The sequence below is a fragment of the Clostridium sp. CM036 genome (assembly GCF_055081135.1).
Genome location: NZ_CM143652.1, coordinates 2,422,203 through 2,479,873, shown reverse-complemented (window position 1 = coordinate 2,479,873; position 57,671 = coordinate 2,422,203). Strand labels below are relative to the sequence as shown.

Below are 57,671 nucleotides of genomic sequence, written 5' to 3'. Positions count from 1 at the left end.
AGTATAAAGGGATCTGTTAAATTATATACAGCTTTTAGGAAATTCCTACAGTGGACCTTTTCTAAAGGAACATATTTTTTATCTGCAGCTAAAGGAGTTACAAAAATCTTACTTTCGTCTACTGGGAAAAATTTTAAAATATCGCGTTTAGAGAATTCGGATACAGTTATTATCCCATCAGAGCCTCCTATAATCATTGGCATCTCTTTTAAAAATTTCAGCAAATAGCCTCGGCCTACTGTTTCGGGCATAACATATGGAATTAAATCATGTATCGTGACTACTTTCTTGCAAGTTATTTCCTGAGAAAAACCTATACCATTTTGGGGCATATGATATATGTCTATGTTTTCTTTTGAAATGTTTTCTGGAAAATAGTAATCTTCAAAAAATCTTTGATGCTTTTTAGAGGTCATTACTATTTTGCAGTTTTCTTTTTTTATAATTTCATAATTGTTGCCTGACCAAAAAACATGGTAATTATTTACATTATCTATGTTAATTAAATTTTTAAACACATTTTCGGTATAAGTTCCTATACCTGTTCCACTATAGAAATTGATGCCTCTAGCATCAATTGCAATCTTCATAGGTTTCACTCCTTAAAATTATTATAAAAACCCTATATTTATAATTATAAATTTCATTTGAAAGACAATATATATTAATATATTGTTTTTACTTAAAAAGTGTGCTAATTATAAAAATATAATTAAGCACAAATTATTGAGAAAGTTCATATACTGCAATAGAACAATATTGCGGAGGCATGCATTTGGAAATCCAGGAAGTAAAGGAGACGGTACAAGATAATTATTCTCTTTGTATTAATGATATAGTGAAAATAAAAAATGTTTACAGGATAGAAACTGAGAATGACATGTATTGTTTGAAAATCATTAATTATGACTTTAAGCATTTTTTATTTATTATTGGTGCAATAAAACATCTGCAGGGCAATGGTTTTGAAAATATACCGGAAATTATTGAGACTATCGATAACAAGGAGTATATAGCCATTGAGAATAAATACGCTTATTTAACACCTTGGCTAAAAGCAAGGGAATGTAATTATGATAATCCAGTGGAAATAAAATTATGTACTTTAAAGCTTGCAGAGCTCCATAAAAAAAGTTTGAATTTTAAAGTTACGCCGGACATGTCGCCCAGAATAGGATGGCTTAAATGGATAGAAACTTTTAAAACTAGAGAAAGAGAAATATTGGATTTTAAAAGAAGAATAGGTGAAAAAGAATGCATTACGGAATTCGATAGCGATTATTTAAGAATAATGGGGGAAGAGCTCGCACGGAGTAATAGATCAATAGAAAATTTATGCAAAAGTGAATATGTAAGTAAGATGAAAGGAGAAATTAAACATAGGGGATTCTGCCATCACGATTATGCTCATCATAATGTATTATTAGATAAAAGTGGTGGCGTGAATGTTATTGATTTTGATTATTGTATTCTAGACACTCATTTACATGATTTAAGTAGCCTTCTAATACGAAGAATGAAGAATGGCAAATGGAGTCCTGAAAATGCGCTTTTTATAATGGAAGCGTATGATGATGCATTTTCGATATATAAAAGTGATATAGAAGTAATGGCAGCATTTATGGAATTTCCTCAGGAATATTGGCAAATAGGAATTCAATATTATTGGGAAAAAAAGGATTGGGGAGAGGAGTTTTTCTTAAGGAAACTTGAAAAAATGCGTGAGGATAGAGTGGATAAGCAAATTTTTATTGAGAAATTCATAAAAATAAAATATGGGAGGTAGTATTGTGGGGAAAAATAAAAAGGATGGGTGCATTGATGAGCTTGAAATTGATGTAATTGATCCGCAGGAATCCACTGTAGAGGAATATGACATAAGGCTCGAGAATATGGAAGAGGAAGTTAAAAAACTGAAAAAAATAAGAAAAAGGAAAAAGAAAATTAGTGAGCTTGAATTGCAGCAAAGAGAGATATTAAAGAAAATGGACAAAAATTATAAAAAGACCAGATAGTACTTGGCTATTATATATCAATTGACTAATAGATTTAAATTGAGGTGGTGCGAGTGGCGATAAGCATCTATAATGAATTTTCAGATTATATGATGTTTAAAGGTATTAAAAATGTAGGTGAAATTGAATCTAAGAACATAGACGTAACTGAAGAAGCAATAATAGAACAATTTCGTGCTATTTATGCTTTGCATGAAAAATCTCTTGGATTTAATGGGTACCTAAGGAATAAGTTAAATAACAATACAGGGAAAATCATAGAGGATTATAAAATTTCTATTAAAAAGTTGGCCGGAGACATAAATAATATTATAAAATATGAACCGAAAAATTCATTTGAACAATTAATTGTTAAATATGGAAAGGAAGTTATAGATAGAGGGCAGCGGTGTATAAGAGAAGTATACCAATCAGATTATTTAGGGATTATAACAAGAAGCATGAGGCGTTGCGAAATATGCTTAGGAAATACAGATTTTAAAAATATTAGAAAAAATAATTTTATTGAAGTGGTTAGTTTTAAAGACTGTAGTTACAATATGGTGGAAATGGATTGTTTCCTTTTGCTTAGTAAGTTAAAAAGAAAAGGAGTGAAACTTGATTTTCATAATCTTACTCAAGAGTTCTGCTACATTGAAGGGCTAGACACAAGAAGTTCAAAATTTTTAATAGCTTTAATTTCTTACCCTCATGAATTCATGAGATGTTGTAATAAGCATCGGGCAGGTAAAAAGAATTGGAATGAAGAAAGGTTTTCTGAGAAACTTATAAAGGCTTTGATTCAAGATGGGGATTCATTAATTTAAGTTATTAATGCAATGATAAAAGAGGTGAGAACATGTTAGATGTTAGATTTAAAGATAAGGCTTATTTAAGTAAATATGATTTAGATGTAGATTTATTTAGCGAGTTCGATCTAGTAGTTGATGATGTTATTCCGGTAAGAAAAGTATTCATACTTAATACGGATAAAGGTGATAAGGTTTTAAAAAAAGTAAACTATAGCATTTCCCAACTTGAATTCATTAATTATGCGATTGAGTATATTAGAAATAATAATTTTAATAGGATCATTGAATTCGAAAAGACAAAATCCAAACTCATATATGTCCCTTGGAAAAATGATATATATTGTATTATGAATTTAGTAGAAGGGAGAGAGTGCGAGTATAGTAACCCAGTGGATGTAATGCTCGCGTCTAGGGCAATAGCTGAGCTTCATAAGGCATCGGAAGGGCTTGTATATGAAGGTCCATTTGAAAGGTTACTCGCAAAAAATGAGCAACGGTACTTATGTGGTAGAATAATACAAAATTTTAAAAAAAAATTAAATGATCTTATGTTCTTTAAAAGCATAGCAACTCGAAATGAAAATAAAAATGAATTTGATTATATATTTCTAGAACATGAGGAATATTATGAGAAAAATATAATGCAAAGCATAGATATTCTAAGCGAATCAGATTATTACAATTTATGCAAGGAAAAAGAGAAAATTGTATTTTGCCATCATGATTTAGCTCACCATAATATATTGATTAATAGGGAAGATGTATATTTCTTAGATTTTGATTATGCAGTTATAGACTTAAAGGTGCATGATATTTGTAACTTTACAAATAAAGCCATCAAAAATTCTGCTTATGATATAGAAAAGGCCAATGGTATTTTAAGCGAATATATTAAAGTATTACCATTAGATAATCGGGAATTAAAGGTATTGTATGGCATGCTTAGCTTTCCAGAGGACTTTTACAGTATAGCTAGAGATTATTATACAAGGAAAAAACAGTGGAGTGAAGAGGTGTTTTTAAGCAGATTAAAGAAGAAAGTGGAAGGCAGAGAAGACAGAGAAGGGTTTTTAGAGGCCTTTAAGAATCATTATAATTGTTAGTTTAAAAGCCCTACATAGTTGTAATTACACTATGTGGGGCTTTTGTTTTGATAATTTGATAATAAGGACATTTATTTAGGTGTCCCTAATATATTTTGATAAGCACTTAGAGTAGTTGCAGCTGTATGTTCCCAAGTTAGGGTGGAGGCTCTTTTTAATCCTCTAGTTATTAGGGATTGTCTTAGGTCATTATCAAGGAGCACATTATACATTTTTTCACTTAAGGAATTAATATCATATGGATTTACAAGTAAAGTTGAGTCCTTAACTATTTCGGGGATAGAGGTGGCGTTAGAGGCGATTACAGGAACGCCACAAGCCATTGCTTCAATTGGAGGTAATCCAAAACCTTCATAAAATGAAGGGTATACAAACAGCTCACAAGCGTTATACATGAAGGGAATATAGGTCATGGATATAAAACCTGGGAAAATTACTTTATCATCAATGTGTAAATCTTGTGCTCTTTTTATATATATATCATATGATTTACCTTTGCTACCTGCAATGACTAATTTAATATCTTTTTTTAATTTTGGTAAAAGCAGACTAAATGAATTTAGTAATCCGAGAATATTTTTTCTGGGACTAAATCCTCCAATATAAAGAATATAGTCTCCTGTAATAGAGTAATTTTTTTCGATTATAGATTTACTAAGAGCTTTGTCATAAGGTTTATAAATATCTTCACTAGCTAAATAAGTGACATATATTTTTTCTCTTGGGTAGTTAAAAGCTTTAATAATATCTTCCTTTGAATATTCAGACACAGTAATTATTCCATCACATAAGGGAATGATATTGGGCAATTTTTCATTGAAAATTTTTAAATATTGCTCACCAACTGTATCTGGCATTTTATACGGAATAACATCATGTAGCGTAATAACGAAGGGACAGGTTTTCTTTGACGGCAGCCCAATGCCGTTTTGGGGAACGTGATATATGTCCAAAGATTTATCTATTAATTTGTTAGGAATATTCACCTCGTTCCAAAAGTTATTTTGACTATCTTGCTTAATGCTTTCTATATGAAAATTTTCTTTAAAGGGTATGGCAAGCTTACAGTCGTCTGGCACAAAAAGCGAATAATCATTAAAATTGTCTATTTTGTTTAAAGAATTAATTAGCTGGTAAGAATAAGTTCCTATACCAGTTCCTCTATACCATTTTGCAGCTCTAGCATCAATTCCAATTTTCATTTTAAGACTCCTTAAATACTGATTTAATAGATGGATATATTTTATTATATTAAGCGAAAGCATAAATGTTGTTAAAACATACAATAATTTATTCTAAAATGAAATATTAGTAATATAAATTATAGGGGGGGTGAGTAACATGATGAGGGAATTTGAAATTGAAAGACAATATGGTATTAAGATAGAAAGTATACGTCCCAATAAGGGAGTGTATTTTTTAAAGACGGATGACGGAGCTAAGTGTCTAAAGAAAATCAGTTACGGGACACAAAAACTTTTGTTTGTATATGGAGCCAAAGAGCATCTTGCAAAAAATGGATTTGACAAGGTTGATAGATATTTTTTAAATACTGAAGGAAATCCTTATGCATTAGTTAATGAAGATATTTATACACTATCAACCTGGATAGATGGTCGCGAATGTGATTTTCACAATGAGGAGGATTTAGTTGAGGCCGCAAAAGAATTAGCTTATATGCATATTGCATCCAAAGGATATGATCCACCAGAAAATAGTAAGTTAAAAACGGATCTTGGAAGATGGCCACATCTGATGGAAAAACGAATAAAGTCCTTTGATAAAATGCAAGGTATGATTAGAAAAAAGAAGAATTTTAAAACAGATTTTGATATGAATTATATCAGGAGTGTTGATGATCAAAAAGAATTAGCCAAAAGAGCTATGGCAATACTCGATGACTCTAGGTACTTCGACATATGTAGGCAAACAGAAGAAGAAAAAGGATTTTGCCACCATGATTATACTTATCATAATATTATTATTGATAAAAATAATGATGTTAATATAATTGATTTTGATTACTGCAAAAGAGAAGTAAAAGCATACGATTTATCTAATTTTTTGATCAAGATGCTTAAAAAGCAGGATTGGGACATAAAATATGCTGAAATAGTATTAGAGGCGTATAGCAGTGTAAATCCTCTGTTAGAAGAAGAGTACAGACTCATATATGCATTTTTAGTATTTCCACAACGATATTGGAGGCTTTGTAATAGGTACTATTATAATGAAGTTACCTGGATTCAAAATACTTTTAACAAGAAGATGGAGGAGTTAATTTCTGAAAAAGAAAAGTATATGGCATTTATTGAAGAATATAAAAAAGTCTTCAATCAGAGGTAGAATAAACCATGGTATTTATTAAAGTTATGTAAATATAATGTTTACATAACTTTTTTTGATTTCACCTATTCACTATATTTTCATAATATATATTATGGGTTTAAATATGGAGGTGGTATTGTGAAAATAGGCGACATCGTAGTAAGAAAATCTTATGGCGGAGACATTACATTTAAAATAATAGATATTGTGCCAGGAGATAATGATGAGGTGTATTTACTTAAGGGAATAAATTTAAGAATAGAAGCTGACTCTTTAAGTGAGGATTTAGAATTAGTAGAAGAAGATGCCATTTATGAAATTGATAAGGTTTTTAATAAAAAGGTAAATGCATCTATTAAAAGAGTATTAATGAATAGAATTAAAGGGAGCAGGGGAGACAGAGGATCGGCTATAGATTTCAAAGGGAAAATTAAAGATTTGCAGTTAAAACAAGAAAAATACAAAGAGTACAAAAATAAAGATATGGTTTTTGGAAGACCCGGAAAAATACTGCACGTTGATGGTGATGCAGAATATTTAGAAGTGTGCTTAAAAACTTATAAGCAGTTATCATTAAATGCTGTAGGGATGATAATATCAGAAAAAAATCAACCAAATGAAATAGTGAATTTAGTAAAAGAAGTTAAGCCGGATATAGTAGTAATAACAGGACATGATGGTATGGTAAAAGGAATAAATGATTATATGAATTTAAATAACTACAGAAATTCAAAGTACTTTGTAGAGGCGGTTATGGCTCTTAGATCTTATAATAGCAATTATGATGATTTAGTAATATTTGCAGGGGCATGTCAATCCTGTTATGAGGCAATTTTAGATGCTGGTGCTAATTTTGCTAGCTCTCCAAATCGCGTCTTAATCCATTGTTTAGACCCCGTGTTAGTTTCTGAGAAGATTGCTTATACAAATATAGAAAATGTTGTAGCTATAGAAGATGTTATACAGAACACTATAACAGGATTAGATGGAATAGGTGGATTACAAACTAGAGGAAAGTATAGAGAGGGGTTTCCTAAGTCTAAGTATATATAGGTGCGTAGGTTATCTTTAAAAAATTTACTAGAATGCTGGTTATTTTATTTTGAGTAGTTAAACAAACTATCATAGATTGTATTAAAAATGGTATGTAAGTATACTACATTAGTGATTTATAAGGTAAATGCTCATAAAATAGATAATAATTAATTATGCGACGAATAATCGATGAAAATGAATTTTGTTAACATAAAATCAACATTGACAAAATTGTTAAAGTAGTGATAAAATATAAAGCTTACTTGACAAAGAGGAATATATGATATATAATGTAAAGTGTGGAAAGAGGGTGTTTGCTTTGGAAAAAATAAATGTACTGACTTCAATAAAAGATGAAATTGAAAGTCATGTTGGCGAAAGAGTAACATTAAAAGCTAATGGTGGAAGAAGAAAGATTCTTGTGGATAATGGAGTTATTGAAAAGACTTATCCAAATATTTTTGTTATTAGATTAGAAAAAGACACCCACAGGACAGTGACGTATAGTTATTCAGATGTTTTGACAAAAACAGTTCAAATAGTTTTTGCAGGATAAAACGATACTGTATCATAGTATCGTTTTTTATATTTATAAATAGAGAATAGGCATATGAAAACAAATAACAAATAACAAATAACAAGTAAAATATACTAGCTTGTTATTTGTTTTCATGTGACTGATATAAGATTAACAGAGCATATATTAAAGGGAATGCATTGGGTTATTAATAACTGTGTATTCCCTTTATTATATGGTTTTTTATTATGTTTAAAATGTATTACCGATTTTGAGCATTAATAGTAATATATACTTTTTTCTTTCTTATTAGAGAATTATGTTGAATTTTGCAATACGAATAAAAGTATTAAATATCATATTTAAGTGTCTATTTCTATATATATTAATAGTAGGTATTTTAGGAGGGTAACAACCTATAAGTGGTACCCCAATAGAAATACGAGGAGGCATAATGTGGAAATAAATTTGAAAAGAGAAAACATAGAGTATGAACAATTGTTAGGAGAAAATACTGTTGATACAGTAGTGAAAGAAGAATATGTAATACCGGATACTCATCCTGATGTTAAGGAAATTCTTATGTTAGATGTTAAAGCCTTAATAAATTCTAAAGAAATAATTCAAGATAAGGTATATTTAGAAGGCGAAATTCAATATAATGTACTTTATATTACAAAAGGTCAAGAACGTACTGATGTGGAGAACGTTGTATATAGTTCAAAGTTCTCAAATACAATAGATATAATGGGCGCGATGCCTGAAATGCTTTGTGATGCTGAATGTTTTGTAGAACATATGGAGTGTAGAATAGTTAATGAGAGGAAAATATGTCTAGAGGGTATTTTAAAATCAAAATCTGAGGTATATAAAAATTTCAATTTCCAAATAGTTAAGGATATTGAAGCAGTTAAGGATATTCAATATTTAAAAAATCCTACGAGTATAGATAAAGTCATAAGGAATTTTAATGGTGAGCTTATTGGAAAGGCTAATATAAAAGTTCCAATGGAAAATCCAGAAATTGCTAAAGTTATAAAATGTGATGTTAATATTCATAAGAAAGAAGTGAAATTGTACGAAGGAAAAATTCAAATAAATGCTTATGCAGTTATTAATATGATATATAAGGGCAAAGATAGCAGGGAATTAATTTATATTGGGCATGAGGTTATGCTAAATAAAGAGTTAGATTTTCAAGATGTGAATCCTTACATGGATCAGTATACAGACTTTAAGGTAGATGCTATGGAATATGATATTAAGGAAGATGATTTGGGAGAAAAAAGAATTATTGATGTAGAGTTTTTGATAAAAACTAATACGAGAGGCATGCACAAAGAGGAAGTGGATATGATTGAGGATGTATATTCACCGACTACAAAGCTTGAGATGGATAAAAAGGATTATGGACTTAATGTAATGCAAGGACAATTATTAACGGAGACCTTAGTTAAAGGAGATATAGAACTAGATAGCAGCAAGGGTAAGCCTAGCAAGGTCATTATGTGTAATGCCACCGTTTGTGTAACAGATAAAAAGGTGATTGAGGATAAGGTTATAATTGATGGCATAATGAATGTAACTATATTATATAGAAGTGATGATGAAGAAAAATATCTTTCCGCTGTGACTGATGAGATCCCTTTCAGCTGTGGGGCGGATATATTAGGTGCTAAGATAAATATGAGCAGCATGTGTAAAGTTTCACTCGAAAATATAAATGTAGATATTGAGGCAGCGAATATGGCTGTTAGAGCTGTGGTTAAAGTATATGTAAGAGTAAATTATATGGTACAGAAAAAATTTTTAGTTGATGTTTATCCAATAGAAGGGGAGGCGCCTAAGAAAAAGGCTAGTGTTACTATTTATGTAGTTCAATCATCAGACACCTTGTGGAAAATAGCTAAAAAATATAATACAACAATGCAAGAAATTGCAAGAGTGAATCAAATAGAAGACCCTAATATTATAAAAGTTTCACAAAAACTTATAATACCAGGTAGAATAATCATATAAAAAATAATATGGCTGACTGAAAATTGATTGTATAAATTAGTTTTCAAGTAGCCCTAACCCCTATGTGGTATAAATAACACATAGGGGTTTTATTATGTTTGGCATAGCATTTTTTAAATTATAGGTAGCAATATTAAATTTGTTGTAATATACTGATTTTATTAACAATGTTTCACAAGAAATGATTCATCTTATATAAACCTTGGAATCCCTTAAGGGGGGGCTGAACAATTATTAATTGAATTGCTTTTGTGAATTATCAATAAAGAGTTGGAGGAAAATCATGTTAGTAAAAGCTTATGGAAAAATAAACATATCTTTAGATATAGTAGGTAAAAGAGAAGATGGATATCATTTACTGAAAATGGTTATGCAAAATGTAGATCTATATGATTCTATGTCCTTTCAAAAATGTAACAAAGGTATTAATATAAGCTGCAATAAGCCGTACATACCTACAGATGATAAGAATTTAGTATATAAGGCTGCAAAACTTTTTATGGACACCTATGATATTAGCGAAGGTATAAATATATATCTTAAGAAAAATATTCCTGTAGCAGCAGGTATGGCAGGTGGGAGTGCGGATGCAGCAGCTGTTTTTAAAACATTGAATCAAGTATTCAAAATAGATGTAGATGACAATGAACTTATGAAGTTAGGTGTCCAAATAGGTGCAGATGTCCCTTATTGTATAACAGGGGGGACTGCCTTGTGTGAAGGTATAGGAGAAATTATTACCCCGCTCGCGCCTTTTAAAAATTATATTTTAGTATTGGTTAAGCCAAATTTTGGAGTATCTACTAGGGAGGTTTTTAAAAACTTAGATATTAGTAAAATTTTTAAGCATCCAGATACAAATGCATTAATAAAAGCTATGGAACAAGAAAAATTAGCAGATGTATGCAGTAGTATGAAAAATTTACTTGAAAATGTTACACTAAGAAAATATCCAGTTCTCAAAAGAATAAAAGAAGATATGGTTAAAATGGGTGCAATGGGTTCAATGATGAGCGGAAGCGGACCGACGATATTTGCTTTTTTTGATGACATGTTAAAAGCCCAGAGATGCTATGATAAATTTAAAATTCAATATAAAGAAGTATATATAACAAGAACGATATAAATATAATTTTATAGTGAAATATAAGAACGTGTAAAAACCCTTTGTGGTTTTTGCGCGTTTTTATATTTATATAAGTGAATATTTTCTACCAGTGTCGTAAAAGCTAGTTAAAACAAAGTAGGGTAAGTTGCTTAATCATAAAGTTTATATTGTTTTGATAATTATACTAAAATAGGGAGTAAAGGTATGAGAGTTTTAGAGTTGTTTGATATCTATTTTCTTACAATGATGGTAGTTCAAGGCGCCGTTGTACTTGCTGTGGATGTGAGAAACTTTAAGAAATCTGGAATGGGAATTATTAGTAAAAAAGCGCGTGTCTTAGGATGGCTTGCAATTATTACAGCTATCGTTCTATTTACACTGAGGTGGATATTTTAACGACATTTCAGAAGGAAAGTTTCCCGCTTCTATAAATGGGAGTTATATGTCCTAGTAAATAGAAAACTTCAGTAGAGGTATAAATCTCCTGCTGAAGTCGTTAATGCATTTTCTACGAATATGTTGCAGCGACCCAGGAGATGAGTTAAGGCTATAGTCGATCAATACATATAAGGAAGTGAAGGATATGAAAGAGAGCATTAATGATAAAATTGAACTTGATGCAGGAAAAAATATAGAGTACTTAAAAGAACTTTTACAAGATAATTCAGATGTTATTTTTAGAATTTTTAATGTGGGAGAGTGGAAAGCCGCATTAGTTTACATTGATGGGATGGCAAATAACCAGCTACTCAATCATTATGTATTAGAGCCATTAATGTTATGGTCAAAGGGGATAGAGAATGTAGAGGAAATAAAAGACACTGTACTTGCAGTGACTGATATGCGGGAAGTGAAAAAATTAAGTGAAGGAGTTAATGCTGCCCTTTCTGGGGACACATTAATGTTTATAGATGAACTAAATTGCGCATATGTTATTGCTACCCGAGATTGGCCTGCTAGAGGGGTAGGTGATCCATCTGGTGAAACGGTAATTAGAGGAGCGAGAGAAGGATTTACAGAAACTATAAGATTCAATACGGCATTAATTAGAAGGCGAATTAGAGATACAAAGCTAAGAATTAAACCTAAAGCTATAGGAACTAGATCGAAAACCGATGTGGCTATTATGTATATTGACGATATAGTAAATAAAGAAGTACTTCAAGAACTTGAGGATAGAATAGAAAGAATAAACATCGATGCAGTTTTTGATAGTGCTTACATCGAGCAGCTAATAGAGGATAATAAATATTCTCCATTTCCTCAAATACAAAGTACAGAGAGACCAGACGTAGTAGCAGCAGCTTTATATGAAGGTAGAGTAGCATTGGTTGTAGATAATTCTCCTTTTGCAATTGTTGTTCCAGCTACATTACCTAATTTATTTCAATCCCCAGATGATTATTATCAAAGGTGGATGCATAGTTCTATGGTTAGAGTTATTAGAATGCTTTCTATATTTATTTCTCTTACTGCACCAGCACTTTATGTAGCAATTACCTCTTTTCATACAGCTATAATACCTACTAAATTAGCTTATGCTATAGCAGCTTCTAGGGAAGGAGTGCCATTTCCTGCATTTGTAGAGGCTATAATTATGGAATTATTCTTAGCGCTTCTTATGGAAGCTGTGGTTAGATTACCGAGGCCCATTGGAGCTACTATTGGAATAGTAGGAGGACTTGTTATAGGTCAATCTGCAGTGAGTGCGGGAATAGTTAGTCCAATTATGACAATTATTGTGGCAATTACAGCTATTACTACATTTGTAACTCCTAATTATGAAGTTACTACAGCTTTTAGACTTGTCAGGTTTCTGCTTATTATTGCGGCGGCAATTGTAGGATTTTATGGAATAATGATTGGGCTCATTATACTTCTAATTCACCTAGTTAGGATGAAAAGTTTTGGAATACCTTATTTAGCGCCAGCGGTGGATATTAACATTAAGGATTTAAAAGACATGTATATTAGAGCGCCAATATCTTCTCTAAAAGAGAGGCCTAAATATATGAAAACGGGAGATAAGATAAGACAAAAATAATTTGTACATCTTTTATGTGGAGGCTAAAGGGATATTATGAGAGATAAAAAGATAATTGGAGACTTTGGGTTGTTTACTACTGTAGTGGTAGCTATAGTAGGCGTAGGGATATTTTCCAGCCCAAGAGAAGTCATAGATAAAGTAGGTAGTGACGCGTGGATAGTTACTTTAGCCGGCGGAATAGTTGTTTTTTTATTACTGTATCTTATGTACATGGTTATGGATAAAAACGATTTTGAAGAACTTACAAATATATTGCAGAATAATTTTGGAAAGCTTCTTGGAGGCATATTTGGGATTACATTTGCAATTTATAGTATATTTATTGCTTCTCTTGGAATGAGGGAGTTTGCTGAAGTAATTAAATTGCATTTATTAAGGCGAACTCCTACAGAATTTATTTTGATGATTACTATTTTAACAGGAACTTACTTAGTTAGAGGTGAAATATGTGATTTAGTTAAGTTTAATGAAATTGTATTTTGGATTATGTTTATTCCCGCTTTTACAGTTTTCATACTTATCGCAATAAATGCAGATTTTACAAATTTATTACCAGTACTTAATAATAAGCCGTCCGATTACTTTAGGGCTTCTAGGTATATTTTATTCTGTTTTGGTGGGATTGAAATAGCCTACCTTATTCTCCCTTATGTTAAGAATAAGAGCAATTCACCCCGTGTGTTAAAAAAGAGTATTATGTTTGTAACAATCTTTTATCTAATTGTAATGATACTTGTTTTAGCGGTGTTCTCTAAATCGCAGAGTAGAATTTTATTATGGCCAACTATTTCCATGATAAGATCATTATATATACCAGGTTCATTTATAGAACGGTGGGAAGGAATAGTAATGGCGTTCTGGATATTTTTTTATTTCGCCACCTTTGTTAATGCTTATTTCTTTTCGGGGGAGATTGTAAAAAATGTATTTAAATTGAAAGATATTAAACTATCTTCACTTTTAATTATGCCTATTATTTATGTCGTAGCACTATATCCACAAAATATAGCAGAACTTTATGCTTTGCAATTTAAAACGACACCAGTTATATTAACGGCGATATTTCTTTTTCTACTCTTGCCGATACTCATCTTATTGGTAGGTAAATGTAAAAGTAAGGGTAAAGGGGGGCGGAAAAGTGCGGATGAAATTTAAGAAGGTTTTACCGGTTATCTTAAGCTGTATGTTGCTTAGCGGATGCTGGGATAAAGTAGAAATAGATAGGCTTAATTTCATATCTACTATAGCTGTTGACGCAGGGGAAGATATTGATAAAGAAAAGGAATTAAAAAGTATTAATCCGGAAGAACCATTTGCTGAGGCGAAGATTAAAAAAATTGATGTAACTTATGGATTTCCAGACATGAGTGTGATAGGGGGGGATAAAGGTGGGAGTCCACAGGAAAAATACATTAATACGCAGGCATCCTCTATGGAGGATGCTGCGTCAGAAGCCATAGCTAAAAGTAGTAGAGAGATATATATGGGGCATGCTAAGTTACTTATATTAAGCGATGATGTATTAAAATATAAAGATACTGTCAAAGAGATTGTGGATTATATGCAACGAAATCCTAGCATAAATAGAATGCTTCAGGTAGTTGTTTCGGAAGGCATAGCTGAAGACTATATAAAATTTAAACCTATGACAGAAAATAGCACCCAATATTATATTTCTGGACTTATGGATAACAGCAAGAGAAATTCTAGAATTATGAGCATAAATTTAAATGAATTTCTTATTCTTTTAAGCGAAAATGGAAGTGCGTTACTACCTAGAATAACTTTAGATAAGGGGAAAAAAGAATTGATTTTAACTGGTGCTGCTATAATTAAAGATTATGAATTAAAAGGATATTTTACGCCAATCGAGCTGATGGATATCCAATTGTTAAGTGGGAAGTTTAAAGCTGGTAAAAAAGTTATATACATGGAAGGACACCCTGTTGATTATATAATAGACGGATATGAAAGGAAAATGAAAGTTACGCAGGAAGGAGGTAAGTTAGCTATTGATATAGATATAAGCCTTGAGGGTCAGCTGGGTGGCTATTATGTAGGTAAAAGAATACTTGAAAAAGGTGAGTTGCAAAGACTGCAAAATACTTTTAATAAGTCAATTAGTGAAGAATGTGAAAAAAACATGGGAATTGCTATAAAAAAATTTGAGATAGATCCATTTGGAACCCGTGAAAATATTGAAAAATTTAACCCTTCGTTATGGAACAAAATAGAAAAGGATTGGGATGGGAAATATAAAAATGCAACAGTAAATGTGACTGTTAATACTAAAATTCGAAGAATCGGAGCAGTTCAATGAATAAAATTGCATAATATGTTAATACTTTTAATGTGAATCATTATATCCGGGGGGGATAAACATGAAAAAATTTATATTAACAAGCATTACCATAATTATTTTAATTTCCATAGCTTTAAATACAAATAATATGAGTGGAAAAGTAAACCAAAGTGATGTTGCTGGTAAACTTATAAGGTTTCATGTAATAGCTAATAGTGATGACAAAACAGATCAAAAGTTAAAATTAAAAGTAAGAGATTCTGTTTTAAAATATATATCACCAAAACTTAAGGATTGCAAGAGCATAGAAGAATCAAGAAAGATTATAAAGAATGAAAATAAAAACATTAAAAAAATTGCGGAAACGGTTATAAAGAAAAATGGGTTTAAATATTCCGTAGCATCGACACTTTCAGAGGAAAACTTTCCAGTTAAAACCTACGGAAATATAACTTTGCCTCAAGGTAAATATGAGGCTTACAGAATTATTATTGGAACTGGCACAGGCCAAAACTGGTGGTGTGTTATGTTTCCACCATTATGTTTTGTAGATATTACTAAAGGAAATGTATCATATGAAAAAACGGAAAAAGAAATGAAAACAGTATTGTCGGATGATGAGTATAATTTGGTAGATAATACTGTAAATAATAAAAAAATAGTTGTTAAATTTAAAATTGGCGAGATTTTTAACAAATTATTTAGTTGAAAAAATATCTAGAAGACTACTAGGAGGATAATAATTATTATCCCCTTATGAAGAATACCGGGAGGGAAACATATGAAAATGCTAAAGAAAAGAATTTTGTATACAAGTGTTGTAACTATAATTGTTGTATTTTCAACTACTTTTGCTATACTAATGTTTTTGGAAAGATTAGATTATAGAAATTATCTTCAAGGTCAATATAGTAAAAATATGTATGAACTTGTTAGTTCTGTACAAAATATAAGGGTAAACCTAGGCAAATCTGCTATTGTGGGGTCTAGAGAACAGAGCATAGTAGTCTTTGAAGAAATATTTAGACATTCAGCCACCGCAAATGATAAATTACATTCGTTGCCACTCGAACAATCAGTTATTTCGGATACTAGTGAATTTTTAACTCAAGTAGGAGATTTCTGCTACACTTTAGGCAAAGCATCATCAGAAGGAAAGGAACTTAATGATAAGGAATATGAATTAATTGACAAATTAGAGATGCAATCGTATACGCTCCAGGAACAATTAAATGGAGTGCTTTCTGAAATAAATGAAGGTAAAGTCAAATGGGGAGAGATTAGGAAAAAAAGTAGTGGAGTATTTGCAAAAGAGGGTAAGAGCCTTGTGACTGAAAAATTCACGGGTATACAAAAACAAATAGTTCAGTATCCAGCATTAATTTATGATGGGCCTTTCTCAGATAATGTATTAGAAATAAAGCCTAAAATAATGTCCCAAAAGGAAGTAAGCGAAAAAGAAGCAATCAAGATAATAAAAAATATATTTGGAGAAGATAAAATTGAAAGCATTGAAAGTAACCCACAAGAAGGGAAGACTAAAATACCTGCTTACAACTTTCATGTAGCATTTAAAGGTAGAGGTAAAGGTGATGGTAAAGCAGTAATAGAAGTAAGTAAAAATGGAGGTAGAATAGTATATTTATTAGATAATAGGGCTATAGGAAAACCAACTTTGAATGCTGATAAGGCAATACAAAGTGGAAGTAAGTTTATTAGTAAAATAGGATATAAAAATATGGAGTCTACATACGTGCTGAATTATGATAATACAGTAGTGGTAAGTTATGTGTATAAACAAGGAGAAGTGGCGATTTATCCAGATCAAGTAAAGCTTAAGATTGCGCTAGACGATGGTAGTATTATAGGAATTGAATCTGAAAAATTTCTAATTTCTCATGTTGAAAAAAGGAAGAACGTTAAACCAAAAGTAACAGCAGCAAAAGCGCAAGAAAAGGTTGGTAAAAGGCTGAAAATAAATAAAATTAGTTTGGCTGTCATACCAACCGAGACTAATAAAGAAGTATTGTGCTATGAGTTTTTAGGGTTATATAAGGAGAAAAATTTTATAGTGTACATTAATGCTGATACTGGTTATGAAGAAAGAATAATGGAAATAATAGACACGCCTAATGGCAAGTTAACTATTTAGTATAATAAAAGGTTAAGAGGACGAAAATATTACATGTAGTAGTCAATTAAAGAGAGGATATATGTGCGATTTATGCACGTATATCCTCTCTTTAATTGAGTTGTTTTAACGACGTTTCAGACGGGAAGTATCCCACTTCTATAAGTGGAGTATAAATCTCCTTCTGAAGTCGTCAATTCATCTTCTTCGAAGCTATGCAGCGACCCAGGAGATGATTTAATTTGCCATTATAATTTCGAGTGGTGTTATTAGAGAAAGTGAGTTTTGAAAATTAAAATACAAAGGAATAGATAAAAATGATATAATATGATACAATACTAAAAAAATTTAGTATTATATACTAAAAAACTAGTATGTAATACTAAATTTATTTGGAAAATGGTTACTATGGTTATAAGGAGTGAGCGTTAATGAAAAAGAAGATAGCAGTGTTATTTGGTGGTCAGTCCACAGAACATGAGGTTTCGAGAATGTCAGCAACATCAGTATTGAAAAATATTGATCAAACAAAATATGATATATACCCTATAGGAATAACTAAGGATGGGCTATGGTTTGAATATACTGGTAAATTAGATAACATAGAGAATGGTGAATGGGAAAAGGACGAATATTATAAGAGGCCAGAGGGACAAAAAATTATATTTAATAAAGAAGTGGATGTAGTATTCCCAGTATTGCATGGTTCATTTGGAGAAGATGGAACTATTCAAGGTATGTGCAAATTATCCAATATTCCTTGCGTGGGTCCCGGAGTAATGTCCTCTGCTATTTGCATGGATAAAGTATATACAAAATACTTATTAGAAAAATTCAATGTAAAGCAAGCTGATTATGTGGTAATAAATTCGAGCGAACATGCAAAAGACAAAGAAATATTAATAGAAAAGATAGAAAAAAAATTGGGCTATCCAGTATTTATTAAACCGTCTAATGGAGGGTCCTCTGTAGGTATAACAAAAGCACACAACAAATATGAATTAATGCTTGGAGTAGAAGAAGCTCTAAAATATGATAGAAAAATTTTAGTTGAACAGGCCATTAATGCAAGGGAAATTGAGGTTGCTGTAATAGGGAATGATTATCCTGAGGCGGCTATTCCGGGAGAAGTAATCCCCGCAAAAGAATTTTATGATTATGAAGCTAAATATAAAAACGAGGAATCTAAACTTTTAATACCTGCAGCGCTCTGTGAAGCTAAGCTACAGACCATTAAAGATGAAGCTATAAAAATTTATAAAATACTAGATTGTGCTGGAATGGCAAGAGTGGATTTCCTAGTGGATAAAGAAACAGAAGATGTTTATTTAAATGAAGTTAATACTATACCGGGTTTTACTCAAATAAGTATGTACCCTAAAATGTGGCAAGCTACAGGGAAAACTTATGTGAAGCTTATTGATGAACTTATTGAATTGGCTATCAATAGGAACAATAAATAGTAGTTTTAACGACATTTCAGCTCCGCAGGAGATGGTTTAATAGGAATTATTAAAATACAGTAAAGAGAGGTATTGCTTATGACAACAGCTTTGGCTATGATTTCTGGAGGCCTTGATAGTATATTAGCAGCAAAACTTGTAAAAGATCAGGGAATAGAAGTCATTGGGATATGCTTTAAATCACACTTTTTCAATGAGGAAAATGCATTGAAAATCGTTAAACAAATAGATATACCATTAGAAGTTATAGACTTTTCAAATGAACATTTTGAAATGGTAAGAAATCCAAAACATGGATATGGGAAGAATGTGAATCCTTGTATCGATTGCCATGCTATGATGATGAGATATAGTGGAGAGCTATTAGAGAGATTTCATGCGGATTTTATTATAACAGGAGAAGTGTTAAATCAAAGACCTATGTCGCAAAATAGATCAGCTTTAGATATAGTGAAAAATGAATCGGGTATAGGAGATAAAATCTTAAGACCATTATGCGCTAAGAATCTTAATCCAACTCAAATGGAGATTGAAGGGTTAATAGATAGAAATGCTCTTTTGGATATAAAAGGGAGAAGCAGAAAGACTCAAATGGAACTAGCACAAATGTGGGGTATTCTAGAGTATCCATCACCTGCTGGTGGATGTAAACTTACGGAGCCTAACTATTCTATAAGACTTAAGGACCTCTTCGAGTATAAAGAAGATATATCAAAAAAAGATCTAGAATTATTAAAAATAGGAAGACATTTTAAGGTATCTAAGGATGCTAGGATTATATCTACAAGAACTCAGGAAGAGGGGGAATTATTAAAACAACTTTTAACGCAGGAAGATTTAGTATTCTTATCTGCGGATTATAATGGGTCTACTGTTGCTATAATTGGCAAAGAGACAAATGAAGATATTGAATTTGCAGCTAAAATTGCGGGGAGATATTGTAAGGGTAAGGATGAAAAAAATATATCTATTAGTTATGGCAGTTATGATCAGCCTTTAAATAAATTTATAGATATAACGCCTGCAACTGATGAAGAAATAAACAACTACATTTTAAAATAGCGAGGGGTAAGGGTATGAAGAAAAACGCAATAATTTCAGTTGTTAGCAAACAAGCTGACAATGAAGATGATGGTGAAGCAATTGAGGTGGTGACACCGGGTAAATTTTATAAAGAAGATGATTGCTATTATGCAGTATATGAAGAGACCGAGATTTCAGGAATGAAGGGAACTACTACTACTTTAAAAATTGATGAAGAAAAGTTTACACTTATAAGAACAGGAACTACTAATACTGAAATGAAATTTAAGAAGTATGTAAGGGACTTAACTTTATACAATACGCCCCATGGAGCATTAGATCTTACTGTGGATACTAAGGAGTTAAAGATGAATGTGGACGATAACGGCGGAGATGTATTTATAGATTATGATATGATAATAGGGAATCAACAAGTTTTAAGTACGACTTTGCAAATTAACATTAAAGCACAATAAAAATAAAGGCTATGTTCTAATTTTAGAACATAGCCTTTATTAACATGATACACTTTTTTTTTAACAACAAGTTAAAGTTATGTGTATAGTTTTTGTGTATAAGTGTCAATAATTTAAGTGACAACATAATATATAGAAAATCTAGGAGTGATTTAATGTTAAAAAATATTAATTATGAGAAGATAATAGAAGCTATTTGTTACGTTAAAGGCATAAAAAGTCATGAATCATTAAAAATATTAAAAGACAGAGAGTGTAAGTATATTTTATTCTTATTATTAAAAAAGTATAAATGTGGAGATGAAGAAAGCGCTTATAAGAATTTTCTGATTTCAAACAAAAGAGCTGCTAATTATGGGTTAAAAAAAGCAGAGGAACGATTTTTCATTAATAAAGAATTTAGAGAGAGGTATTTCGAAATAGAAAACATATTAGATAGAGACAACTAGAAATGTAAATATTTGAGATTTTACATAACAAAACTCAAAAAAAAAGAAAAACAAAAAAACACTGGTGAATGACAAAAAAATATGCTAAAATAATATTATTATTTTAATAATAAATACGCCATGATACCATACTATTCAATTTATAGGGTAATTCCTATTATAGAATTATAAAGAACATTTGTCAAGTTGTTTTTTATAATAGTTAAATAACTTATGATGAGCGATAAAACATAGGGGGAGTAATTATGAGTGCTAAGTACATATTTGTTACAGGGGGAGTAGTGTCATCTTTAGGGAAAGGAATAACAGCAGCTTCGTTAGGAAGGCTTTTAAAAAATAGAGGGTTAAAGGTTTCTATTCAAAAATTTGACCCATATTTAAATGTGGACCCGGGCACCATGAGTCCATATCAGCATGGTGAAGTTTTTGTTACGGATGATGGTGCGGAAACAGATTTAGATTTAGGGCATTATGAGAGATTTATTGATGAGAACTTAAGCAAGAGTAGTAATGTAACCACAGGGAAAGTATATTGGTCAGTCATATCAAAAGAGAGGCGAGGGGACTATTTAGGTGGTACAGTGCAAGTAATCCCACATATAACTAATGAGATAAAAGAAAGGGTCTATCGAGTAGCTAAAGAAAAAGACGTAGATGTTGTTATAACTGAAATCGGTGGAACTGTTGGGGATATTGAGTCTTTACCTTTTTTAGAGGCTATAAGGCAGGTGAAATATGAAGTAGGAATAGAGAATGTTTGCTTTATCCATGTTACATTAGTGCCATATTTAAGGAAGGCTGGAGAACTTAAAACCAAGCCAACCCAACATTCTGTAAAAGAATTGAGAAGTATAGGCATTCAGCCAGACATCATAGTATGTCGTTCTGAGAAGGAGATATCTGATGATTTGAAGTCCAAAATAGGTCTGTTCTGTAATTTGGAGGCGAACTGCGTAATTCAAAACTTGGATGCTGAGAATTTATATGAAGTGCCACTTATGCTTCACAAAGAAGGATTAGATACCCTAGTGTGTAAAAAATTAAAATTTACTTGTCTTGAAATAGATAATAGTGCGTGGATTAATATGGTAGATAAATTAAAGAGTTTATCTGGAAATGTAAAAATAGCTTTAGTAGGAAAATATGTAGAACTTCATGATGCATATATTTCTGTTGTTGAGGCATTGAGTCATGGAGGTCTTTTTAACGATTGCAATGTAGAAATTAAATGGGTAAATGCCTGCGATATAACTTCAGAGAATGCAAGTGAAATATTGGAAGATGTTGACGGAATATTGGTGCCTGGAGGATTTGGTGATAGAGGAATTGAAGGCAAAATACAGGCGACTCGATATGCTAGAGAAAATAAAGTGCCGTTCTTTGGGATATGCCTTGGTATGCAATGCGCTGTTATAGAATATGCAAGAAATGCGTCGGGACTCAAAACCGCTAATAGTTCAGAAATCGATGCGCAGACGAAGTATCCAGTAATAGATTTAATGCCAGACCAAAAAGATTTAGATGAAAAAGGAGGTACAATGAGACTAGGGCTATATGCATGTAAATTAGCAAAAGATTCTAATGCTTATGAAGCGTACAAAGATGAAGTAATATATGAAAGACATAGGCATAGATATGAATTTAATAATGAGTATAGAAAAGAAATGATTGACGCAGGACTTTTGCTTACAGGAACAAGTCCTGATGAAAAATTAGTAGAAATAGTTGAAATTAAAGATCATCCTTGGTTTGTTGGAGTTCAGTTTCATCCAGAACTTAAATCTAGACCTAATAAACCACATGTATTATTTAGTGCATTTATTAAGGCCTCGCTTAATAAATGATATAGTTAAAGGGCTGTAAGTAACATAAGCAGCCCTTTATTTTTTTACTCCATAACAAATTATTAAACAATTTTAAATTATAATGATTTTTATATAAAACTTACTAATAGTTTCAATTTAAATTTAGCAGGAATTTAATTAAATTTATAGAATTTAGTATTAAACACTATAGCCAAGAAAAATGGATTTGTTTTAACGGCATTTCAGCACTGCAGGTGATGATTAGTAATCCTTATGTAAAAAAATTCACATAAGAAGTATAAAATATGGAGGTGAAGTAATTGGTATTTGATACTAATATTGCTATGGCTTTGAAAAATCCTAATGGTGAGTACAAAATTTGCGAACTGACAATATTTGAAATAGAGAACATGGAAACTGTATTTCCCTCTTTAAAAGTTGAATTACATAAAGGTACTGAAATATTAATTAAGGTTAAGTGTTCGCTATGTGAGGAGTTTCATTTTTATCATTATAATATTAAGGAGTTTTTTAAAATAAATATGGTTATAGGAGGATGTGAACAATTAGCCTTACCTATATTTTTAATTGGCAAGAATCAAAAAGTTATTGAAAAAGTAAATGAATATAGACAGACTATAGAGAAGATTTACGCTATGATATAAAAGAAAAAACAAGTAATTAGGCGGGACATGGAACTATATAGGTTGCTGGGGAATTTAAATATAGTGGATTAAAATTGTGAAATAGGATATAATTTAAAGAATATATCATTTCAAGAAAATTCATTGGATAGTAGACTCGTTTTAAAATTCCCATGATATTTATTAAATAGATATTATATATGAAATACCCTTCGGAGGTGCAGATTTTTGATAAATAAAGATTTTGATAATAGGACAGTAGTCGAGCTGCGGGAACATTGCAAAGAACTCGGCATTAAAAATATTTCTAAACTTAAAAAAAGTGAATTAATTGAGGAAATAAAGAAGATAACGCCAGTTTCTATGCAAAAGGATGGAGTTATTTTAAGAGAAAAAATAAGTCCCAAAAACACTTCTACAGCTGGAGACAATATTATAGGAAATTCAGAGAAGCAAATCGAAATTAACCCAATTCAAACTACTCAAGCTACCAATAATTCAGAACATGATACAGGTTTTAAAAATCAAAATAAAAAAGAAAAATTACAAGAAATGATAAATGAATCGGGATCGGCAAGAGGAGTTCTGGAAATAATCGAAAACAATAGTTATGGGTTTCTAAGAGGGAATAATTACTTATCAGGCCCTGACGATATATATGTTTCGCCATCTCAAATTAGAAGATTTAACTTAAAAACAGGTGATGAAGTAGAAGGTAAGGTTAGAACGCCTAAAGAGGGTGAAAAATTTAAAGCTCTGTTGTATGTACAACAAGTAAATGGAGAAAATCCTGACAGAGCTGTAGGTAGAAGACCTTTTGAAAAGTTAACTCCGATTTATCCAACTCAAAGATTGACACTAGAAACATGTGCAACTGATTTGTCTTCGAGAATGATGGATATTATTTCTCCTATAGGAAAAGGGCAGAGAGGCATAATTGTAGCACAGCCAAAGGCGGGAAAAACAACACTTCTTAAAAAAATCGCTAACAGTATCTCTATAAATCACCCAGAAGTAAAACTAATTGTTGTTTTAATAGATGAAAGGCCTGAGGAAGTTACTGATATGCAGAGATCTATTAATGGTGAAGTTATTTATTCAACTTTTGATGAAGAACCAGATCATCATACAAAAGTAGCTTCTATGGTTCTTGAGAGAGCTAAAAGAATGGTAGAACAAGGCCAAGATGTAGTTATTCTATTAGATAGTTTAACTAGGCTTTCTAGAGCTTACAATTTAACTGTGACCCCTTCAGGAAGAACTCTATCCGGAGGACTCGATCCTAGTGCACTTTTGATGCCAAAGAAATTTTTTGGAGCGGCTAGAAATATAGAAGAGGGTGGAAGTTTGACAATTCTTGCTACTGCTTTGGTAGAAACAGGAAGTAGAATGGATGATATGATTTTTGAGGAATTCAAGGGTACAGGAAATATGGAAGTTCACTTAGATAGAAAACTTCAAGAAAGAAGAATATTCCCAGCGATAGATATTTATAAATCAGGGACAAGAAGAGAAGATTTATTGCTTACTAAGATTGAAATGGAGACTATATATAATTTAAGGAAGATAATGTATAGAGAAGGTAATGCATTAGGTGTAACAGAAAAACTCCTAAATTTATTAGCTACAACAAAGAGTAATAATGAATTTTTTGAGATGATAAATAAGAATTTTGAATTATTAGCTAGATAACATAATTTTTAAAATAGTATAATTAAAAAAATGGAAAAGATAATTAAATCTTTTCCATTAATATATTATTCTGCATCTTCGTTTTTTATGTTAAATTTCTTCATGAATCTATCAACTCTTCCACCGGCATCAATATTCTTTTGCTTACCAGTGTAGAATGGATGGCAATTAGAACATACGTCTACTTTAAGTTCTTGTTTAGTAGATCCTGTAGTAAAAGTGTTTCCACATGCGCATTTAACAACTGTGTCGTGATGGTATTCTGGATGTATTGCTTCTTGCATATTTTTCACCTCTTTCAAAAAAAAATATATACCCGTATTGTCAACTCTTTAATTTTATCATATAATTAATAATTAAGTCAATAAGAATAAAAATATATTAAAGTAAAAAAACATGTGTAAGATTTGCCATAAAATTATAAGGCATACTTAAAGCTATGCTTTTAAAACATGGATTAACAAATTGGAGGGAAAAATATGTACGGACCAAAAAATCATGGCTGGGTGGAAGTTATTATAGGGCCTATGTACAGCGGGAAGTCTGAGGAGCTTATACGTAGGATAAGAAGAATTAAAATTGCAAGACAGAAAGTGCAGGTTTTTAAACCTGAAATTGACAATAGATACAGCAGGGGAGACGTGGTGTCTCACTCCGGAACTAAGGTAGATGCAGTTCCGGTTAAGGATAGCGCACAGATGTTGCAGCTCTTAGATGCGGATACACAAGTTATTGCTATAGATGAGGTACAGTTTTTTGATAAAGGTATAATTGATGTAATCACTACCTTAGCTGATAGCAATAAAAGGGTTATATGCGCGGGTTTAGATATGGATTTTAGAGGGATACCTTTCGGACCGATACCTACACTTCTGGCTGTGGCGGAATTTGTTGACAAAATTCAGGCGATTTGTGTAGTGTGTGGCAATCCGGCTACTAGAACTCAACGTTTAATTAATGGGAAACCGGCTAAATATGAAGATCCCATTGTCTTAATTGGAGCTACGGAATCCTATGAAGCGCGATGTAGAAAGTGTCACATTGTCCCAAAAGAAGGGGTGTAACTATGGCTAAAAACATAAATGTCGGAGGTCAGGCAGTAATTGAAGGGGTTATGATGAGAGGAAGCGCGGGAATTGCCACCGCGGTGAGAACTGAGCAAGGGGAAATTGTAGTGGAGAAAAAAGGATACACAGCTTACACTAAAAAAAATAAAATTTTAGGGCTTCCAATAATAAGAGGGTTTGTTTCTTTAATTGAGTCTTTAGTTATAGGTGTAAAAACTTTAAATTATTCAGCTTCTTTTTTTGAAGAAGAGGAAGAACCTTCAAAATTAGATAAATGGATAAAAAAAGTATTCAAGGAAAAAAGCAATGATGTAATTGTGGGGATATCTCTCGTCATTTCATTGATTATATCTATAGGGTTATTTTTTATTTTACCAACTCTTGTAGCTAGTTTTTTTAGTAAGGTGGGCGCAAGCACAATGGGTATGAATATTGTAGAAGGAATTATTAGAGTTTTAATATTTTTAATATACGTATATTTAATAGGAAAAATGGAAGATATCAAGAGGGTATATCAATACCATGGCGCAGAACATAAAACTATATTTTGTTATGAAAACAATGTTGAATTAACTCCAGAGAATGCAGCTAAGTTTGGAAGACTGCATCCAAGATGTGGTACGAATTTTTTGTTTTTAGTTATGATAGTTAGTATAATAATGTTTTCTTTAACTGGTTGGAATTCAATCTGGGAAAGAATAATGTATAGAATAGTACTTCTTCCTTTGATTTCGGGTGGAAGCTATGAAATTATTAAATGGATGGGAAAAAGCACAGGCACCCTAGCTAAAATCCTTTCTTATCCAGGACTGAAATTGCAGAACCTAACTACGAGGGAACCGGATTTGTCTCAGATAGAAGTGGCAATAAAGGCGCTTAAAGTAGCTGAGGGTATTGAATGTGTCTAATATAAAAAACAAATATATTCATCCCGTGGTAATCATAAATGAAGGTGGTAGGAAATGAATATAGGAGAAATACTTCTAGAATCGTATGAAATTTTAAAAAAAGTTCAGATTGAAAGTTATTTGTTGGATTCACAACTCTTACTTGCTAAGGTTTTAAATAAGGATAAATTGTTCATAATGCTTAATAGAGATTTTAATCTTAATCAAAAGCAGGAAAATGAATTTTCGCGGTTAATTCAGATTAGAAAAAGTAAAATGCCTATAAAATACATTCTTGGTGAATGCGAATTTATGGGAATGGATTTTATAGTAAGGCCAGGAGTTTTGATACCGAGGCCTGACACTGAAATTTTAGTTGAAGAAGTAATTAGGCATATAAATGAAAAAGCTTATACTGAAGTGTGTGATGTTTGTAGTGGAAGTGGAGCTATTGGCATAGCCATAGCTGAATTCATTAAAAGTACGAAGGTAACGCTGTATGATATAGCTGATGACGCTTTAACTGTGGCAAAATTGAATATAGAAAGATTTGACTTGGCTATTAGAGTTAACGTGGAGAATAGTGACTTATTGAAAGCTCCTATTGAACAAAACAAGAAATTTGAAGTGGTAGTTTCCAATCCACCTTATATAAGAGAAGATGTTATACCAACTTTAATGGATGATGTAAAGGAATATGAACCGTATATAGCCCTTAGTGGTGGAAGAGATGGTTTAGATTTTTACAGGAGGATTACAGAAGAGAGTTTACAGGTTTTGAAAAAGGGAGGGCTCTTAGCTTTTGAAATAGGATATGATCAAAGAGAAGAAGTTAGCAATATTCTTTTAAAATCAGGATTTAAGAAAATAGAATGTATTAAAGATTTGGCTGGGAATGATAGGGTCATTAAAGCCATTTTAGTGTAATAAATGTTAAATCATCTCCTGCGGAGATACACAGCTTCGACGAAGGTGTATTAGCTAGATGCAATTTGTATTTTGAATCTAATTGTGATAAAATAATATGATGTGAAAATATATATACGGAGTGATAAATATGTTGGGTAGGCTTGATTTTACAGAAAATAAATACGATGAGATTTCAATTAAAATTTGCGACCCGTTGGTTATAGCTAATCAAAAGGAATGGCAAAAGTTATGCAAAGAACATGCAGAATTGGAAATACTCGTTACAAAATATAGAATATATAAAAAAGCTAAGCAGGATTTAGAATCAAACAAAGAAATGCTTAGAGAAGAATCAGATAAAGAAATGAAAGATATGATTCAAGAAGAGATGAAGGACTTAACTCAAACTAAAGAAACTATGCAGGAAGAATTAAGAATTTTACTTTTGCCTAAGGATCCAAATGATGATAAAAATGTATTTGTTGAAATTAGGGCAGGAGCAGGTGGAGATGAAGCAGCATTGTTTGCAGCAAATCTATTCAGAATGTATACAAGATATGCAGAGCGTAATAGATGGAAAGTTGAAGTAATGAGTGCTAATGAAACTGATATTGGCGGATTCAAAGAAGTGGTATTTATGATAAAAGGTGAATCTACATATAGTAAATTTAAATACGAAAGTGGAGTACACAGGGTTCAAAGGGTTCCAGATACAGAGTCGAGCGGAAGAATTCATACGTCTACGGCTACTGTAGCAGTGCTGCCAGAGGTTGAAGATGTAGACATTGAAGTTAGTGCTAACGATTTAAGGATAGATGTGTTTAGAGCATCTGGTAATGGCGGACAGTGTGTTAATACAACAGATTCAGCAGTAAGAATGACACATATCCCTACAGGACTTGTAGTTTCTTGTCAGGATGAGAAGTCTCAGTTAAAGAATAAAGAAAAAGCACTAAAAATATTAAAATCTAGATTGTTTGATAAAGCTGAGGCTGAAAGATCGGCAGGAATAGCTGAAGATAGAAGGAGTCAAGTAGGTACGGGAGATAGAAGTGAGAGAATAAGAACTTACAACTATCCTCAAGGAAGGGTAACAGATCATAGAATAGGGTTAACATTGTATAGATTAGAATCTTTTCTTGATGGAGATATAGATGAAATGCTAAATACCTTGATAACTGCTGATCAAGCAGAAAAGATGAAATCCATGGGTAATAATGATTAGAATTTAGTGTAGGCACATGAAAATAGACTAGCATATTGATTTGTGTTTTATAAGGACTCTAATTATTATAAGTGAAAGGTGAAATTATGAATATAAATAAAGCCATTAGAAAGCAAAAGAGGACTTACAAATGTTTATGCTATCAATGTGCTTTATTTTTGTTTTATCGCCAAATATATTAATAGATCAAAGATTATAAATATATTTTTTTATAATATATTTAGTTTGCATCGAGCTGATGATTACGTTTGTAGTACTTCATAACAAATTAAAATTCAAAATTTAGAGGAAACTTATTTCTATTTTATAATTAATAAAGGTGGATTTAAGAAATATATTTTACTAGATAACTTATATAGACCTTGTGTTCAAGCAGTCTTTTCTGATGATGATATAGAAAAAATTAAAGATTGCGGCATAAACCCCCACTGACACAAATAAAATTAGTGTATAGGGAAATAAGCATAAAGCTAAACGCTTCTATACTTTATTCTCATATGGAATTGTAGCATATATGATTATAATTCTATAAAAGTGGGGGTATAAATTTGAATAGTAGTATTGTTTTGATAATCATATTTTCAGGAGTAATAGCTTTGATTGGTACTATGACAGGGGCGTTTTTAGGTGTTATTATAAACAAACCTTCACAAAAGTTCTTAGGAAATATTATAGGATTTTCATCAGGACTTATGCTTTCTATTGTAGTTTTTGAACTTATTCCAGAAGCTACAGAAAAAACAGGATTGCTAGGAACCTTATTATTTTTAATCCTAGGAATTATTGTTGTTGTAACAATAGACAAAATCAGCAATTTAAGTGGCAATGCAAATTCTCAATATACAAAGGTGGCTTTTATGGTTGCCATTGGAATAATGATTCATAATTTTCCAGAAGGTCTAATAATGGGATTTGGGTTTGTTAACGGAGAGAACTTAGGACTTAAAATGAGCGTTATAATTGCAATACATGATGTGCCGGAAGGCTTGGCTGTGGCAGCACCTCTAATGCTTTCGGGGACAAAAAGCAGAAAAATATTATTTTACGCATTTTTAACAGCCTTGCCTACTGCAATTGGCGCTTGGATAGGAATTTATATTGGCAGCATATCTGTAAATATATTAGGTGGTGCTCTAGCATTTGCGTCAGGTGTTATGTTATATGTGATTTACGGAGAGATGATTCCACAGTCTAAAAAGCTTTGGTCAGGAATCACAAACACATTGGGAATACTTTTGGGGATAATAGTTGGGTTAATAGTGACTAATGTGCTTTAACGACATTTCAGAAGGAAAGTCTCCCACTTCTATAAGTGAGGGTATAAATCTCCTTCTCAAGTCGTCAATGCATCTTCTTCGAAGATGTGCAGCACCGCAGATGATGATTTAATTAAGAGGTGTAAGGATGAAAACGAAGATAACAATAATAGATGAAAATAATATTGAACAAAATATAATTAATGAGGCTGGGCTCGTTATAGCTGAAGGCGGATTAGTTGTTTTTCCTACGGAAACAGTTTATGGTCTTGGTGCGAATGCCTTAGATAAGATTGCTGTAGAAAAAATTTTTAAGGCTAAGGGAAGACCACAGGATAACCCCCTTATTGTGCATGTGGCAGATTTTAATATAGAGTATTTAGTTAAAGAAATACCCTATATAGCCAAAGAAATTATGAATAGATACTGGCCTGGACCAATAACGCTTATTTTTAATAAGTCTGATTTGATACCTATAACTACAAGTGCGGGACTCAATACTGTAGGTATACGTATGCCAGCGAACCTCATTGCAAGAAAACTTATTGAGGCAGCTGGAACACCTATTGCAGCCCCATCAGCTAATATATCTGGTAGACCCAGTCCAACTGATGTAGAAAGTTGTATAGAAGATTTAAATGGAAAGATAGAGTATATTCTAGGGGGAGATAAAAGTAAAGTAGGCCTTGAGTCAACAATAGTTGATTGTACTTGTACCCCTATATGTATACTAAGGCCGGGGGCTATAACCATTGAGATGTTAAGAGAGATAGATGAGAAAATATATATTGATAAAAATATAATGTCTAAACCAAAGGACGATTTTAAACCTAAAGCACCTGGTATGAAGTATAGGCATTATGCACCAAAATCTCCAGTTAAAATTATATGTGGAGATTTAGAAAAAACTGTTGCAAAAATCAATGAAATAGTGCAGAATAATATGGGCAATAAAAAAATAGGGATTATAGCGACAGATGAAACTAAAGCTAAATATTGTTGCGGCACTGTTATTTCCTTAGGTAGCAGAAAGCACTTAGATAGCGTGGGCAAAAATCTTTTTGAAGTTTTAAGAAGTTTTGATGATACCGATGTAGATTTAATATTATCAGAAGCGTTTGAGGAAAAGGGTATAGGTGTTGCTATAATGAATAGGCTTAAGAAATCTGCAGGCTTTGATATGATTGAAGTATAGTAGATAACAATTTATAGTTGATATCTATTCCAGATGAATATGAGGAGGATAACTATGGGTATATCGTATATTTGTAATGAAAAAATGCGAAGAAACTATATGCTAGAAGCTATTTATAGTAAAATATATACTATAAATATTATAGACCCATATGTTAAAGATGTCTTAGTATATTCGAAAGAATTTAGTGGATTAAAGAATAATGTATTCTTATTATTGGATAAGATAAAGAAGATAATAGTATTTAAATAGTTTATTTAAATACCGATATCTTCTTTTTTTGTAACATAATATCTTTAGATAATAAAATATTTCTTGGAGGTGTTTCATAATGAAAATAGCATTAGGTAGTGACCATGGTGGTTTAAGTTTGAAAAAAGAGATTATTAAACATCTGGAGAGTAAAAACATCCAGATAGCGGACTTTGGTACTTATACTGAGGAGTCTTGTGATTATCCAGATTATGCTCTAAAAGTTGCACAGGAAATAGCAGTTAAAAATTTTGAACTTGGTATACTAATATGCGGTACAGGGATTGGAATAAGTATTGCTGCCAATAAAGTACCTGGGATAAGAGCTGCACTATGCAGCGACACTTTTAGCGCTCATGCAACGCGCGAGCATAATAATGCTAACATACTAGCGCTTGGCGAGCGAGTTATTGGCACCGGGTTAGCCCTAGATATTGTAGATACTTTTATCGCTGCAAAATTTCAAGGGGACAGACATCAAAAAAGAATTGATAAAATAAATAAAATTGAGGAAAAATACTCTAAATAAACATTAAAAAAGCAGGAGGAATTACATATGAGTAAAGTAACGCAAATCACACATCCACTTATACAACACAAATTGGCATACATAAGAGATAAAAACACAGGTTCAAAGTATTTTAGAGAGTTAGTTTCAGAGGTCGCAATGCTTATGGCTTATGAAGTTACCCGTGATATACAATTAGAAGAAGTAGAAATTGAAACTCCTATTTGTATTACTAAATGCAAAGTTTTGGCTGGAAAGAAAATGGCTATAGTACCTATATTAAGAGCAGGTTTAGGAATGGTTGATGGTATGCTAAATCTTATACCGGCAGCTAAGGTTGGACATATAGGAATGTATAGGAATGAGGAAACGTTGCAACCAGTTGAGTACTTCTGTAAATTGCCTCAGGACATTAGTGAAAGAGATGTAATTGTTACGGATCCTATGATTGCTACAGGAGGTTCTGCGATAGATGCAATTTCAGCTCTTAAGAAAAGAGGAGCAAAAAATATAAGAATTATGTGTCTTATAGCTTCACCTGAGGGAATTAAGGCTATTACGGAGGCACACCCAGATGTAGATATATATGTAGCCTCAATTGATGAAAAATTAAATGAAAAAGGATATATTGTACCGGGTCTTGGTGATGCTGGAGATAGATTATTCGGAACTAAATAGTTAAATATTATAATTTATATATGAAAACTTAAAAAGCAACTTACAGAAAATTATCTGTAAGTTGCTTTTTTTTACTTAATTGAATTTTATTGAAAATATCTATTAAGTAATCCCTTAAATGCGCAGCCGTGACGTGCTTCATCTTTGCACATTTCATGTACTGTATCATGAATTGCATCATAGTTAAGTTTTTTAGCTAAAGTAGCTAAATCTTTTTTACCTTGACAAGCTCCGTGTTCAGCATCAACTCTCATTTCAAGGTTTTTCTTAGTGTCTGCGGTTACAACTTCTCCAAGCATTTCAGCGAATTTTGAAGCATGTTCAGCCTCTTCAAAAGCTATTCTCTTATAAGCTTCTGCGACTTCTGGGAAGCCTTCTCTATCAGCTTGACGGCTCATTGCTAAATACATACCAACTTCAGTACATTCTCCAACAAAGTTAGCTCTTAATCCTTCTATAATTTCTGCATCTACGCCTTTAGCAACTCCAATGACATGTTCATCTGCCCATGACATATCATTTTCAGTTTTCTCTATAAATTTATCGCTTTTTGCACCACAAACTGGACAAACGCTAGGTGCGGAGTCTCCCTCGTGAATATATCCACATACTGTACAAACAAATTTCTTCATATTAATTTCCCCCTCGTATTCTTTTGAGTAAGATAACAATTATAAATTGTATCCCCTCGTATATTAGTTATATAATTTACTAAATAAATAAAAAATATGTGTTTATCTTTGCTACAATTACTACTATACACTAACGGATAATAATTATCAAGTAAAATTTAATATCTTTTAGTGGAAAAAGTTCGAGCATATTCGACAAGTTGCTAATTTAATATATTTTCTATGCCAGCTAAATCTTTTATTTGAATTAAATTCTTGTTGAAATCTATTAAGCCATCAGCTCTCATATTCACGAGCTCTCTTGAAAGAGATGGTCTCTGTACACCTAGATGATCAGCAAGGCTTTTTCTAGAAATAGGAAGTAGGAGTGCTAAGTTTTTTTGAATTTCATATTGAGAAAGTAAGTAATTAGATATTTTTTGCCTTAGGGTTTCAAAAGAGAGTTCTTTAATCTTTTTATTTAATAAAAGAATTTTACTTGATAATAATTGCATGAAGTTGTTTAGTACTTTAGGGTAGGAGCTACACATAGCTATAATATCTTTTTTTGAAATATAAAGTATAATTGAACCTTTATAAGATACTATAGTAGCTGGGTATATATTTGTCTCTGAAAAAGCGATTGCTTCTCCAAAAATTTTTCCTTTATCTAATTTTGCAAGGGTAACAACTTTTCCACTAGCATAATGTTTTTGTACTTCTAGTTTACCTTCAATTACAATGCCTAGAGATTCACAGATTTCACCCTCAAGAGCAACAATGCAGGTTTGGCATTCAGTACAATTTTTGCAGTTATTGGAAATTGAATAATTTATACTTGTAATTAAATTTTGCAATTCGTCACAAGTTAAACCTTTAAATAAAATACACTGTTTTAAATGATTTACCAGTTTATCCATCAAATCACCCTCAAATTTTTATTTTGGTAACGTAAGTTACATATTAGTATAAGTAATTTTAATATAATTAACATATACAGTCAATTAAAAAATTAATTAGGTACATGAAGATAAATAAAATAGTATACGAATTGTTATTTATTTGAATGGGCATCAATGTGAATATATAAAAAATGGAGGAGTTAAAATATGAAAAGGAATATTATTAGTATAGATGAAAATAAATGTAATGGTTGCGGATTATGCATAAATGCTTGTCATGAAGGAGCCATAGAGCTCGTTAGCGGTAAGGCTAAATTAATAAGCGATGAATATTGTGATGGTCTGGGAGATTGTCTGCCAGGGTGCCCAACAGATGCTATTAAAATAATACAAAGAGATGCTGTAGAGTATGACGTACAGGCCGTTGAAATAAAAAAGAAACAAAATGATGCTAAACCAAATTTACCCTGTGGATGTCCTGGTACAATGGAAAAATCCATAAAAAGAAATGTGAATTTGAATATTAAACTAGCTGCAACTAAAATAAGCAGTTACGATGCTTCGCCACTAGAGTCAGAATTAAACCAATGGCCAGTACAGTTAAAGCTAGTTAATTCAAAGGCAGGATTTTTAAAGGGTGCAGATATATTAATTGCTGCAGATTGCACGGCGTATGCTTATGGGGGTTTTCATAAGGAATTTATTAAAGAAAGAGTAACGTTAATAGGATGCCCAAAGCTCGATGATAATGATTATTACAGACAAAAAATTTCAGAGATATTAGAAAATAATAATATTAAAAGCATTACGGTAGTTAGAATGGAGGTACCTTGTTGCGCGGGTATTGTTAATTCTGTAAAGGAAGCTATGCTTCGAGCTGGAATAATAGTTCCATACAAAGAGGTAACTATTGGTATAAACGGAGTAATAATTTAGTATTGATATAGAGGGCTGCGAACCCACCCCCTTTCTATACTTGAGCACGTCAAGGAGGCATATAATATATGTTTCTCTTGACGTGCTTTATAGTAAGTTAGCATATATAGTTCATTAAACACTTTAAATCATCGTTGTTTTAGTGTAAAATAACAGTGATTGATTATTAGATTATAAATTTAGTTTTTAATTTTTAATCTACATAATTAAAATATGTTTATATGAGGTATAATTATGGAAAGAATTGATAAGCATAATTATTATTTGGATATATGCGAAACAATATCTGAACGAGGTACTTGTTTACGTAGAAATTTTGCAGCTATAATAGTGAAAAATGATGAAATTATGTCTACTGGATATTCAGGAGCGCCTAGAGGAAGAGCGAATTGTTGTGATTTAGGGGTCTGTAGAAGAGAAGAATTAAAAGTCCCAAGAGGGACAAGGTATGAACTTTGTAGATCAGTACATGCTGAGCAAAATGCAATTATATCAGCCCGGAGAAATGATATGTTAGGGTCGACTTTGTATTTAGTTGGGAAAGAGGTTAATAGCGGTGAATTAGTTATAAATGCGTCTCCATGTTCTTTGTGCAAGAGGTTTATAATTAATTCGGGTATAGAGAAGGTAATAATTAGAGATAACAAAACGCAATATAAAATTGTATATGTAGAGGAATGGATAGAAAATGATGATTCAATTCAAGGTGATGGTGGATATTAATTATGAAATTCTGTAAATTGGTTTCATAAACTTTAACGACATTTCAGCTCCGCAGGAGATGATTTAATCTATATTTATCAAATAGAAACAATATTTTTGTGAAAGAAAGGTTTTTTATGAGTAATAGGTATATTTTAGCAATAATTACAGCTTTAATTTCTTTTATAATTACCCCTTTAGTTAAGAAATTAGCAATAAAGGTGAATGCCATAGATATTCCTAAAGATGAAAGGCGAGTTCATAATAAGCCTATTCCAGTTATGGGAGGGCTCGCTATATACATAGCCTTTGTTATAGGAATAATTTTATATAATGGCATCCTAACAACTTCCCAAATAGGTATAATTATTGGAGCAACTATTATTGTTATTGGGGGCATTATAGATGATATTAAAGATTTAAGTCCTAAATATAAGGTTTTAATACAGGTTATAGCGGCCATATGCCTTTTAGTATCAGGTATAAGGATATCAACTGTAACTAACCCTTTTAGAGAATTTTACCCTTATCTAAGTATAGGATGGGTTTACATCCCGGTAACAATAATATGGATTGTAGGTGTGACTAATGCTTTTAATCTAATAGATGGATTAGACGGTTTAGCAGCAGGTATAGCATTTATATCTTCTGTTACCTTAATGATAGTTTCTTTGCTTAATGGAAGACTCGAAGCAGCATTTTTGACTGCTGTCTTAAGTGGTGCTGTTTTAGGATTTATACCATACAATTTCAATCCAGCTTCTATATTTATGGGGGATACGGGATCTCAATTACTAGGGTTTCTTCTGGCAGCTATTTCAATTGAAGGGGCTATTAAATCTGCAACATCTTTTGTTATTGCAGTACCAATTTTAGCTTTTGGATTACCTATTTATGATACTCTTTTCGCTATGATTAGAAGGAAAGTTAATGGGAAATCTATGATGCAAGCAGATAAAGGCCATTTGCACCATAGGCTTTTGGATATGGGACTCAGCCAAAAACAAGCAGTTATTATCATGTATTTTATAAGCGCTGTTTTAGGTGGGATTGCCATTATAGCTATGCAAATTAGTAATCAAAGGGCATATTTTTTGTTAGCATCAGTAATGGTTATAATAGTTTTAGTGGCTTGGAAATATGGAATTTTTCAGCAAAAAGAGTAATTTAGTTAACATGTGGTTATAAATTAAAATTAGGAGGTATCTGGTGGAAAATATTAAGGTTATAGTAATATTTGGTACAAGACCTGAGGCTATAAAAATGGCACCTCTTATTAAGGAATTAGAAAAAAATTCTCAAATACAATGCACGGTATGTGTCACAGCGCAGCACAGAGAAATATTAGATCAAGTCTTGGAAATTTTTGATATTGTACCTCAGTATGATTTAAACATAATGAAAGCGAAACAAAGCTTAACGGGGATAACATGTTCTGTTCTTCAAGGTTTAGAGGAGATTTTTGAAAAAGAACAACCGGATATAGTACTTGTACATGGAGATACAACAACAACATTTGCAGCGTCTCTGGCAGCTTTTTATAGAAAAATACCTGTTGGTCATGTAGAAGCAGGGCTAAGAAGTCATAATAAATTTTTTCCTTACCCAGAAGAAATTAATAGGAAGTTAACTGGCGCTTTAGCAGATTTGCATTTTGCACCTACAACGACCTCTAAAGAAAACCTATTAAGAGAGGGAATAGAGGGAAGTACTATTTTTGTTACGGGAAATACAGTTATTGATGCTATGAAGTTTACAATTAAAGAGAAGTATATTTTTGAAAATTGTGAGCTAAATGAAATTGATTATGAAAACAGAAAAGTCATAATGGTTACGGCTCACAGAAGAGAAAATTGGGGAATTGGAATTGAAAATATATGTAATGCTTTGAGAATTGTTGTTGAAGAAAATCGAAATGTCGAAGTATTATATCTAGTTCATCCTAATCCAGTAGTGAAAGATACGGTTTACAGCATTTTAAAAGGCGTAAGTAGGATACATTTACTTCAGCCTATAGATACAAAAGAAATTCATAATTTAATAAAAAAATGTTATCTAGTAATGACCGATTCAGGAGGAATTCAGGAAGAAGCTCCTCATTTAGGTAAACCAGTTTTAGTTCTTAGGCAAGTTACGGAGAGAGTAGAAGCGCAGCATGCTGGCACTGTAAGGCTAGTTGGGACAGATATAGATAAAATTGTATTGCATGCTAATAATCTTCTTAGAAATGCAGATGAGTATAATCACATGAGTAATTCAATTAATCCTTATGGAGATGGAAATGCTTCTGCTAAAATAGTAGATGAACTAGTGAATTACTTTGATAAAGATAAAACATAAAGGTATATGGGAAATGCAATTAAGGTACTAATAAATAATTTTTAAACTAAGTCTAAGGAGGCAGAAATTAAATTCTTAGACTTATTTTTTTGCGGTTTTTACAAGTGAATAAGTTTAAAATAACAGTTTACGAAGTGAAAAAAATCAAATGCATGTATAACAACGAAGTAGACTTAAATATATCGTTTATTATAATATACGGTATTTAAAAGCTTATACCTACTAAAATATCTAAATACAATGTATATTTTTACCGTTAGATGATAATTATAAGGTGAAATACGTAAAATAGCATAAAATTTTTGAATTAAAAGAATATATATATTGCAATTGTTTTAAAAATTAAAAAAAATTAATAGAAGATATATCTATTAATAGATTTTTTGTAAATGTTTAACTGAACAGAATCTATATTTTAAAGTTATTAAAAGTTAATAAAGCCACTAATATTGAGAAGAATAGTGAGAATATTACGAACATTTAGTACATTGAGCACATTGAAAGAAATAGATTAATTGAATAAAACAAGTATGTATTATTCTTTAAGCCTTAAAATATCTTAAAACAGAGATATACAGAAGAAACATAAGATTATTAATATAAAATCGACTTATAGCGCTATATAGCTTTGAAAATTAAGAAATACTAGGCTTTGTTTATGAAAATTAGTAGACTATAATATAAAAATATTAGCGAATGATGAGAGGAAGAAAAAAGTGAATGTTAAATCAGCACAGATGTATAAAAAAATTAATTTTTTTAACTTTTTTATAGCACTTATTGGGACTGTAGTAATTTATTTTATTAATAAGGAATACGCAGTGTTTTTTTTATTAGGTTTAATATTGGCAAGTATTAATTTGTTATTTAATTTAATATCTGTTAATTTTATATTATGCAAAGTAAAAAACAAATATGGAGTTGTTACTTTATTTGGCTTTGTATTTAGGGTGATTATAGTATGCGTAACAGGCTTGATGGTTTTTAATTATTCTAATTTTGCTATAATTGCGTTTATATTGGGGTATAGTTCACAATTGATTTCTCTAGTACTTTACGGAATTAATATTAAAGAGTGTGAAGGGAAGTGAGTAAGTGGCAACGATCGCACAACTACCTAGTGTGAATTTGTTTGGATATAATTTTCAAATTACAGCTAGTTTAATAACACAGTGGGTAATAGTTTTGGTATTGATATTACTAATAGCATTTATTAATAGAAATCTAAAAAAAATACCAGACAAAAAACAGAGTGTAGTTGAAATTTTTGTAGAATTTGTTCAAAAAACAATAGAAGAGACCATGGGTAAAAATTTTAAGGCTTTTGTTCCATTTATTGGTACATTAGGAATTTATCTTTTATCAATGAATTTAGTAGGTATACTTGGAATAAAACCACCTACTACAGACTATAGTGTAACTTTGGGAATGAGTTTAATTACATTTATAGTGATACAGGGTTATACAATTAAGAAATCCGGTGTTATACAGTATTTTACTGGCTATGCAAAACCATTACCTTTATTACTTCCAGTAAATATAATGGAGAGAATTATGTTGCCGGTATCTTTAAGTCTAAGATTATTTGGAAATATGTTTGCGGCAACTATAATTATGGAATTAGTTTATAGTGCATTGAATAGCGTTACTTGGGTGGCGCAACTCGGAATACCGATACCGTTACACATGTATTTTGATTTATTTGATGGTACTATCCAAATGATTATTTTTGTAATGTTAACAATGATTAATATTGTAATAACTTCAGAAGAGTAAAATAAAAATGAATAGGAGGAATATTTTATGGTTTCAACAGGATTTGTCGCAGGAATGTCAGCAATAGGAGCTGGAATAGCAGCACTTGGGGTTATAGGTGGTGGTATAGGAACAGGAAATGCTACAGCGAAGGCTGTGGAGGGTATTGCAAAACAACCAGAAGCTAGTGATAAAATAACAAGAGTGTTAGTTATAGGTGGTGCACTATCGGAGGCAACAGCTATCTATGGTTTCTTAATAGCGTTATTATTAATTTTATTCGGTGTAAAAGGTTAAAAAGAAATAGGTAAAGGGAAGGTAGGTGAAAGTTTCGGTTTCGTAATGGTAAAAGAAATTTATAAACCGAGATTTTATATATATGGAGATAGGGATGGACTTAGGTAATATTATAGCTGCAATGATAAATTTCCTTATACTACTTTTTATTGCTAAACGTTATTTATTTACACCAGTAAATAGGATTTTAGACACAAGAAAACAAGAATTAAACTCTTCTTTTGAACAAGCGAGGAATGATAAAGAAGAAGCTAAGAGATTGAAAATAGAAAATGGTGAAAAATTAAACTTAGCAAAAAAAGAGGGTAAGGAAATAGTTGAAAAATACAAACAAAAAGCAGAAAAGATATCTGGAGAATTAATTAAAGATGCAAAAAAAGAAGCTTTGCTTATTATTGAAAGATCAAGAGTCGAAATAGATAGAGAGCGAGAAAAGGCGCAAAGTGAAATTAAAAAGCAAGTCATAGATTTATCTTTAGTATTATCTGAAAAAGCTCTTGGACAGCATATAGGTGAAGAAGAGCACAGAAGACTGATTGAGGATTTTATTTTTAAGGTAGGTAGCTAAAATGTATGAATACTTAGATAAAAGATATGCACTTGCACTATATACAGTTGCCGAGGAAAAAGGGAAAGTTGAAGAATACTTAAATGACTTGCGAGAAATAGTTTCACTTATGAAGAATGACTCTGAGTTCCTAAAAGTTATTAAATACCCACAAATAAGTACTTCTGCAAAAAAGAAGATGTTTATTAGGATTTTTAAGGGCAAAATTGATGAAGATCTTTTATCTTTTTTACTTATTCTTATAGAAAAAGACAGAATATTGTTTACAGCAGAAAAACTTAAGCAGATGGAAAAAATCCACTTAGAGCGTAATAACACTTTAATGGTGGTGGTTAAAACAGTAATACCTCTCAAGGAAACCGAAAGAGAAAACTTGCGCATGAAATTATACAAAATGTATGATAAAAAAATCATATTTGATGAAAGATTAGATAAAAGCGTTATAGGCGGAGTGTATATAAGGGTTGGCGATGACGTTATTGATGGCACGATAAAAAGTAAATTAGAGGAAATGAAAAAATTAATGTTTAAATAGGAATGGAGGTGAGTTTATGAATATAAAACCAGAAGAAATAACATCCATAATAAAGAAAGAAATTGAAAGATATGAAAAGACGATTGACACTGTTGACTCAGGAACAATAATTCAAATAGGTGATGGAATTGCCAGAGTATATGGGTTAGATGAATGCATGGAAAATGAACTTTTAGAGTTTCCTAATGGAATATTTGGTATGGCACTAAATTTAGAACAGGATAATGTAGGATGTGTACTTTTAGGACCAGAAGAGGGCATCAAAGAAGGGGACATAGTAAAAAGAACTGGTAGAGTAGTAGAAGTTCCTGTAGGTGAGGCTTTAATAGGAAGAGTTGTAGATGCTCTAGGTGTACCAATAGACGGTAAAGGCCCAGTTAAGACTACGGAGACAAGAGCAGTAGAAGTCGAAGCGCCTGAAGTTATTGAAAGACAATCAGTTAAAGAACCACTTCAAACTGGAATAAAAGCAATAGACTCTATGGTACCAATTGGAAGAGGTCAAAGAGAACTTATAATTGGAGATAGGCAAACAGGTAAAACAGCTTTAACTATAGATACTATTTTAAATCAAAAGGGCAAAGATGTTATATGTATATATGTAGCTATTGGTCAAAAGCAATCTACTGTTGCACATATTGTTAATACCCTATCTGAAATGGGAGCACTAGATTATACAATAGTTGTAGCGGCTACAGCTTCTCATTCGGCACCATTGCAGTATTTGGCACCCTATGCTGGATGTAGTATGGGAGAATACTTTATGCATAATGGTAAGAATGTGTTAATAGTATATGATGATTTATCTAAACATGCGGTGGCATATAGAGCTATGTCTCTATTACTTCGTAGACCGCCAGGTAGGGAAGCTTATCCAGGAGATATATTTTATATTCATTCAAGACTACTCGAAAGAGCAGCAAAGCTTTCAGAAAAATTAGGTGGGGGTTCATTAACTGCCCTTCCTATAATAGAGACTCTTGCAGGCGATGTTACGTCATATATACCAACTAACGTTATTTCCATAACGGATGGGCAAATATTTCTTGAAGCTGAATTGTTTCATTCAGGGCAAAGACCGGCAGTTAATGCTGGAATATCTGTATCAAGAGTTGGTGGAAATGCTCAAATAAAAGCCATGAAGCAAGTTACTGGAACTTTAAGGTTAGAACTTGCTCAGTATAGGGAGCTTGCAGCTTTTGCTCAATTTGGTACGGATCTTGATAAAGATGCAAAAATGAGACTAGAAAAAGGGAAAAGATTAATTGAAATATTAAAGCAAGATCAATATATGCCAGTGTCAGTAGAGAAACAAGTTATGATCTTCTTTGCTGGGACAAATAACCATCTTATGGATATTCCGGTACATCAAGTAACGAGATTCGAGAGTGAGTTTTTGGAGTATATGGACACACATCATAGAGAAGTAGGTAAAGCAATAATGGATAATAAGGTACTAGATGATAAAATAAAACAACAACTTATTGAAGCTATAGATGAATTTAAAAAAATGTTCTTAGTTGAAAAATATTAACGACATTTTAGAGGCGAGTCGTTAGTGTAGCACCTAAAGGTGATGATATTAATAGCGCCTTTAGGTGATAATTAATTTGTCTTGATAATATATTATCAAGACTAAAGAGAGGTGAAACATGGCAGGTATGGGGCTTATTGCAATTAAGCGAAGAATAAAATCCATAACAAATACTACAAAAATTACCAGAGCCATGGGATTAGTTGCCACATCTAAATATAAAAAAATAAGAAATAAGGTGGATGTTAACAATAATTATCTATATAGGCTTGAGGAAATTGTTAAACAGGTTAAAGATAATTATGAAGATGATAGTATCTATACACGAGGAAACAATAACAGCAAAAAATTGTATGTTGTATTGACATCAGATACAGGTCTTTGTGGTGGATTTAATTGGTCAGTAGTTAATGGACTAACTAATAGCATAAAAAGCAATAAAGAAGATTACAATGTAATAATTGTAGGTCAAAAAGGTAGAGCTTTACTTAAAAAAATTAATATTGAAACTGTGGCTGAATACGTTGAAATTTTAGATGTGCCTACTCAAAAGGAAGCTTCTACTATTAGTAATCGTGCACTTGGTATGTATAGTAGCGGAGATGTTGGTGAAGTTTACATTGTTTATAAAAAGCTAATTTCGGCATTGAAAAATGAAGTTATAATTGAAAAGTTACTTCCTCTAGGTTCTGATAATGAAGAGAATGGCAGTAAAGAGTATGTAGATATTGAGGCAATAGATGAAAACGCAATATATGAGATTACCTCATTATTTTTAAGTGGTAAAATGCTGAATTCTATGCTGCATTCAAAAGCAAGTGAGCACAGAGCTAGAATGGAGTCTATGGGATCGGCTACTAACAACGCCAATGATATACTTGATAAACTTAATTTAAGTTATAATAGGATTAGACAAAGTGCAATTACACAAGAGATTTCAGAAATAGTTGGAGGAGCGGAAGCTCAAAGGTAAAAGGGAGTGAAAACAATGCCAGGACATATAGGAAAAGTAGTTCAAATAATAGGGCCTGTTATAGATATAAAGTTTGACTCAGATAGTCTTCCCAATATTTACAACAGTATTGAAATTCAGATGAATGATAGAGTGGTTGTAGCCGAGGTTGAACAGCATATTGGTGATGATATTATAAGAGCAATAGCTATGGAAGGCACAGAGGGATTAAGCCGCGGTCTTGAGGCAGTTGATACAGGTAGTCCAATATCAGTTCCAGTTGGGAATGTAGTACTAGGAAGGCTGTTTAATGTTCTTGGAAAGCCTATGGATGAAATGGGAGAAGTTAAAGTAGATAAATATATGCCTATTCACAGGTTAGCCCCAACATTTGCAGAACAGTCTGTTGAGCCAGAAATGTTTGAAACAGGTATTAAGGTAATAGACTTAATAGCGCCATATCAAAAAGGTGGTAAAATTGGTCTTTTTGGTGGGGCAGGAGTTGGTAAAACGGTTCTTATTCAAGAACTTATGAATAATATTGCAAAAGAACATAATGGACTTTCAGTATTTACCGGAGTTGGTGAGAGGACTAGGGAAGGTAATGATCTTTATAATGAAATGAAAGAGTCAGGAGTTATATCTAAAACGGCTTTAGTTTTTGGACAGATGAATGAACCACCTGGAGCTAGAATGAGAGTTGCGTTAACAGGGCTTACCATGTCAGAATATTTTAGAGATCATGGTCAAGATGTACTTTTATTCATAGATAATATATTTAGATTTACACAAGCAGGTTCAGAGGTGTCTGCGCTACTTGGCAGAATACCAAGTGCGGTCGGGTACCAACCAACACTTGCTACGGAAATGGGACAATTACAAGAGAGAATTACATCTACAAAACAAGGATCTATTACATCTGTTCAGGCTGTATATGTACCGGCAGACGATTTAACTGATCCTGCACCAGCTACTACATTCAGTCATCTTGATGCTACTACAGTGCTTTCTAGAGGGATAGTTGAATTGGGCATTTATCCAGCGGTAGACCCACTAGAATCTACTTCAACAATGCTTGATCCTAGAATAGTTGGTAGGGAACACTATGATGTTACAATAAAAGTTAGACGTATCCTTGAAAGATATAAAGAACTTCAAGATATTATTGCAATATTAGGGATAGATGAATTATCTGAAGAGGATAAGATGGTAGTATTAAGAGCGCGAAAGGTTCAAAGGTTTTTATCTCAACCATTTACTGTAGCGGAGCAATTTACAGGAATGAAAGGTAAATTTGTACCAGTAAAAGAAACGGTAAGAGGATTTAAAGAAATCATTGAAGGAAAGCATGATGACTTACCTGAAGCGGCATTTATGTTTGTTGGATCTATAGAAGAGGCAGTAGAAAAAGCGAAAACTATGGCTGGTTAATAAAGTATTTTAAGAATATGTGCATAGAAATGGAAGTGTATTTATATGGAAAATCATATAAAGCTTACTATACTTACTCCGGAAAAGGAGTTTTATAGTGGTGAAATACTGAGTTTGAACACGGAGAGTGATGATGGCAGATTTGGTATTTTTGCCAATCATGTTCCTATGATATCTCCATTAAAACCTACGGTGACAACATTTACAGATGTAAGTGGTAAAAAGTTAAAAGCTTTTACATCAACGGGAGTTTTAAGAGTGATTCAAGGTGAGGTAGAAATGTTATGTAGTGCCTGTGAATGGCCAGAGAATATAGATGTTGAAAGAGCAAGGCAGGCTAAAGAAAGAGCAGAAGAAAGATTGAGACATAAGCATGGAATTGGTTTTATAAGAACAGAGAATGCTATTTTAAGAGCGCTTGAAAGAATCAAGACAAAAGGATAGAGATTATAAAATGAGGATATTAATATATCTTCATTTTTTTTTGATAAAAAATGGCATTTGATTTTTTTTAGCACATTTCCACTAAAATTTTATATATTAATAATATAAAGAATGGATATATACTAAATATCAATTTTTAAAATAACCCTACCTATATAATGAATCAAATAGCCCTCTTCACACTTGTGCTGGGGGATGATTTTATTAATAACATGAATATTAAAAAACCATTATTTATAGAATAAAAAAATAAATTATGGTCAAGAATTTAATTGAAGGGTAGGGGGATTAAAATGAAAAGAAAAAGTATCGCACTTTTGTGTATAGTATTAAGTCTAATTATTTTACAAATTAATGTTAAAATCTCAAATGCACAGGAGGTAGTTAATTTATTCGATGAAATATTACTCCAAACTAAAAGCAAAACTGTGGAGTATGGATTGAAAACATGCTTTAAAACTGGAGAAGAACCAAAACAATTTTGTGACTATTTAGTTAAGTCTTTAGAACTTAATAACAGAAAAATAAAATTAAACATTTCCGAAAATGAGAATTCTTATTGTATAGAGTTTTCTGGTGAAAATGTTGAAGGATATATAGAAGCATTAAAATACAAAAATGAGAATGATATAACGATAAACATAAGTAAGATAGGTAACGAAAATGGACTAGTATCTCTTAAAAATAAAGTTAGCACTAGTATTGGCTATAGAGGCAAAAACATCAAATACTTTCAATACCTAAAGGCGAAAATGGGAGAGAGTAGTTCAAGTGTTAAAAATGAAGACATTTATGGTGTTAATAATAGGATAATAAAAGTTTTGAAATCCCATGGGACTTACAATATTGAGACTGTGAGTATAAATAATGGACTAAGTACTATAGCATATACTAAAAAATACGATGAGCTGGTAATCAATAAAAAGTCAATCGATTTTAATTATGCTGTATGTAATTATTCATCTGGAAGATACATTATCATTGGTACACCTGAAATAATTACAACTTATTAAAAATAACAATATAATGGAGGAAGTAAATGAATAAATTAGTTATAAAAGGTGGGAAAAAATTAGAAGGTGAAGTGGATATAAGTGCATCTAAAAATTCGGTTCTTCCTATACTTGCAGCAACAATATTAAACGGTAATAGTTGTACCATTGAAAATGCTCCTATGCTTGAAGATGTATTTGTAATTTGTGATGTATTAAAATCTCTTAAAGCAGATATTAATATAGATAAAATTACTAAAATGGTGAAAATTAATACTACTAATTTATTTAATAATGGAGCTAATGATGAATTAGTTAGAAAAATGAGAGCATCTTTTTTAATAATGGGTCCTATGCTTGGAAGATTTGGAAACTTCAAAATTTCTCTGCCGGGTGGATGCAATATTGGAACTAGGCCTATCGATCTTCATTTAAAAGGATTAGCAGCTTTAGGTGCAGAAGTATCAGTAGGTCACGGGTATGTGGAAGCAAAAGCAAAAAAACTAATAGGCAGCAATATATATTTAGATTATCCGTCAGTTGGGGCAACGGAAAATATAATGATGGCAGCAACGCTAGCCGAGGGAGAAACAATAATAGGAAATGCAGCAGAAGAACCAGAAATTGTAGACCTAGCAAAGTTCTTAAGGGCTATGGGAGCAAAAATATATGGAGAAGGAACAGACACTATAAGAATTTTAGGCGTTAAAGATTTTAAAGAAGTTGTTTATAAGCCGATATATGACAGGATAGAGGCGGGTACATTTATGATAACTGCTGCAATAACGAAAAGCTTGTTTAAAATTAATGGTATTGATGAAATTCATTCAAAACCAATAATAGCAAAACTTACAGAGATGGGAGTAGGAATAGAAATTAATAAAAATAGCATAATAGTTGATGGTAGGAAAAAGTTAAGCCCAATAGATATAAAAACTATGCCATACCCTGGGTTCCCTACAGATATGCAAGCTCAGATGATGAGTTTACTGTGTACAGTAAAAGGAACGAGTATAATTACAGAAACTATTTTTGAGAATAGATTTATGCATGCCACAGAATTAAAGAGAATGGGAGCAAATATAAAAATAGATGGTAGAAGTGCCGTAATAGAAGGTATAGATAGGTTTACAGGTTCAGAAGTTACAGCTACAGATTTGAGAGCGGGAGCGGCATTAATACTTGCAGGACTTACAGCAGAGGGCACAACTACAATAAATGATATATATCATATTGATAGAGGCTATGTTTCTATTGAGGAGAAATTAAAGGGACTAGGAGCAGACATAGAAAGAGTGAGTTCTCATAAATAACAGGGAAATTCAATAAGCGATAAAAATATATGGCGGTTCACTTATAATTTAAACTTGGATAGTTGGAATATATAAGTGTTATATTCCAATTATTTTATAATAAGCACCTAAAAATAATAAACTAGCACAATGACTAGTATATTATTTTTGGGTGCCTTTTGGTTACAACTGGTCTAAATCTTTTTATCCGTTATCTCTATTAATAAATGCATAATAGTATGCACTATTATTTTACAGGGATTTAGTCAATGGAAAAAAGTAATATTTTTTATAGTTATTTAATATGTATAAGGTAAAGGTTGTTTTATAACGAGAGGAGAAAAAAATGAGAAGAGTTTTTATTACAGTACATTTAAAAAATATCCTTCTATTAATAACTGCATTTATTGCATTTATAGTTATTACTTCTGTTTTAATAGTGGGGGTAGGAAATAATAAAAGTATAAATAAGGGTAAAAACTCTGCAATTAAGGTAGAAGACAATGAAAATATTATAAAATATGGTTCACTAGCCAAAATCACTAAAGTTAAAGTTTTTATGTCAAAAGAAAATAATATAAAAGAACTTAGTTTAGAAGAATATGTTACGGGAGTTGTTGCAGCGGAAATGCCAGCTGATTTTGGAATAGAAGCTTTAAAATCTCAAGCAGTGGCGGCTAGGACTTATGCTTTAGCTCATGTCACAGAAATGGGTGGAACCCCATGTAAAAATGGTAATGGAGCTGATTTATGCGATACAGTCCACTGTCAAGTTTATAGGACTAAAGAAGAGCGTATAAAAGAATGGGGAAATTCTGGTGAAAAAAATTGGAATAAGATTAAAATGGCGGTTAAAGGAACATTAGGACAAGTTTTAACATATAACAACAACTTAGTAATGGAACCTTATTATTTTGCAACTAGCAGTGGGAAAACGGAAAATTCCGAAGAGGTATTTAGCGATAGCATACCTTATTTAAGGAGTGTAGAAAGTCCAGGCGAAGAAAGAGCAGGAAGCTTTAAGAGTAGTAAAATTTTAAAGTATAAAGATCTAAGTCGAATTATAAATAAAAACTATAATAATGCTAAGGTAACCTCAACTAATATTAAGAAACAAATAACGGTAATTGATAGGACTGAGGCAGGGAGTGTTAAGAGTATTAAGGTAGGGAATATAACCATGACAGGCAGTAAGTTTAGAACAATGCTCGGTTTAAAATCATCGAATTTTGAAATGAAGTTTAATTTAAACAATATAGAAATAGATTGCAGCGGATATGGTCATGGTGTAGGGATGAGTCAATGGGGTGCGGATGCGATGGCGAAAGATGGGAAAACCTATATTGAAATATTAACTCATTATTATCAAGGGACTGTTATATCCAAATGAAAAAAAATACACATAAGCTGGTTATCCTATATAAAAAATGGATAATCAGCTTTGCTTTTTATAAAAATAAACTTGAAGATGATTTAAGCAAAACTAAGGGTGAATAATTTAAAATTTAAAATATGTTTTAAACTATAAAATATAAATATTATTAAAATGTAGATTAACTTAAATAAATTTTAGGAAATATGTATGTTTTAATAAAATATGGACAAAAATACAAATGGAGGTGTTTGTATGAATAAGAATGAAAACAATAAGACATTAAATTTTTTTAAGAAGGAAGGATTCTATGTAATTTTATTTGTTTGTTTATGTATAGTAGCTTCAGTGGCGTCTATAACAGCAAATAATAATAAGAAGCTTTCAAGCAAGCAAGAAGCATTACAAAAACAACAAGCAAATGCAGGAGATGTTATAAAAGCGCAACAAAAAGAATATGAGGGTGCTCTTCAAGTAAAAGAAGAAAAGAAAGCTAAGGCTGAAGCGCTTAAAGCGGTACCAGATATCAAAAAGGTTACAACAGGAAAAGCGGCATCAGCAGTATCTAAATCAGTTAATGCTAAATTTGAAAATCCCGTAGCAAATGGATTACTAGCAAGGGCATATTCAAAAGATATTGATTCAGTAGTGTGGAAGACTGATGGAAGCTATAGGACAAATTTAGGTATTGACATTCAAGCAAAAATAGGGGAGCCAGTTGTAGCGGTTATGGATGGAATAGTTAAAGAAGTTGGTACTGACGTTAATGGCCAAAAAGGTAAGATGGTTAAGATTGATCATCAAAATGGATTTATTACTAACAGTACTAATCTAGATGAAAAAATATTAGTAAAAAAAGGCGATAAAGTAACTAAAAAACAGCAAATTGGTACAGTGGGAAACACTAGTTTAAATTCATTTAAGGAAGAATATGGATCTCACTTACACTTTGAAGTTCTGCAGAGTAATAAGAATGTTGATCCTGCTAAATATGTAAAATATGAGAAATATCAACCTGCAGAAACTAAGAAATAACCAATAACCATCTCAATTAGCCATTTTTTAAAAATATATTAGAAGATGACTAATTGGAATGGAATTTAAAAGCAAGATAATGCATATTTATAAATATATAAGGGTTAAGGAGGCAACACTTGAAAGACTATATTGAAGATCGAGTACTAGAAGTTGCTAAGTACATTATCGAGTCAAAATCTACAATAAGAAGAACTGCCAAAGTGTTTGGCGTTAGCAAGAGTACTATACACAAGGATATGACGGAAAGATTACCCACAATAAATCCTCAAATTGCCAGCGATGCAAAAACAATTTTGGATATAAATAAAGCTGAGCGGCATATAAGAGGCGGAAGAGCAACTAAATTGAAATATAAAGAAGCACAAGGATAAAAACATTCGAAGCTAAAAACTATAAAAAAATTTTAAAATTAAAAGAGGGTTTTCTTATAGCTTTATAGAATAGAGTTTAGTGTAATTTAAATATTGAATATACTAAAGAGCAGGAGTGGTTTTGAAATGTTTTTTTTTAGAATGGGTACAGATATGGGAATAGATTTGGGTACATCTACAGTGCTTGTATATATTAAAGGAAAAGGTGTTATATTAAAAGAACCTTCTGTTGTTGCCATAGATAGAAATAATAATAAGGTATTGGCAGTAGGAGAAGAAGCTAGGCAAATGATAGGAAGGACACCAGGCAATATTGTGGCAATACGCCCTATGAGGGACGGTGTTATTTCGGATTATGACATAACTGAAAAAATGTTAAATCATTTTATCAAGAAGGCTTGTGGGAAAAGAAGGCTATCTTCTCCAAAAGTTGTAATATGTGTACCTTGCGAAGCAACGGAAGTAGAAAGAAGAGCGGTAGAAGATGCAGGTAGAAATGCCGGAGCTAAGAAAGTTCAACTTATAGAAGAACCACTAGCAGCGGCAATCGGAGCGGGACTCGATATTACTAGAGCAAGTGGTAATATGGTTATTGACATTGGTGGAGGCACGACTGATATTGCAGTTATTTCTTTAGGAGGCATGGTTGTACGTGAATCAGTTAAAGTAGCTGGTGATAAGTTTGATGAAGAGATTATAAAATATATCAGAAAAAAACATAAATTAATGATTGGTGAGAGGACTGCAGAGGATTTAAAAATCAACATAGGTTGTGCTTATAAACAAGAAGAAAAGACAAGCATGGAGATAAGAGGGAGAGATTTAATTACAGGTCTTCCTAAGAATTTAGAAGTATCATCAGAAGAAATGAGAGAAGCTTTAAAAGAGGCGGTATATTTAATAGCAGGATGTGCACATTCCGTATTAGAAAAAACACCACCTGAGCTTTCAGCAGATATAGCTGATAAAGGTATAGTTATGACTGGTGGAGGTGCATTGTTAAAAGGCTTAGGTAAGCTCATACAAGAGGTTACTAAAGTTCCGGTATATCTAGCGGAGGATCCGATTTCATGCGTAGCACTCGGAACAGGTAAAGTATTGGATTATATGGATAAGTTAGATAATTCATTCAATGGAAGAGAATTATGCTTAACAGAATAAAAAGTATAAGCAAGCTATAAAAATAAGCAATACAATTATTAGTTTAATTGCATTGCTTATTTTTATATTATATAAGATTTGTAAGTTTAAATTGTGGATAATTATTTAAAACTAATTAAAGCATGTTAAACAGGGCTCAAATTATTTTCTTCATTGGTAAGGGAGTGCAAATAGTATGAATGCAAGAGGGATCTGCTTAAAACATTAGCAATATCCATTACCAAGCTCAATCTTATGTTTCTATTTGTAAATAATTCACTATCATCACTTGAATCTACTATACCTATTAATGAAAGAGTGCCTACCTTAGGAAGGGTTTTCCCTACACCTTTGCCAGGATGAATTGGATAATTTCTAGCTTGGAGTTCTCCAATATTTGAAATGTCTCCTAAACAAGCATCTACACCTATTATAGTACAATTTGGGTGCAATGCATTTATTTTAGATAATTTACTATCTATGTTTAAGGCATGAATTGGATTATCTATAGTGCCATATACAGGTAATGGAAAGGAACTATTTTTTAAAAGTGTACCAACTAAAGGACCTAGACAATCGCCTATACATCTATCGGTACCTATGCAAACAACTAAAGTATTTTTGTCAATATAGTCTTTTAGAAAATTAGAAAGTGTATAGTATGCTAAAGGATCTTTATAATGGGTTTTAGCTTTACTCAAGAAATATACCTCCTTGTATTGCGCTGGGGAAAAATTATTAGTTTCCTATGAATAATTTATATGAATAAATCCCGTGTATTATTATAATAAAGAATAAAAAAATGATTAATTAAAAAATGATATATAAGTATATTAACTATATGAAGGAAAACCAAATAAAAAATATAATAAATTATTTGTGCAAATAGTAAGTTGTATCAATGCTTAATATTAAGCAAATATGCGAATAGTATAGTTATGGAGAGAAGAAGTCGTTTATTAAAGGATAATAGACTTGAAATTAATTAATTAAAGTTGTATAATAATTCTTGTCGACACGGTAAAACGGTAAAACGGCAAAATGATAAAACATAATATGCTGGCATGGCTCAACGGTAGAGCAGCTGACTTGTAATCAGCAGGTTGTAGGTTCAATTCCTATTGCCAGCTCCATAAGTGGAGGAGTTCCCGAGTGGCCAAAGGGGGCAGACTGTAAATCTGTTACGTAATGTTTCGATGGTTCGAATCCGTCCTCCTCCACCATTTATAATGGTTTACAATAAATTATGGTTTACAATAAATTATGGGAGCATAGCTCAGCTGGGAGAGCATCTGCCTTACAAGCAGAGGGTCACAGGTTCGAACCCTGTTGTTCCCACCATAATAATCTTTTTAAAATAGAATAAAATGCATGCTGGCATGGCTCAACGGTAGAGCAGCTGACTTGTAATCAGCAGGTTGTAGGTTCAATTCCTATTGCCAGCTCCACATATGGAGGAGTTCCCGAGTGGCCAAAGGGGGCAGACTGTAAATCTGTTACGTAATGTTTCGATGGTTCGAATCCGTCCTCCTCCACCAAAAGACATCTATAGATGTCTTTTTTTATTTTTTACAGGGTTTAGATTCTGTTGACACCATAGAATGCATATGGTATTATAATTAAAAGTTAATAATTGATAACTCTTATCAAGAGAGGTGGAGGGAAAAAGGCCCTATGAAACCCGGCAACCGGTGCAATGCACCATGGTGCCAATTCCTGCAGTTATAATCTGCAAGATAAGGGAGATGATTAAATCACCTCTTCTTATATTTGGAAGAGGTTTTATTTTTTTATAGGGAAATTTTAGAGAATAGAAGGGAGAATTATAATGAAAAGATTATTTACATCAGAATCCGTTACAGAAGGACATCCAGACAAAATTTGTGACCAAATTTCAGATGCTGTACTTGATGCTATTTTAGAGCAAGATCCTTATGCTAGGGTTGCTTGTGAAACAGCGGTTACTACAGGAATGGTTTTAGTAATGGGAGAGATAACAACTAGTTGTTATGTAGATGTTCCTAAGGTTGTTAGGAATACCATTGAAGGCATAGGATATACTAGAGCAAAATACGGGTTTGATGCTAGCACATGCGCTGTACTTACGTCTATTAATGAACAATCAACAGATATAGCTATGGGAGTAGATGAGGCATTAGAATCTAAAGCAGGCGAGATTGATAAGGTTGACGCAATAGGTGCTGGTGATCAAGGCATGATGTTTGGATTTGCAACTAATGAGACACCAGAATACATGCCACTACCAATTGCTATGGCTCACAGATTAGCAAGAAAGTTAAGCGAAGTAAGAAAAAATGGCACATTAGATTACTTAAGACCGGACGGAAAGACTCAAGTTACTGTAGAGTATGAAGATAATAAGCCAGTAAGAATAGATACTATTGTTATTTCAACTCAACATGCAGAAGAAGCAACTCATGATCAAATTGAAAATGATTTAAAAGAGCATGTAATAAAACCTGTAGTTCCAAGTGGATTATTAGATGAAAATACTAAATATTATATAAATCCTACAGGCAGATTTGTAATTGGAGGACCGCAAGGAGACTCTGGTTTAACAGGAAGAAAAATAATAGTAGATACTTATGGTGGATATGGAAGACATGGAGGTGGAGCATTCTCAGGAAAGGATGCAACAAAAGTTGATAGATCCGCTGCATATGCTGCAAGATGGGTTGCTAAAAATTTAGTTGCTGCAGGAGTTTCAGATAAATTGGAAATTCAGTTAGCTTATGCTATAGGTGTAGCTAAACCGGTATCTATAGAGGTCGAAACTTTCGGAACAGGAAAAATTGACGATGATAAAATAGTTCAAATAGTTGAAAAAGTATTTGATTTAAGGCCAGCTGTAATTATAAGAGAATTAGAACTAAGAAGACCTGTTTATAAACAAGTAGCTGCCTATGGACATTTTGGAAGAATTGATTTAGATCTTTCATGGGAAAAACTAAACAAGGTTGATGAAATAAAAAAGTACGTATAATATAAAAAAAGGGATAACAATTATTAATTGTTATCCCTTTTTAGTGCATGTGATTATTAAGTAGTATTTTGATAAAACCTAAGATAGGGGTATACTGAACATAAGAGATGTAAAATACATATGATATAATAACATTAATAATAATATTATTGCTAATAATATTATTATTAATGTTATTATATGAATTTATAAATAGGAGAGATTTTATGCCGGAAATACAAGGGATAATCGAAGATGTAGTATTTCATAATGAAGAAAATGGATATATAATTGCTCATTTGAATGATAATAAAAAGCAGATAACTGTGGTAGGCATTGTGCCATATATAAGTGAAGGGCAGAACCTGAAATTAACGGGGGAGTGGGTTACTCATCCTCAATTTGGCAAGCAATTTAGAATAATACAATGTGAGGAAATAATACCTAGTTCACTTGAAGGTATAGAAAAATATTTAGCTTCAGGAGTTATTCAAGGAATTGGACCAATAACTGCTAAAAAAATTGTACAGCACTTTGGTGAAAACACCATGAATATATTAGATAATGAAATTGAAAGATTAAAAGAGATTGATGGTGTAGGACAAAAAAAGATTCAATTAATTTTTGAATCATATTCTAAGCAACGAGAAGTTAAAAATATAATGATATTTCTTCAAACATATGGAGTAACACCTAACCAATGTGTGAAAATTTATAAAAAATATGGAGGAGACTCTATAAAGGTAGTACAGGATAATCCTTATGTGTTAACTGAAACCATTTCTGGAGTAGGATTTAAAATTGCAGATAAGATAGCACAAAGTTTAGGCATTGACAAAGAGTCGCCTTTCAGAATACAAAGTGGAATTAATTATGTGGTAAATGAATTTTGCGCTATGGGAAATACTTATATGCCGTTAAACAAATTATACCAAGAATCTAAAAATATTCTTGGGGTTACGGCTGAAGAAATTGAAAAAAATGTTTATGATAATGTATTGCAGGGAAAATTGAAAGTCGAAAATATTGATGAAGAAGACTGTGTTTTCACTATGCCGTTCTATTACTGTGAATTAGCTATTACTAAAAAAATTATAACCTTATCTATAGAAAAGTATGACGAATTAGAAATAGACATAGAAGAAAAGATTAATGACTTCGAAGAAGAAAAAAACATAAAATTTGCAACGTCTCAAAAGACTGCTATTTGTGGTGCTGCAGAAAATAGTATTGAAATAATAACGGGAGGTCCAGGTACTGGCAAAACTACTATAATTAATTGCATTATAGAGGTATTTGAAGAAGCAGGAATGAAAGTTTATATGGCTGCGCCCACCGGAAGGGCTGCCAAAAGAATGACAGAGGCTACTGGTCGCGAAGCCAAAACCATACATAGGTTATTAGAACTTGGAGTAGGCAGAGATGATGGGTCGCAGTTCTCTAGAAGTGAGGAATCGCCTTTAGATTGTGATGTGCTAATTATTGATGAAGCATCTATGATAGACATAATGCTTATGAATAGTTTATTAAAAGCTATCAGCGTAGGAACTCGACTTATAATTGTTGGTGATGTTGACCAATTGCCATCTGTCGGACCGGGTAATGTACTAAGAGATATTATTGACAGTAAATGTGTTAAAGTAGTTAAGCTTAAGGAGATTTTTAGGCAAGCACAAGAAAGTATGATTATTGTGAATGCTCATAAAATTAACAATGGCGAGATGCCTATTTTGAATAAAAAGGATAAAGATTTTTATTTTATTGAGAATAATGAGCCGGAGAAAATCTTGGACAGTATAATTGCTTTAATTAATACCAGATTGCCAAAATTTAACAAAGAGTGGGATAAGATGAAGAACATTCAAATACTCTCTCCTATGAGAAAAGGGATATTGGGTATAGAAAATCTAAATGGAAAGCTTCAGCAAATATTGAACCCTAAATCTAAGTATAAAAAGGAAAAGGAATATAGGAATACTATATTTAGGGTAGGCGACAAGGTTATGCAAATTAAAAATAATTACTCTATAAAATGGAAAAAAATTAATGCAAAAGCTGAAGATGGAGTGGGCATTTTTAATGGTGATGTAGGGTATGTTGAAGATATTGATGAAGATAATGAAAATGTTATTGTGATTTTTGATGATGACAAACGGGTAGAATATGAAGGTGTATATTTAGATGAACTAGCTTTAGCGTATGCTATTACAATACATAAAAGTCAAGGTAGTGAGTTTGAAGTTGTAATTATGCCTATGTTTATGGGGCCCCCACTTTTAATGAACAGAAATTTACTTTATACAGGGATAACTAGAGCAAAGAATATGGTTGTTTTAGTGGGAGCAATAAAAGCTGTTAATTTCATGAAAGATAACAACAGAAGTTTCGAGCGGTACTCCGCTTTGGGCTGGAGAATAAGGCAAATAGTAGATGCAAATGTGGGCCATGATGAAAATTAGATTGATTTGTTTGGAAGAAATATTAAATTGCAAAGGAGATTTTACATGCTTTTCTACGCAAAATTAAACCTTAGTAAAGAAAAAGATGAGAT

The 57,671-nt window shown here is 31.9% G+C and carries 59 protein-coding genes, 5 tRNA genes and 1 riboswitch (2 of these 65 cut by a window edge); of the genes, 58 read left to right on the top strand and 6 right to left on the bottom strand.

Annotated features, from left to right (window positions below; translation table 11 throughout):
* Positions 1-590, bottom strand: partial view of a glycosyltransferase family 4 protein gene (locus ACWJKE_RS11695; RefSeq protein WP_462958837.1) — the 5' portion only. It extends 544 nt beyond the left edge of the window; the window shows 590 of its 1,134 coding nt (coding positions 1-590); it begins with the start codon at positions 588-590; the stop codon falls past the left edge of the window.
* A gap of 185 nt (positions 591-775) precedes the next feature.
* Between ACWJKE_RS11695 and ACWJKE_RS11690 the strand changes: the two genes are divergently transcribed.
* From ACWJKE_RS11690 to ACWJKE_RS11675, 4 genes are read left to right on the top strand one after another with little or no spacing between them, the layout of a single operon-like run.
* Complete coding sequence (locus ACWJKE_RS11690) at positions 776-1,786, top strand: CotS family spore coat protein (RefSeq protein ID WP_462953346.1); 1,011 nt, start codon at positions 776-778, stop codon at positions 1,784-1,786.
* A gap of 4 nt (positions 1,787-1,790) precedes the next feature.
* The gene (locus ACWJKE_RS11685; protein WP_216303382.1) at positions 1,791-2,015 is read left to right on the top strand and encodes a hypothetical protein; all 225 of its coding nucleotides are present in this window, start codon (positions 1,791-1,793) and stop codon (positions 2,013-2,015) included.
* A 53-nt stretch (positions 2,016-2,068) separates the two neighbouring features.
* Positions 2,069-2,821: a protein kinase family protein gene (locus ACWJKE_RS11680; RefSeq protein WP_220286858.1), complete on the top strand. Its 753-nt coding sequence runs from the start codon at positions 2,069-2,071 to the stop codon at positions 2,819-2,821.
* A 32-nt stretch (positions 2,822-2,853) separates the two neighbouring features.
* Positions 2,854-3,909, top strand: coding sequence for a CotS family spore coat protein (locus ACWJKE_RS11675; RefSeq protein WP_216303380.1), 1,056 nt, complete (start codon positions 2,854-2,856; stop codon positions 3,907-3,909).
* A gap of 71 nt (positions 3,910-3,980) precedes the next feature.
* Here ACWJKE_RS11675 and ACWJKE_RS11670 read toward each other — a convergent pair whose 3' ends face one another.
* Complete coding sequence (locus tag ACWJKE_RS11670; RefSeq protein WP_462958836.1) at positions 3,981-5,111, bottom strand: glycosyltransferase family 4 protein; 1,131 nt, start codon at positions 5,109-5,111, stop codon at positions 3,981-3,983.
* A 139-nt stretch (positions 5,112-5,250) separates the two neighbouring features.
* Here ACWJKE_RS11670 and ACWJKE_RS11665 point away from each other — a divergent pair, with 139 nt between their 5' ends.
* The 18 genes from ACWJKE_RS11665 to rho all read left to right on the top strand — a co-directional run bounded on the left by ACWJKE_RS11665 (position 5,251) and on the right by rho (position 24,948).
* Positions 5,251-6,255 (top strand): CotS family spore coat protein, encoded by a 1,005-nt coding sequence (locus ACWJKE_RS11665; RefSeq protein ID WP_165413253.1) that lies wholly within the window; start codon positions 5,251-5,253, stop codon positions 6,253-6,255.
* Between the two features lie 120 nt (positions 6,256-6,375).
* The gene (gene yabG / locus ACWJKE_RS11660; RefSeq protein ID WP_216303378.1) at positions 6,376-7,290 is read left to right on the top strand and encodes a sporulation peptidase YabG; all 915 of its coding nucleotides are present in this window, start codon (positions 6,376-6,378) and stop codon (positions 7,288-7,290) included.
* Between the two features lie 262 nt (positions 7,291-7,552).
* Positions 7,553-7,828: a Veg family protein gene (locus tag ACWJKE_RS11655; protein WP_369811873.1), complete on the top strand. Its 276-nt coding sequence runs from the start codon at positions 7,553-7,555 to the stop codon at positions 7,826-7,828.
* Positions 7,829-8,245: 417 nt separating this feature from the next.
* On the top strand, positions 8,246-9,808 hold the full coding sequence (locus tag ACWJKE_RS11650; RefSeq protein ID WP_216303377.1) for a DUF3794 and LysM peptidoglycan-binding domain-containing protein: 1,563 nt from the start codon (positions 8,246-8,248) through the stop codon (positions 9,806-9,808).
* A 283-nt stretch (positions 9,809-10,091) separates the two neighbouring features.
* A complete protein-coding gene (gene ispE / locus ACWJKE_RS11645; protein WP_165413250.1) occupies positions 10,092-10,934 on the top strand; it encodes a 4-(cytidine 5'-diphospho)-2-C-methyl-D-erythritol kinase in 843 nt (280 codons plus the stop codon).
* A gap of 186 nt (positions 10,935-11,120) precedes the next feature.
* Positions 11,121-11,312, top strand: coding sequence for a CLC_0170 family protein (locus ACWJKE_RS11640; protein ID WP_216303376.1), 192 nt, complete (start codon positions 11,121-11,123; stop codon positions 11,310-11,312).
* Between the two features lie 187 nt (positions 11,313-11,499).
* On the top strand, positions 11,500-12,960 hold the full coding sequence (locus ACWJKE_RS11635; protein WP_165413248.1) for a spore germination protein: 1,461 nt from the start codon (positions 11,500-11,502) through the stop codon (positions 12,958-12,960).
* 36 nt (positions 12,961-12,996) lie between these two features.
* Complete coding sequence (locus ACWJKE_RS11630) at positions 12,997-14,118, top strand: GerAB/ArcD/ProY family transporter (protein WP_220286859.1); 1,122 nt, start codon at positions 12,997-12,999, stop codon at positions 14,116-14,118.
* Positions 14,108-15,283 carry a Ger(x)C family spore germination protein gene (locus ACWJKE_RS11625; protein WP_258876438.1) on the top strand — a complete coding sequence of 392 codons (1,176 nt, stop codon included), beginning with the start codon at positions 14,108-14,110 and terminating at the stop codon, positions 15,281-15,283. Before ACWJKE_RS11630 ends, ACWJKE_RS11625 begins: the two co-directional genes overlap by 11 nt.
* Before the next feature lie 61 nt (positions 15,284-15,344).
* On the top strand, positions 15,345-15,974 hold the full coding sequence (gene spoIIR / locus ACWJKE_RS11620; RefSeq protein ID WP_165413245.1) for a stage II sporulation protein R: 630 nt from the start codon (positions 15,345-15,347) through the stop codon (positions 15,972-15,974).
* 72 nt (positions 15,975-16,046) lie between these two features.
* A complete protein-coding gene (gene ypeB, locus ACWJKE_RS11615; protein ID WP_216303373.1) occupies positions 16,047-17,417 on the top strand; it encodes a germination protein YpeB in 1,371 nt (456 codons plus the stop codon).
* A 410-nt stretch (positions 17,418-17,827) separates the two neighbouring features.
* On the top strand, positions 17,828-18,859 hold the full coding sequence (locus ACWJKE_RS11610) for a D-alanine--D-alanine ligase family protein (protein WP_216303372.1): 1,032 nt from the start codon (positions 17,828-17,830) through the stop codon (positions 18,857-18,859).
* A 78-nt stretch (positions 18,860-18,937) separates the two neighbouring features.
* Positions 18,938-19,921: a tRNA 4-thiouridine(8) synthase ThiI gene (locus tag ACWJKE_RS11605; RefSeq protein ID WP_216303371.1), complete on the top strand. Its 984-nt coding sequence runs from the start codon at positions 18,938-18,940 to the stop codon at positions 19,919-19,921.
* A 14-nt stretch (positions 19,922-19,935) separates the two neighbouring features.
* Positions 19,936-20,358, top strand: a complete 423-nt coding sequence (locus ACWJKE_RS11600) for a YwiB family protein (RefSeq protein WP_165413042.1) — start codon at positions 19,936-19,938, stop codon at positions 20,356-20,358.
* Positions 20,359-20,513: 155 nt separating this feature from the next.
* Positions 20,514-20,807 (top strand): ribose-5-phosphate isomerase, encoded by a 294-nt coding sequence (locus ACWJKE_RS11595; RefSeq protein WP_216303370.1) that lies wholly within the window; start codon positions 20,514-20,516, stop codon positions 20,805-20,807.
* Positions 20,808-21,052: 245 nt separating this feature from the next.
* Complete coding sequence (locus tag ACWJKE_RS11590; RefSeq protein ID WP_220286863.1) at positions 21,053-22,651, top strand: CTP synthase; 1,599 nt, start codon at positions 21,053-21,055, stop codon at positions 22,649-22,651.
* Positions 22,652-22,932: 281 nt separating this feature from the next.
* Positions 22,933-23,277 (top strand): hypothetical protein, encoded by a 345-nt coding sequence (locus tag ACWJKE_RS11585; RefSeq protein WP_220286864.1) that lies wholly within the window; start codon positions 22,933-22,935, stop codon positions 23,275-23,277.
* 207 nt (positions 23,278-23,484) lie between these two features.
* On the top strand, positions 23,485-24,948 hold the full coding sequence (gene rho / locus ACWJKE_RS11580) for a transcription termination factor Rho (protein ID WP_462958835.1): 1,464 nt from the start codon (positions 23,485-23,487) through the stop codon (positions 24,946-24,948).
* A 65-nt stretch (positions 24,949-25,013) separates the two neighbouring features.
* Here rho and rpmE read toward each other — a convergent pair whose 3' ends face one another.
* The gene (gene rpmE, locus ACWJKE_RS11575) at positions 25,014-25,232 is read right to left on the bottom strand and encodes a 50S ribosomal protein L31 (protein ID WP_165413047.1); all 219 of its coding nucleotides are present in this window, start codon (positions 25,230-25,232) and stop codon (positions 25,014-25,016) included.
* A 195-nt stretch (positions 25,233-25,427) separates the two neighbouring features.
* Here rpmE and ACWJKE_RS11570 point away from each other — a divergent pair, with 195 nt between their 5' ends.
* The 9 genes from ACWJKE_RS11570 to upp all read left to right on the top strand — a co-directional run bounded on the left by ACWJKE_RS11570 (position 25,428) and on the right by upp (position 32,925).
* Positions 25,428-26,012 carry a thymidine kinase gene (locus tag ACWJKE_RS11570; protein ID WP_165413048.1) on the top strand — a complete coding sequence of 195 codons (585 nt, stop codon included), beginning with the start codon at positions 25,428-25,430 and terminating at the stop codon, positions 26,010-26,012.
* A gap of 2 nt (positions 26,013-26,014) precedes the next feature.
* On the top strand, positions 26,015-26,923 hold the full coding sequence (locus ACWJKE_RS11565; RefSeq protein ID WP_462953342.1) for a DUF1385 domain-containing protein: 909 nt from the start codon (positions 26,015-26,017) through the stop codon (positions 26,921-26,923).
* Between the two features lie 54 nt (positions 26,924-26,977).
* Positions 26,978-27,829, top strand: coding sequence for a peptide chain release factor N(5)-glutamine methyltransferase (prmC, locus tag ACWJKE_RS11560; protein WP_216303365.1), 852 nt, complete (start codon positions 26,978-26,980; stop codon positions 27,827-27,829).
* Positions 27,830-27,959: 130 nt separating this feature from the next.
* Positions 27,960-29,036 carry a peptide chain release factor 1 gene (gene prfA / locus ACWJKE_RS11555; RefSeq protein WP_216303364.1) on the top strand — a complete coding sequence of 359 codons (1,077 nt, stop codon included), beginning with the start codon at positions 27,960-27,962 and terminating at the stop codon, positions 29,034-29,036.
* 548 nt (positions 29,037-29,584) lie between these two features.
* The gene (locus tag ACWJKE_RS11550; protein WP_216303363.1) at positions 29,585-30,313 is read left to right on the top strand and encodes a ZIP family metal transporter; all 729 of its coding nucleotides are present in this window, start codon (positions 29,585-29,587) and stop codon (positions 30,311-30,313) included.
* 127 nt (positions 30,314-30,440) lie between these two features.
* Entirely contained in the window at positions 30,441-31,487 is a 1,047-nt protein-coding gene (locus ACWJKE_RS11545; RefSeq protein ID WP_216303362.1) for an L-threonylcarbamoyladenylate synthase, read from the top strand.
* Positions 31,488-31,541: 54 nt separating this feature from the next.
* Positions 31,542-31,739 (top strand): hypothetical protein, encoded by a 198-nt coding sequence (locus ACWJKE_RS11540; RefSeq protein WP_216303361.1) that lies wholly within the window; start codon positions 31,542-31,544, stop codon positions 31,737-31,739.
* Between the two features lie 79 nt (positions 31,740-31,818).
* Positions 31,819-32,268, top strand: a complete 450-nt coding sequence (gene rpiB / locus ACWJKE_RS11535) for a ribose 5-phosphate isomerase B (protein ID WP_216303360.1) — start codon at positions 31,819-31,821, stop codon at positions 32,266-32,268.
* Between the two features lie 27 nt (positions 32,269-32,295).
* On the top strand, positions 32,296-32,925 hold the full coding sequence (upp, locus tag ACWJKE_RS11530; RefSeq protein WP_165413055.1) for a uracil phosphoribosyltransferase: 630 nt from the start codon (positions 32,296-32,298) through the stop codon (positions 32,923-32,925).
* Positions 32,926-33,011: 86 nt separating this feature from the next.
* On the opposite strand, the gene ACWJKE_RS11525 is transcribed toward upp, so the two are convergent.
* Both ACWJKE_RS11525 and ACWJKE_RS11520 read right to left on the bottom strand, forming a co-directional pair.
* Positions 33,012-33,557, bottom strand: coding sequence for an NADH peroxidase (locus ACWJKE_RS11525; RefSeq protein WP_216303359.1), 546 nt, complete (start codon positions 33,555-33,557; stop codon positions 33,012-33,014).
* Positions 33,558-33,760: 203 nt separating this feature from the next.
* Complete coding sequence (locus ACWJKE_RS11520) at positions 33,761-34,456, bottom strand: Crp/Fnr family transcriptional regulator (RefSeq protein ID WP_216303358.1); 696 nt, start codon at positions 34,454-34,456, stop codon at positions 33,761-33,763.
* Positions 34,457-34,645: 189 nt separating this feature from the next.
* Here ACWJKE_RS11520 and ACWJKE_RS11515 point away from each other — a divergent pair, with 189 nt between their 5' ends.
* The 19 genes from ACWJKE_RS11515 (at position 34,646) to mreB (ending at position 52,158) form a co-directional block, all read left to right on the top strand.
* A complete protein-coding gene (locus ACWJKE_RS11515) occupies positions 34,646-35,374 on the top strand; it encodes an ATP-binding protein (RefSeq protein ID WP_220286866.1) in 729 nt (242 codons plus the stop codon).
* Between the two features lie 234 nt (positions 35,375-35,608).
* A complete protein-coding gene (locus ACWJKE_RS11510) occupies positions 35,609-36,097 on the top strand; it encodes a deoxycytidylate deaminase (protein ID WP_216303356.1) in 489 nt (162 codons plus the stop codon).
* A gap of 116 nt (positions 36,098-36,213) precedes the next feature.
* Entirely contained in the window at positions 36,214-37,242 is a 1,029-nt protein-coding gene (locus ACWJKE_RS11505; protein ID WP_216303355.1) for a glycosyltransferase family 4 protein, read from the top strand.
* Positions 37,243-37,285: 43 nt separating this feature from the next.
* On the top strand, positions 37,286-38,416 hold the full coding sequence (wecB, locus tag ACWJKE_RS11500; protein ID WP_220320218.1) for a non-hydrolyzing UDP-N-acetylglucosamine 2-epimerase: 1,131 nt from the start codon (positions 37,286-37,288) through the stop codon (positions 38,414-38,416).
* Between the two features lie 716 nt (positions 38,417-39,132).
* Positions 39,133-39,507 (top strand): ATP synthase subunit I, encoded by a 375-nt coding sequence (locus ACWJKE_RS11495; protein WP_220286868.1) that lies wholly within the window; start codon positions 39,133-39,135, stop codon positions 39,505-39,507.
* 4 nt (positions 39,508-39,511) lie between these two features.
* A complete protein-coding gene (locus ACWJKE_RS11490) occupies positions 39,512-40,192 on the top strand; it encodes a F0F1 ATP synthase subunit A (RefSeq protein WP_165413063.1) in 681 nt (226 codons plus the stop codon).
* A gap of 27 nt (positions 40,193-40,219) precedes the next feature.
* Complete coding sequence (atpE, locus tag ACWJKE_RS11485; protein ID WP_165413064.1) at positions 40,220-40,468, top strand: ATP synthase F0 subunit C; 249 nt, start codon at positions 40,220-40,222, stop codon at positions 40,466-40,468.
* Between the two features lie 94 nt (positions 40,469-40,562).
* Positions 40,563-41,036: a F0F1 ATP synthase subunit B gene (locus ACWJKE_RS11480; RefSeq protein ID WP_187351425.1), complete on the top strand. Its 474-nt coding sequence runs from the start codon at positions 40,563-40,565 to the stop codon at positions 41,034-41,036.
* Position 41,037: 1 nt separating this feature from the next.
* Entirely contained in the window at positions 41,038-41,571 is a 534-nt protein-coding gene (locus tag ACWJKE_RS11475; protein WP_216303352.1) for a F0F1 ATP synthase subunit delta, read from the top strand.
* Positions 41,572-41,587: 16 nt separating this feature from the next.
* Positions 41,588-43,105, top strand: a complete 1,518-nt coding sequence (gene atpA, locus ACWJKE_RS11470; RefSeq protein WP_165413066.1) for a F0F1 ATP synthase subunit alpha — start codon at positions 41,588-41,590, stop codon at positions 43,103-43,105.
* Between the two features lie 118 nt (positions 43,106-43,223).
* Positions 43,224-44,078, top strand: coding sequence for an ATP synthase F1 subunit gamma (atpG, locus tag ACWJKE_RS11465; protein ID WP_216303351.1), 855 nt, complete (start codon positions 43,224-43,226; stop codon positions 44,076-44,078).
* A gap of 15 nt (positions 44,079-44,093) precedes the next feature.
* A complete protein-coding gene (atpD, locus tag ACWJKE_RS11460; protein WP_216303395.1) occupies positions 44,094-45,488 on the top strand; it encodes a F0F1 ATP synthase subunit beta in 1,395 nt (464 codons plus the stop codon).
* A gap of 45 nt (positions 45,489-45,533) precedes the next feature.
* Positions 45,534-45,932: a F0F1 ATP synthase subunit epsilon gene (locus ACWJKE_RS11455; RefSeq protein ID WP_216303350.1), complete on the top strand. Its 399-nt coding sequence runs from the start codon at positions 45,534-45,536 to the stop codon at positions 45,930-45,932.
* A gap of 293 nt (positions 45,933-46,225) precedes the next feature.
* Positions 46,226-46,945, top strand: a complete 720-nt coding sequence (locus tag ACWJKE_RS11450) for a YwmB family TATA-box binding protein (RefSeq protein ID WP_220286869.1) — start codon at positions 46,226-46,228, stop codon at positions 46,943-46,945.
* Positions 46,946-46,971: 26 nt separating this feature from the next.
* On the top strand, positions 46,972-48,237 hold the full coding sequence (murA, locus tag ACWJKE_RS11445; protein ID WP_216303348.1) for a UDP-N-acetylglucosamine 1-carboxyvinyltransferase: 1,266 nt from the start codon (positions 46,972-46,974) through the stop codon (positions 48,235-48,237).
* A 325-nt stretch (positions 48,238-48,562) separates the two neighbouring features.
* Positions 48,563-49,606, top strand: a complete 1,044-nt coding sequence (spoIID, locus tag ACWJKE_RS11440) for a stage II sporulation protein D (protein WP_220286870.1) — start codon at positions 48,563-48,565, stop codon at positions 49,604-49,606.
* A 237-nt stretch (positions 49,607-49,843) separates the two neighbouring features.
* A complete protein-coding gene (locus tag ACWJKE_RS11435) occupies positions 49,844-50,623 on the top strand; it encodes a M23 family metallopeptidase (protein ID WP_216303346.1) in 780 nt (259 codons plus the stop codon).
* 119 nt (positions 50,624-50,742) lie between these two features.
* Positions 50,743-50,997, top strand: a complete 255-nt coding sequence (gene spoIIID / locus ACWJKE_RS11430) for a sporulation transcriptional regulator SpoIIID (RefSeq protein ID WP_165413074.1) — start codon at positions 50,743-50,745, stop codon at positions 50,995-50,997.
* Positions 50,998-51,123: 126 nt separating this feature from the next.
* Entirely contained in the window at positions 51,124-52,158 is a 1,035-nt protein-coding gene (gene mreB, locus ACWJKE_RS11425) for a rod shape-determining protein (RefSeq protein WP_216303345.1), read from the top strand.
* A 125-nt stretch (positions 52,159-52,283) separates the two neighbouring features.
* On the opposite strand, the gene yyaC is transcribed toward mreB, so the two are convergent.
* Entirely contained in the window at positions 52,284-52,838 is a 555-nt protein-coding gene (yyaC, locus tag ACWJKE_RS11420) for a spore protease YyaC (protein WP_216303344.1), read from the bottom strand.
* Positions 52,839-53,195: 357 nt separating this feature from the next.
* On the opposite strand from yyaC, the gene ACWJKE_RS11415 reads away from it, so the two are divergent.
* The 8 genes from ACWJKE_RS11415 to ACWJKE_RS11380 form a co-directional block, all read left to right on the top strand.
* Positions 53,196-53,270, top strand: a tRNA-Thr gene (locus ACWJKE_RS11415).
* A 5-nt stretch (positions 53,271-53,275) separates the two neighbouring features.
* Positions 53,276-53,360: transfer RNA gene (locus tag ACWJKE_RS11410), tRNA-Tyr, on the top strand.
* Between the two features lie 42 nt (positions 53,361-53,402).
* A tRNA-Val gene (locus ACWJKE_RS11405) sits at positions 53,403-53,478 on the top strand.
* A 32-nt stretch (positions 53,479-53,510) separates the two neighbouring features.
* Positions 53,511-53,585, top strand: a tRNA-Thr gene (locus ACWJKE_RS11400).
* Between the two features lie 5 nt (positions 53,586-53,590).
* Positions 53,591-53,675: transfer RNA gene (locus tag ACWJKE_RS11395), tRNA-Tyr, on the top strand.
* A gap of 102 nt (positions 53,676-53,777) precedes the next feature.
* Positions 53,778-53,880, top strand: a riboswitch (SAM riboswitch).
* 85 nt (positions 53,881-53,965) lie between these two features.
* Entirely contained in the window at positions 53,966-55,141 is a 1,176-nt protein-coding gene (gene metK, locus ACWJKE_RS11390; RefSeq protein ID WP_220286871.1) for a methionine adenosyltransferase, read from the top strand.
* A gap of 206 nt (positions 55,142-55,347) precedes the next feature.
* On the top strand, positions 55,348-57,579 hold the full coding sequence (gene recD2 / locus ACWJKE_RS11385) for an SF1B family DNA helicase RecD2 (protein ID WP_220286872.1): 2,232 nt from the start codon (positions 55,348-55,350) through the stop codon (positions 57,577-57,579).
* 45 nt (positions 57,580-57,624) lie between these two features.
* Positions 57,625-57,671 carry the start of a hypothetical protein gene (locus tag ACWJKE_RS11380; RefSeq protein ID WP_216303968.1) on the top strand. Its footprint extends 982 nt past the window's final position, so only the first 47 of its 1,029 coding nucleotides appear in the window; its start codon is at positions 57,625-57,627; the stop codon falls past the right edge of the window.

What these genes read in the sequence shown, in the direction of transcription:
- ACWJKE_RS11675 (WP_216303380.1), top strand. Translation starts at nt 2,854, where the DNA reads ATGTTAGATGTTAGATTTAAAGATAAGGCTTATTTAAGTAAATATGAT.
- ACWJKE_RS11670 (WP_462958836.1), bottom strand. Translation starts at nt 5,111, where the DNA reads ATGAAAATTGGAATTGATGCTAGAGCTGCAAAATGGTATAGAGGAACT.
- ACWJKE_RS11665 (WP_165413253.1), top strand. Translation starts at nt 5,251, where the DNA reads ATGATGAGGGAATTTGAAATTGAAAGACAATATGGTATTAAGATAGAA.
- ACWJKE_RS11655 (WP_369811873.1), top strand. Translation starts at nt 7,553, where the DNA reads ATGATATATAATGTAAAGTGTGGAAAGAGGGTGTTTGCTTTGGAAAAA.
- ispE (WP_165413250.1), top strand. Translation starts at nt 10,092, where the DNA reads ATGTTAGTAAAAGCTTATGGAAAAATAAACATATCTTTAGATATAGTA.
- ACWJKE_RS11640 (WP_216303376.1), top strand. Translation starts at nt 11,121, where the DNA reads ATGAGAGTTTTAGAGTTGTTTGATATCTATTTTCTTACAATGATGGTA.
- ACWJKE_RS11635 (WP_165413248.1), top strand. Translation starts at nt 11,500, where the DNA reads ATGAAAGAGAGCATTAATGATAAAATTGAACTTGATGCAGGAAAAAAT.
- ACWJKE_RS11630 (WP_220286859.1), top strand. Translation starts at nt 12,997, where the DNA reads ATGAGAGATAAAAAGATAATTGGAGACTTTGGGTTGTTTACTACTGTA.
- ACWJKE_RS11625 (WP_258876438.1), top strand. Translation starts at nt 14,108, where the DNA reads ATGAAATTTAAGAAGGTTTTACCGGTTATCTTAAGCTGTATGTTGCTT.
- spoIIR (WP_165413245.1), top strand. Translation starts at nt 15,345, where the DNA reads ATGAAAAAATTTATATTAACAAGCATTACCATAATTATTTTAATTTCC.
- ypeB (WP_216303373.1), top strand. Translation starts at nt 16,047, where the DNA reads ATGAAAATGCTAAAGAAAAGAATTTTGTATACAAGTGTTGTAACTATA.
- ACWJKE_RS11610 (WP_216303372.1), top strand. Translation starts at nt 17,828, where the DNA reads ATGAAAAAGAAGATAGCAGTGTTATTTGGTGGTCAGTCCACAGAACAT.
- ACWJKE_RS11605 (WP_216303371.1), top strand. Translation starts at nt 18,938, where the DNA reads ATGACAACAGCTTTGGCTATGATTTCTGGAGGCCTTGATAGTATATTA.
- ACWJKE_RS11600 (WP_165413042.1), top strand. Translation starts at nt 19,936, where the DNA reads ATGAAGAAAAACGCAATAATTTCAGTTGTTAGCAAACAAGCTGACAAT.
- ACWJKE_RS11595 (WP_216303370.1), top strand. Translation starts at nt 20,514, where the DNA reads ATGTTAAAAAATATTAATTATGAGAAGATAATAGAAGCTATTTGTTAC.
- ACWJKE_RS11590 (WP_220286863.1), top strand. Translation starts at nt 21,053, where the DNA reads ATGAGTGCTAAGTACATATTTGTTACAGGGGGAGTAGTGTCATCTTTA.
- rpmE (WP_165413047.1), bottom strand. Translation starts at nt 25,232, where the DNA reads ATGCAAGAAGCAATACATCCAGAATACCATCACGACACAGTTGTTAAA.
- ACWJKE_RS11570 (WP_165413048.1), top strand. Translation starts at nt 25,428, where the DNA reads ATGTACGGACCAAAAAATCATGGCTGGGTGGAAGTTATTATAGGGCCT.
- ACWJKE_RS11565 (WP_462953342.1), top strand. Translation starts at nt 26,015, where the DNA reads ATGGCTAAAAACATAAATGTCGGAGGTCAGGCAGTAATTGAAGGGGTT.
- prmC (WP_216303365.1), top strand. Translation starts at nt 26,978, where the DNA reads ATGAATATAGGAGAAATACTTCTAGAATCGTATGAAATTTTAAAAAAA.
- prfA (WP_216303364.1), top strand. Translation starts at nt 27,960, where the DNA reads ATGTTGGGTAGGCTTGATTTTACAGAAAATAAATACGATGAGATTTCA.
- ACWJKE_RS11545 (WP_216303362.1), top strand. Translation starts at nt 30,441, where the DNA reads ATGAAAACGAAGATAACAATAATAGATGAAAATAATATTGAACAAAAT.
- ACWJKE_RS11540 (WP_216303361.1), top strand. Translation starts at nt 31,542, where the DNA reads ATGGGTATATCGTATATTTGTAATGAAAAAATGCGAAGAAACTATATG.
- rpiB (WP_216303360.1), top strand. Translation starts at nt 31,819, where the DNA reads ATGAAAATAGCATTAGGTAGTGACCATGGTGGTTTAAGTTTGAAAAAA.
- upp (WP_165413055.1), top strand. Translation starts at nt 32,296, where the DNA reads ATGAGTAAAGTAACGCAAATCACACATCCACTTATACAACACAAATTG.
- ACWJKE_RS11525 (WP_216303359.1), bottom strand. Translation starts at nt 33,557, where the DNA reads ATGAAGAAATTTGTTTGTACAGTATGTGGATATATTCACGAGGGAGAC.
- ACWJKE_RS11520 (WP_216303358.1), bottom strand. Translation starts at nt 34,456, where the DNA reads ATGGATAAACTGGTAAATCATTTAAAACAGTGTATTTTATTTAAAGGT.
- ACWJKE_RS11515 (WP_220286866.1), top strand. Translation starts at nt 34,646, where the DNA reads ATGAAAAGGAATATTATTAGTATAGATGAAAATAAATGTAATGGTTGC.
- ACWJKE_RS11510 (WP_216303356.1), top strand. Translation starts at nt 35,609, where the DNA reads ATGGAAAGAATTGATAAGCATAATTATTATTTGGATATATGCGAAACA.
- ACWJKE_RS11505 (WP_216303355.1), top strand. Translation starts at nt 36,214, where the DNA reads ATGAGTAATAGGTATATTTTAGCAATAATTACAGCTTTAATTTCTTTT.
- atpE (WP_165413064.1), top strand. Translation starts at nt 40,220, where the DNA reads ATGGTTTCAACAGGATTTGTCGCAGGAATGTCAGCAATAGGAGCTGGA.
- ACWJKE_RS11480 (WP_187351425.1), top strand. Translation starts at nt 40,563, where the DNA reads ATGGACTTAGGTAATATTATAGCTGCAATGATAAATTTCCTTATACTA.
- ACWJKE_RS11475 (WP_216303352.1), top strand. Translation starts at nt 41,038, where the DNA reads ATGTATGAATACTTAGATAAAAGATATGCACTTGCACTATATACAGTT.
- atpA (WP_165413066.1), top strand. Translation starts at nt 41,588, where the DNA reads ATGAATATAAAACCAGAAGAAATAACATCCATAATAAAGAAAGAAATT.
- atpG (WP_216303351.1), top strand. Translation starts at nt 43,224, where the DNA reads ATGGCAGGTATGGGGCTTATTGCAATTAAGCGAAGAATAAAATCCATA.
- atpD (WP_216303395.1), top strand. Translation starts at nt 44,094, where the DNA reads ATGCCAGGACATATAGGAAAAGTAGTTCAAATAATAGGGCCTGTTATA.
- ACWJKE_RS11455 (WP_216303350.1), top strand. Translation starts at nt 45,534, where the DNA reads ATGGAAAATCATATAAAGCTTACTATACTTACTCCGGAAAAGGAGTTT.
- ACWJKE_RS11450 (WP_220286869.1), top strand. Translation starts at nt 46,226, where the DNA reads ATGAAAAGAAAAAGTATCGCACTTTTGTGTATAGTATTAAGTCTAATT.
- murA (WP_216303348.1), top strand. Translation starts at nt 46,972, where the DNA reads ATGAATAAATTAGTTATAAAAGGTGGGAAAAAATTAGAAGGTGAAGTG.
- spoIID (WP_220286870.1), top strand. Translation starts at nt 48,563, where the DNA reads ATGAGAAGAGTTTTTATTACAGTACATTTAAAAAATATCCTTCTATTA.
- ACWJKE_RS11435 (WP_216303346.1), top strand. Translation starts at nt 49,844, where the DNA reads ATGAATAAGAATGAAAACAATAAGACATTAAATTTTTTTAAGAAGGAA.
- mreB (WP_216303345.1), top strand. Translation starts at nt 51,124, where the DNA reads ATGTTTTTTTTTAGAATGGGTACAGATATGGGAATAGATTTGGGTACA.
- metK (WP_220286871.1), top strand. Translation starts at nt 53,966, where the DNA reads ATGAAAAGATTATTTACATCAGAATCCGTTACAGAAGGACATCCAGAC.
- recD2 (WP_220286872.1), top strand. Translation starts at nt 55,348, where the DNA reads ATGCCGGAAATACAAGGGATAATCGAAGATGTAGTATTTCATAATGAA.